The sequence below is a fragment of the Clostridium algoriphilum genome (genome assembly GCF_020443705.1).
Lineage (GTDB): Bacteria > Bacillota > Clostridia > Clostridiales > Clostridiaceae > Clostridium_AD > Clostridium_AD algoriphilum.
In genome coordinates, this window is sequence record NZ_JAIZZK010000030.1 from 1 (window position 1) to 46,160 (window position 46,160).

Below are 46,160 nucleotides of genomic sequence, written 5' to 3' on the forward strand. Positions count from 1 at the left end.
ATCATAAGTCATTTTAACTGAGTTCATTGAAGGTCGTATTATAGGGTTGTCCACTACATTCTCAACTAATTCTCCAAACATGTAAACCTTTAATTCAAGTTTTCTAAGACTCTCTACGTATTGTTCTCCAGTCATTAATCCCATTAAAATCATTCCTTCCGAATTTATATTTTGTATAACTTTGGTGGATCAGAATTAACCTTTTTATCATATGTGATAATTAATTTACTTTAATCGTTTTTTGTTCTTTTTAACTTCAGTGGTTTTACCATTGCTTTATCACCGCTGTAATCATAGTCTACTATACAACTACAATGTTGTCAATGTAGTTGTATAGTATTTATTTTTAATTATTTTAATATACTCAAATAGTAATTAAATTGGGAAAAATAAGAAAAGTGGACAAGGAAACAGATAATATTTTTGTAAGACCTTATTTTATAGTAATACATATAAGTTAGGAAGAATCTTCTGGACTAATATCCATATCACCATTTATATATCAGCCTAAATTGCAATTTAAAAGAGGTCATGTACACCAAAAAGGACCAGCTCACGAATTTTATCCATGAGTTGATCCCAAATTTATGTTTTTCTAAAATTACTTCATTGACTCGATAATGCTGTCAGCAATAGCATCCATTGAATCCGCATCATCTTCTTTCATGCCGGAGTTCAATGACATCTCATTGTCTAAAATAGTCATATCTTTCATCTCATCCAAAAGTTCACGCATCAATTTGCCGGATTGAGGAGCCCATGAGCCATTTTCTATAAGAGTGAAAGTGCGTTTTTGAAGATTTAATGCCTTCATATCCATTATATACCCCAGCATCGGTGGATAAATCTTCAAGTTGTAGGTTACAGAGGCAAGAACCACATGACTATATTTGAATGTCTCAGAAATCAAATAGGAGACATGAGTTTTTGAAACGTCATACATAACAACATTCGTCATTCCCTTTTCCACGAGCCTTGTTGCCAAGTCGCTTGCAGCGGCCTCCGTATTACCGTACATTGTTCCATAAACAATCATTACGCCATTTTCCTCAGGTTCGTATCTGCTCCACTTGTCGTACTTATCTAACAAGTACCCCAAGTTATTACGCCATACCGGTCCATGTAGCGGGCAGATAATCTTGATGTCGATAGTGCCCGCCTTCTTCAATAAATTCTGAACATGAGGACCATACTTGCCTACAATATTTGTATAATACCTTCTAGCATCGTCAATCCAATCGCGATCAAAGTTCATCTCGTCATTAAACAACTGACCATCCAATGAGCCGAAAGAGCCGAATGCGTCAGCGGAAAATAGTACTCCATTTGTAATATCATATGTCACCATAGCTTCTGGCCAATGTACCATTGGAGCCGCCACAAATGTAACGTTATGTTTTCCAAATGACATAGTATCGCCTTCTTTGACTTCTATTACGTTGCCATCGACATGGAAACCGAACTGATGCATGAACAAAGACGCCTTCTGGGTGCATATAATCTTTACGTTCGGATAACGAAGAATAACCTCTTCAATGCACGCTGCATGATCCGGCTCCATATGATTAATTACCATATAATCTAAAGATCTACCTTTTAGAACCGCTTGAATATTCTCAAGGAACTGACGGCAAATTGACCAATCCACTGTATCAAAAAGTACTGTCTTCTCGTCTAAAAGTAGATAAGAGTTATAGGAAACACCTCGTGGAATGGGATGAATGTTTTCAAACAGAGCAAGGCGACGATCGCTTCCACCAACCCAATAAAGATCCTCAGTTATTTTTCTAACACAATACATAGATATAATCCTCCTTTACACTAAAAACACATTATTATGTTTAATTATTATAGGCTCATACTTCTAAAAACATATCTTTTTCTTCACCACAAGCAGGGCAAGTCCACTCCTGCGGTATATTTTCAAAGAGGGTTCCCGGAGCTACTTCGCCTTCGGCCTCACCCATACTAGGATCATATTCATAACCGCATCCGTTACATACATAATGTTTCCAATTCGGAATAAATTTCTTCCCAGAGGCTATCTTCATCTTCTTCATTGGTGGAGCCTCCTTCTTTACTTCTCCGTTGTCTAAAGCGGCAGTGAGAAGTGGCAAGATTTCCATTAGATCACCAACGATACCGTAGTCTGAGTTCTTAAAAATTTTCGCATTAGGATTGATATTTATAGCAACAATTGTAGTAGCATCCTTTATACCTTTCAAATGCTGACCTGCACCTGAAATACCGCAGGCAATGTAAAGATTTCCCTTGAATTTTTGACCGGACATACCCACATAACGATTTAATGGTAAATATTTAAGCGTTTCAGCTACTGGACGTGAAGACCCTATAGCTGCACCAACTTGAACTGCCAAGTCTTCTATAAGCTTCATATTTTCTTTTTCCCCTATGCCTAGACCTACGCTGACTACCCTTTCAGCCTTAGTAATAGGAGTGTCCATTGGAATTCCAACTGTAAAATCATATTTATCTTCCTTAAGGGCTTCCACAAGAGCATCGACTCTTTCCTCGGGAGTTCCTTTCTTGAAAATCACTTTCTTACGATAACCTGTCGTAGGTCCACTCTTAGACGCTTTACCTGCGCGCTCGTTTTTCGGCATCTTACCTATGATGTGAGCAGCAATAACGACACGATGAATCTCATTAGTTCCTTCATATATTGTACAAATCTTAGCATCCCTGTAAGCACGCTCAACCTCCATACCCTTTAAATAGCCGTTTCCTCCAAATATTTGAAGAGCGTCATTTACAATCTCGAGGCAAACGTCGGAAGTGTATTGTTTAGCCATAGCAGCTTCCATACTGTAATTCTCATGATTTTCTTTAAGCTCCGCCGCACTGTAAATAAGTAATCTAGCTGCTCTAAGCTTTGTCGCCATATCAGCCAACTTAAAAGCGATAATCTGTTGCTGACAGATAGGTTTTCCAAATTGAATTCTTTCTTTTGAGTACTCTAGAGCATTCTCATAAGCGCCTTGTGCGATGCCCAGAGCCTGAGCTGCAATACCAATACGACCACCATCCAAAGTTGCCATAGCTATCTTGAAACCACTACCCTCAACGCCTAATAGATTTTCCTTAGGGACTTTCACGTCATTGAAAATCAGCTCTGCAGTGGCTGATGAACGAATACCCATCTTGTCGTAATGCTTACCGAAGCTAAAGCCTTCTGAGCCCCTCTCCACAATAAACGCACTCATGCCACGAATACCTATATCCGGCGATGTAACTGCAAAAACAATATAAATATCAGCCTTACCAGCGTTTGTAATGAAGATTTTTTCACCATTCAAAATGTAATAATCGCCTTCTAAAACAGCAGTAGTCTCCGTACCACCGGCATCACTACCAGCATTCTCCTCGGTAAGACCGAATGCGCCAAGTTTCTCTCCCTTTGCCAATGGAACCAAGTATTTTTGTTTCTGCTCATCTGTTCCATAGGCATAAATTGGGTATGATCCCAAAGATGTATGAGCGGAAAGGATTACGCCTGTACCACCGTCGACTCTTGATAATTCCTCAACGGCGATTGCATAGCTAATTATGTCCAAACCTGCTCCGCCGTACTCTTTTGGATATGGGATCCCCATCATCCCCATATCAGCTAACTTATTAATTGCTTCCTCAGGAAATTTATTTTCTTGATCCAACATAAATGCAATAGGTTTAACTTCTTCTTCAGCAAACTCTCTGATTCTTGTCCTCAAATTTTCATGTTGTTCCATAGTCTTAAAAAACATAAATATACCTCCCTTTAATTAATACGATTTCATGAATGTCGTTATGTGAAATTCGAAAAACCACAACATTGAACTGCCGCAAGCAAAACTCCTCCAATTCTTTTTTAACTTTGAATCCATCTAATCAATATCTTTTACTGCATCAGCTATACTTGGTAATAATACCCTTAAATGTACATTGAAACCGTATACAGATATTATATACATAAGAGATATACATTTCAAGCTTAACTCGAACTTTTTTAGTCATGACAACACGTAAAAACGGGTTGCTTGTTCTAAGGCTATAAGCCTTTCACTTTGTTTAAGCTACTCTGCTATTGTCTCTTTTGCTGCTCCGTAAAATATGTTCTATTCATCTTTCTCAAAGTTATCCACAGATTTGAATTTATTATAAGAATACTGTTCGTAATAGTAACTATTACACGATTGAGTGAACTTAAATTAACAGAAAGAGTAATATAGTATTATGACACTAAACAAGGGGCATATAATATGACTACACTCACAGGTAAATTTATTAAAGATATACTTAAAAAGAGCAGCAAAACCATAGTGGATGATGAAATCCTTTCAGAATCAGAAAGGATTATGAATGAAGAAATGTCTGCAAAAAGACGAGAATTAACAAAGGATATTAAAGGAAGTAAAGAAACTAACCTATCAGGACAGACTACAGTAATTTCAGGTACAATTGAGGTATTCTTGCTAGAAGCACTTAAAAATTTAGGTAAATCAGAAATAGATAAAGATTTTCTTGTTATGGAATATATTCTGTACTAACCTGATAAAATGGATTTTTTCGTATAGCAGTTGCATATAGAAATGGATATTCATCTTTCAAATAAATAATATAACTGATCCATTCCATAACCATTGCCGCGTATGCACGTATCATATCCTCAGATATATGGTCGATTTCAGATTTAGAAAGTCTTTTTAAATCTCCTCTGGTTTTCAACTCATCGGCAACATGAAAAACAGCCCATAACATGTCCGTGAAGGACTCATGTTCAAGCAAATTTTGATTTTCCAAAAGATCCAATAGAAATCCTTTGTTTTTATCCATTGTTGAGACCAATTCCTCCAACTTGTTAGGGTCGGCATAGAAATGGTATTCGAACTCACCAAGAGTTTTCTTCACACTGCTTCCTTTGTTATCTATGAATTCTTCAATTTTTATGATTTCACATGCTTCATTATGATTTTGATTGAAACGTGACATGGCCATCATGATGTTGACCCCGGCATCCACAAAAAATGTGCTAATAACCACATTGATTTTTTTAGTTTTAATTCGTTTTTCCTTAATTTTCAAAAATTGATCGATCACCAAGGTTGCGATAAGGGCTTGGAACGGCATAAATGCCATATCCTGAAAAATATAAAATGCTGTTTGCGAAGGTTCGTGAAAGATCGCATTTTGAATAATATAAATAATAGCCGAAGATCCCGTCAATATTATAGCAAGAAATACATTTTCTCTTAATTTACCCATACATCCTCTCCTAAAAATTATTTTTTCATCTCTACAATAATAAAATGTTAAAGAACTTTATCTTTATATTTTGTTCCAATTCTATTACATATAATTTGACATCTTAATTGACCTTAATAGTTGCTTAACCTCTGCTTATTAGACGCCATATGGAGGCATTTGTTTTTTCTTTCATCCCATTCAAATCTACACTCACCATAATTTGATTTATATCCTTTTTCAAGGAAAACTGTTCTTTTAAAAATACTACCAATTCGATTACTATTTAGTAATCGTTGTTTAAATGATCATGAGTACACGTTTGTACACATGATATTTTTTTCAGTAATACTTATCAAAGTAACTCGTCTATCCTTAGGATAACTCTATCTCACAACGAGATTATCTTTAACTAAATTATTAATAACAACAGTCATATTTCCAACTGTAGAAAGTGTTTTATATATTATCTCACAAGCTCTTTAAAATTACCATTATTTTAGTACACTTTGCTCACTGGTGCAACGCCACACACACATTACCATCCTGGAAAGCGTGTTGCCAAACGCAACCTTTTCGCGCGTGACAATACCAAACAATATTGATAGTAAATATTTTTTGTGAACTTATAAAGAGTTTATTGACAAATATTCAGGGGGGTATATAATATGTACTACGAAACGATTTTAGCCTAAAGGACCAAAATAGAAAGGATTGAATAATAAAAAAATGAAAAATAATAAAGAACAAATAATAAGAGATGCAATAATTGAATCAGCATCCGTCCTTTTCCAGAAGTGGGGTTTAAAAAAAACAACAATGGAAGATATAGCAAAAGCAGCTGGTAAAGGAAAAAGCACCGTCTACTATTACTATACCAATAAAGAAGAAATCTTTCTTATTGTAATGAAAAGACTTGTTGAAGATGTAATAAAAAGCTCAAAAGAAGCTCTTAATAAAGAAAAAAAGGCAGAAGATAAGCTTAGAATATATTTACTTGAATATATTTCTCAAATAAAAAAATATGCTGCTCTATATGATATTGCACGCTATGAAATTAAAGAAGGCATTGATCTCAAAACGAAAATAAGGACTAAATACGACACTGAAGAAAACGAATTAATTGAGGAAATAATTAGATATGGAATTTCAAATAAAGAATTTAGGCAATATACTGAAGAGGAAGTTAAAGAAATCTCCGGTACTATTTTAGGGGTTGCAAGAAGTATGCTATTCGATTTGTATATTAAAAATCTACCTTTCAATGGGGAAAATAGGATGAATGTATTTTTGAAAGTATTATTTCATGGAGTGAAAAGACAAGAAACTAATGATGTTGACTAAACAGCTTGTGACAATGAAAAATAAGAACTATAAATTTACTACAGCACACTCATATAGCTAAAGGTATTAAGAACTTGATAAAATATTTGAGGCTTAGATGCACTGAAGAATCTCATGTTTAGTTAAACAATATTACAAATTTAAATATTTATAATTATTATATATTTAATGTACTAATATAAAATAAAGAAGGATTGATAAAATGTCAAAAATATTATTTATAAATATGTTCGGTAATGGACACGTTAACCCTACGATAGGTCTAGTTAAAGAATTAATGAATAGAGGAGAACAGGTTACTTATATTGCTGGTGAGGAATTTAGAGAAAAAATAGAAAAGACAGGAGCTAAATTTAAAATCCATACGAGTTTATCAAGTTCCATTAATGGACACTCAAATTCAAAAAATAGTAAGCCTCCGATGGAAGAGTTAAAAGAAATGATTGAAGAAATAATTGAATATATATTTAATTCGATAGAAAAATTTGATTGTATTTTTTATGATTCAGCTTTTATTATAGGAAGTGAAGTGGGAAGGATATTAAAAATACCCACAATTTGTTCTATTACTACTTTTGCAACGAACGAAAAAACAAATATTTTTTCATCGCTATTTAAGCAATTTGGACCTATAATACAGCAAATTGTAAATAGCCCCGAGTACATAACCTTAGTTGAAAATTTACAAGAAAAATATGATATAAAATTTCCTAGTATATTTACTGCAGTTTCTGGAACCGGCATGATTAATATTGTATATACTTCTAAGCATTTTCAACTTTGTGGTGAAAGTTTTGATGAAAGCTATAAGTTTATTGGCCCATCAATATCAGATAGAAAGGAAAAATTGAATTTTTCTTTAGAAACTAATGATAAGAAGAAGGTTATTTATATATCTTTAGGTACTGTATTTAATGGTTCTATTGAGTTTTATGAAAATTGCTTTAATGCTTTTGCTGATATGGATGCAAAGATTATTATGTCTGTAGGTAAAGACACAGATATTAATACATTTAGAAATATTCCATCAAATTTTATTGTTCGTAATTATGTACCTCAACTTGAAGTTTTAAAACATACAGATGTATTTATTACCCATGGTGGCATGAACAGTACAAATGAGGGATTGTATTATGATGTTCCATTGATTCTTATCCCTCAATCAGTTGATCAGCCTGCTGTAGCTAATAGAGTATCAGAACTTGCTGCAGGTATTGTTATTGAAAAAGATAAAGTTACACCTGAGATATTGAGGCAGTCAGTAGTTAAGATTTTTTCAGACAATAATTTCAGAATAAACAGTGAAAAGATTGGAAAATCACTCAGAGAAGCAGGAGGTTATAAGAAAGCTGTTGATGAAATACTTAATTTAAAACATTGTAAATATGCTATAGATGAAGAAGTGGCATTAGATCAAACTGTTGTAACTAAATAAGCTATCTTGAATAATAAGTTAGGCGATGATCTTTTGTTAGGTCAAAATACCCTTTGGAAGTGTATTGAAACCCTTGGTCACTATGAATTCTATCTCCATTTTGATACCATTTCTTTAACTTCATTTAAAATTGCAGAACCAAACCGTTTCTTGCCTTTTACTATTGACATAACAATACCCCCAATCATAGTTTTATTATCCTACAATTGGGGGTATTTTTACAATGTCCGTATTTAGTGGTTCAGTTCATTATTTCCAGGGGTTACTGACTATTAATTAATGGTTTTATAATTCTAATTTTTATTTTCACTTTGCCTACAAATATTTAAATAAATTTAATACTCTACCTACATTTTTCTCTATTCTTCACCGAAAGTTTCTTTCCAATCTTTTGCAAATTTTTCTATCCCATTATCTGTTAATGGGTGTTTTATCATTTGTTTAATAATTTTAAGTGGTACTGTAGCAATATGTGAACCTGCAACTGCTGCTTCTGTAACATGCATTGGGTTTCTTATGCTTGCAGCAATTATTTCAGTATCTATTCCGTGCACTTTAAATATAGCAACTATAGTTCTTATCAAATCCATAGCATTAGCATTTATATCATCAAGTCTTCCGATAAAAGGACTTACATAAGCAGCCCCTGCTCTTGCAGCAAGAAGAGCTTGTCCTGCACTAAATATTAATGTTACATTTGTTTTTATTCCTTCTTTTGAAAGTACTTTAACAGCCTTTAAACCGTCTTCAGTCATTGGTATTTTAACAATCATGTTTTTATGAATTTTAGCTATTTCTCTTCCTTCTTTTATCATACCATTTACATCTAATGAAATAACTTCCCCACTTATAGGTCCGTCTACAATAAATGCTATTTCTTTTATAACCTCTATAAAGTCTCTACCTTCTTTTGCTATTAGTGATGGATTAGTAGTTACACCACAAATAACACCCATTTCATTAGCTTCACGAATATCAGAAACATTAGCTGTATCAATAAATAATTTCACAATTAAGACTCCTTCATATTTAAAGTTTTATTTTAATAAAGTTATTATATATAACTAACTATCTATCTCTTATTCTAGATGTTAGGTAGGCCCGATTTCATACCAAACCTAATAACAAACTGTAAATAATTTATATTTATTTGCACTTTAAAAAGTAAGACAATAATCTTCAAACTCTTCTTCCTTTTCAAAACTCCTCCATTTTTCATGTATATTAATCTACTTTAGCTTGAGCACTATCATCTACTTTTTTATTTTTAGTCACAACTGTCCAAATAACCATAATAGCTAATATTCCAATTAGTACACATGTTAAACCTACTCCTCCGATAAATCCTTGCACTTTACCTAAGAATATTCCTGAAAGTGCAAAGTCTGTATCAGAGAATGTTGAATTTGCTATTCCAAGATTACCTAATACAGGTAATAAAGCAACTGGTAAGAATGATATTATGATACCATTTACAAACGACCCTATAATTGCACCTCTTCTACCCCCTGTTGAATTACCAAATACAGCGGATGTAGCTCCTAAGAAAAAGTGTGGCACAACTCCTGGTATTATTATTACTAATCCCATTGCTCCAAGTGCAAACATTGAAACTATTCCACCTACGAAAGAAGATATAAATCCAATTATTACTGCATTTGGTGCGTATGGGAATATAATTGGACAATCTAATGCTGGCCTTGAATTTGGCACTACTTTACTTGAAATTCCCTTAAATGCGGGTACTATTTCATTAAGAACTAATCTAACACCATTTTGTATTAATATAAATCCTGCCGAAAAAGTTAATGCTTCTATTAAGGAATAAACTATAAAGTTATTTCCACTAGAAATGGTAGTTTCTACAAATTCTTTACCTGCAGCTATTGCAACTATTATATAAAGAATTGCCATTGTTAATGAGATAGATACAACTGAATCCCTTAAGAAACCTAATGATTTTGGAACATTCATTTCTTCTGTAGATTTTGATCCCTTACCTACAATTTTACCTATATATCCTGCAAGAGCATATGAAGTTCCTCCAGAATGTCCTAATGCTACGCTATCATTTCCTGTAATTTTCTTCATGAAAGGTTGTTGTATAGCTGGTGATATTACCATTATAAGACCTAGGGCTAATGATCCTGTGAATATTAAATGTATTCCTGTCATTCCAGATGAAACTAGTATAACTGAAATCATACACGCTAAATATAATGTAATATGTCCTGTTAAAAATATATATTTATACTTTGTAACTCTTGCTATAAATATATTTGCTATCATACCAAATGTCATAATTAAAGCTGTAGGTGTACCATATTCTTTTAAAGCCATAGCAACAATCGCTTCATTATTTGGTATAACTCCTGAAATATGAAATCCTTGTTGAAACATAACACCAAATGGATTTAAGGACCCAACAATAACTCCTGCTGCTGCCTGTATAACTACAAAACCCACCATAGCCTTTAATGTTGATTTGATAATTACGTCTACACTTTTCTTTTGAAGTAATAATCCTACAAGAACGATAACACCTATTATTATTGCTGGTTGTGATAAGAAATCAACAAAAACTTTTAAAATTCCATTCATTTTTATTCCTCCTCAAATTTATTAAATCTTAATGATTTTTATAAATTTTTCTTCATAGTTTATAAGTTTATTTTTTCTTTGATCTTTTCTCTTAATTCATCCTTATCCAATAAGGAGTTTAATACTATAAGGTTTGGTAAATGACTTGCACTATCTGCAAGATCTAACCCTGTAACAAAAATATCTGCATCCATACCTGTTACGTCTGCAAGCGATGTATGAAATGCTTCATATTTATCTGTTACTCCTAATTCTTTTAAAATCTCCGTTACATTCATTTCCACCATAAAACTTGAACCTAATCCTGAACCACATACTGCCATAATTTTTTTCATTTTACATTACCCCCATAATTTCTTTTTTGCTTTTTGAATTTTTAATAATGCTTAATTTATCTTTATTCATACACACCTCAGCAATTTTTCTTAGTAAACCTATGTGAGACTCACTATCCTTTGCTGATAATGTGAAAAATACATTTATTAATTTCCCATCAAAATCTACTGAATTATTAAGTTTTAATACACAAAGGCCTTCTTTTAAAGCTCCATCTTCTGGTCTTGCATGAGGCATACATATCCCATCTGCAATGCAAAAATATGAACCATATTCCTTAATTTTGGCTTTTATTGCATCATAATACCTACTTTCTACAACTCCATTTTTCTCCAAGATATCACATGACATCTTTATTGCTTCTTCATAATTATCTACTTTATCAATAATCTCTATGAACATATTTAATCCTCCCCCAACTACTACTTAATATTTTCTATATCCTCATAACAATTAGCTTCCTTTAGCTTTTTTATATTGCCTTCTTTTGTTATGATATTTATTAAATTTACTAAATTCATATTTTCATTTTTGTTAGCTAAAACAATTATTACTTTTACTAATGTCTCTTTCTGGCTTCCGAATTTAATTGGTTTTTTTAATACTAGAAGACCTACTGAATTTTCTATAACAAAAGTAGGTTCTGCATGAACAAAAGCTATTTCAGGTATAAATACCATATAGTTGCCTAAGGTTTCTATAACTTTAATTATTTCACTAACATACTGCATTTTAATTTTTTTATCTTCAATTAATGGTTCTGCAGCTACTCTTATAGCTTCTTGCCAATCATTTAGTTCTACACCTATTTGTGAATATTTTTTGGGTAGTATTTTACTTATGCCACTTTGGCTTTTATTTCGAACTTTTTCCACAAGAAATTTGCAATTTTTTTCATATCTTCTACTAAATATTTCTTTATTGATTTTTTCTATATCCCCTAATTCTAAAAGTGGATTAGCTTGTATTACTTTGTAATTATCTAAGGCAAGAGGTACTGTACTAATTAAAAAATCAACCTCATACCTTTTTAAACTGCTTTCTACATCCCTTAATCTACATATTCCTAAAATTTTAATTTCTGGAATCATTGCTCTTATTCTTGTCTTTAAAAGACTTGATGTAGCAAGTCCACCATTACATATTATTAACACTTTATATGAAAACTTATCTTTTACATTTCTTTCAAATAATGCATCAAAATACATTGCTATATAGGCAATTTCTGATTCTGGAAACTTAACTTTTAATACACTTTCATACTCTGAAAGTATTTTTTCGGTAATACTGTAAATAAAAGACATTTTGTACTTTATTTCTTCAAGCATTGGATTATCAATTAGAAGATTATTTTTCAATCTAAAAATTGCTACTTTTAAATGAATTGACATTTGTTCTTTCAAATCTACATCCTCTATTGGATTAATATTAATAACATCACACATATCCTTAATAATATTAGTTGTTAATTTATCAACTTCTAAGTTTGTAGTTATAAAATTACCTAATGTACTTTTAGCTCCACTAAATAATTTTAATAAATAACATATTTCACTTTCTGTAATCTTATAATTTAAGTTTTTTATACAATCTTTTAATATTGTATAATTTTTATTGGCTTTCTGTTTATTAATACACTCACTGCTATATTCAACAGTATTTCCAATACTGATTCTACAAAGTGAGAATTTTATCATGACTTCCAGTTCATCTAAACCTTCTTCTGAATACTTAACACTAGCCAAAATTTCAATACTTTCTGTAAAGCTTCTAATATCATTTATATCTAACCTAAGGCATTCCATGAGATATTTGTTTATATCTAACTGAATATACTTAGTAGATTTTTTATATAACTGTAATAAATAGCTTCTGATTTCATCTTCATTTCCCTCTGAAAATATTCCATAATAGGATTTCTTTTTAATTCTGATATCATACTTTTCTAATAATATTCTGGCTGACTTTAAATCTTGGATTATTGTATTTTTAGATACTTGTAATTTCTCTGCTAGTTCTTCATATGTTGTTTTTTCTTTTGTCATAATGATAATCAAAACAAATAGTACTCTTTCTTCGGCTGAATAAATTTTATGCTCATACATATTCAGAAATTTTTCAATTTCACTTTCATCAAAATCAAGCTTTACTCCAACTCCTGGTTTTCTTTCTAAAGAAATATTATATTCCTTCAATGCATATTTAATAGAATCCAAATCACTTCTTATGGTTCTTTCACTTATATCAAACATCTTTGAAATATTTTTTATTGTTATATGAGTATTTTTGTTTGATAAAGAATTTATAATATCTATTTGTCTTTTATTAAGTGTAACCAATTCAAAAACCTCCTCAGCCACCTTATGTATTTATTGTATACGATTTCCGACATTCACTCCATACCAATTTATTTCATTTAATGTGGCAATTTTAATATAAATATTTGCAAATACATAATTCCACTTACTCTCATTCCCATAAAAAAATATTTAAACCCAGTAACTATTGCAGTTACTGGGTTCCTATGGTGCTTCCGACAGGAATAGAACCTGGTACCAACTGGTTTGCCGACACAGTAAAACGTATGGAATTTTCCATAGTTCTTAAAACTCCTATAACGGTTCCAAAATCCAAATCTACTTATATGAAAAGGGGAAAACTTTAATAAAATAACTTAAATTTCATGTAAAAAATCACGCTAGGATAAGCGTGATTTTTTTATTAAATATATAATTTTCTGTATTATTTTTTATCTTTTTTTGACCATATTTTTAAACCTATAAGCAATCCAGCCCCAATTGTAGATGCAATGCCTGTATATATTGCTACTTTACCTGGGGTTGTTTTATTTTTGGGTGTTTTAACTGTGTTGTGATAATCTTCCATCAAATTTTCATACTGTTTCTTGTTGATATTTCCTATACCTATACCCATAACTTCACAATTCATGCCTGCAAAATAATTGATTTTTTCTGATATGTAACAGTTAAATGTATGTATTTTCTGAGGTGTTGAACTTCCATCATTCCATAATTCAACTCCAAATAACTCTTCATATATAAATTGATGTTGAAAAACAACTAAAGAGTAATTACCCCGTTTTGAGTGATGTACATTAATATATCCATTTTTTGCAATTAAATTATCAATATGTCCTTTGTATAAAACTAAAATGTTCTTAGATGAATTTTCATTCTTGATCTTATCAAATAATTCTCTACCATCAAATGAATAAAATAATTCAACAGTAGTTATATTATTCTTCACTAAAGCTAGTTTGACTATCTCTATATATGAATCAATGAATTGTATATCTTCAGGAAGTTTATTTTTGTAATCATTTATTACATTTTGAGTTTTTTTATTAAATATGCCATTGATAAATTCCATTTTTATATACCTCTCTTCTTACTTGTAAGTTTTGTTAGTCTTATTAGTTTATCATATGTTGCCCTCTTTGTTTGTTTATCATAACATATATTTTTTAAATTTGATAAAATGCTTTACTTATATACAAAAATAATAGCCATTATTATATATCTCAAATGAATATAAAACCTCTTATGTCCTTTTAAATTCTATCATATGTGTTTGCAGCATGCAAAAGCCATGCATCGGTTTTTGATTTTTCAATGAGAATATTTATCAATATTCTAAAACATCCTGTTCTCTGAATAAGCTTGAAACAGCTTCATCGTAATCGTATAATCTTTCTGATTTCTTAATTTTTTTTGCATATTTTGCATTATCAGAAAACACTGGAATCATATAAAACCATAATTCTTTCATTTTAAACAAGACATTCCTATCTCCAAAGAGTATTCTTTTATAATCTTCATAAATTTTATCATGAAAGTCTTTTAGTAATTTTTTTTCAAGTTTAATGTTATTTGTAATATCGCTGATCATTCCAGGATTGGCTAATAATCCCCTACCAAACATTAAAGTATCTACACTAAGAAAATCAGCCGAAAACTCCTTGTAATCTTTGATTGTAAAAATGTCACCATTATAACAAACAGGATTTTTACTTAAAATCAAGGCTTCCTTAAAAATTTTCAGATTAGGCTTATTTTTATAAAAATCCTTTTGAATCCTTGGATGAATAATAAGCTCTTCTATAGGGTATTTGTTAAATATTTCGATTAAATCATAAAATTCTTCAGGTTGGTCTTTTCCTATTCTGGTTTTTAATGAGATTTTTGTTATCGATTGAGAAAAAACTTCGTCTAAAAACATATCAAGTTCTTCTCTTTTTGAAAGAAATCCGGACCCTCTATTTTTTGAAACTACAGTTCTAGAAGGACATCCCAAATTTAAATTGATCTCATTATATCCCAGCAGCTTTATTTTCTTTGAAGTATGAATAAAATCTTTTGCATTATTGGTTAGTAATTGTGGAATCAAAACTAGTCCTTGGTTGTTTTCAGGCAAAATATCATTTAATTCTCGAGTTTTAAAACTTTCGCTTTGATTTGCAGTAATAAAAGGTGAAAAGTATTTATCTATATTATTGAAAAAAGCATTATGGGCATTTCTATAAATGTACCCAGTCAAACCTTCCATAGGTGCGAAATAAAAATTCATGTATCTAATAGCTCCTTTATTCAAGTAGTTCCCTTTCTATCAACGTAACACACTCCACTTGTGCAGTATATGGTAAAATAATTCATTGCAGTTCTTGTCTTTCTTTTTGGGGTGTCCACGAATACGGTTCACTGTACAATATTCTAAATTTATTTTTTCAGATTCAAATCATCCACTTTCGATTAGTCTTTCCTATTTTGTCGTCAAACAGGCGTCACAAACCCCATTATCAGCAAAAATACTGCTAAAAAGGCTCTAGCACAATCTGCTAGAGCCTTTGATTTTGGCGGAGAAAGGGGGATTTGAACCCCCGGAACGGAATAACCCGTTCGCCTGTTTTCGAGGCAGGTACCATAGGCCACTCGGACATCTCTCCATACATTTAAGTTGCATTTTATATTATAACATATTTCAATTTTATTTAAAGTACATTTTTATCTTTAATTAAAACTATTTTAACTAACACTGTATATCTTAGTAACTATTCAATGTAAAAAACCAGTATTGTTTTTATACACTACTGGGCTTTTACCTTTAAAATAACAGAACTTACAAAGTAATTTGCTACATGATTTACAAACTTATAATTTCTTACTATTTAATAGCACACTTTTTTTACGGTTATATTCATCCTCATCTATCTCTCCACGAGCAAATCTTTCATTTAATATTCCTAGAGAGTTATCCTTAGTTCCTATATCCTTAACATTATTATTTTGCAATACCTTAAATACCGTAAATACAACTATCCCAATTATAATCATAGGCATAATCATCATCATCCATGACCATCCACCCATCATACTATATCTATATCCCATCATAACTAGTCACCCTCTCATTGTTTTTTATTTATATACTTATTCTACAACTCAATTGTGTAGTACTTATGAAGTTAATATATTTTATTTATTATAGTTTGTATATCAGTACATAAGAACTTCTATAATATCATTTTTGTTTTTAATATTTATTCCATAATTGCTATATCATCTCCAGGTTTAATATAACCCTCCTGGAGTACCCTAGCAAATATACCTTCTCTCGGCATTATACAATCACCGACAAGTTTCATAATTTCACATCCTGCATGACATTCCTTACCTATCTGTGTTACCTCTAAAACTACCTCAGCAATTTTAATTTTAGTTCCTATGGGAAGCTCATACAGAACTATTCCCTCAGTAGTAATATTCTCAGCGAACTTTCCTGCAGATAAACCCAAAGCTCCCTTTGCTTTCATTTTATCAATGCTTTCAACCCCAAGAAAGCTAACCTGTCTATGCCACTTGCCTGCATGTGCATCTCCCTCTAGTCCATGATTGAATTTGAAAAAACCTTTATCAATAGGATGTTTTATTACACCTTTTTTCTCACTTATATTTACAGCAATAACTTTTGGCATTACAACGCCTTCCTTTCGAATATTCCTGATTTTCCACCACTTTTTCTGACAAGCATAATACCATTCATTACCATATCTCTATCAATTGCCTTACACATATCATATATAGTTAGTGCTGCAACAGATACTGCAGTAAGTGCTTCCATTTCAATACCTGTCTTCCCTACAGTCCTTGTAGTTGCAGTTATTTCAATGTTATTATTCTCTAAGTCAATTTTAAAACTCATATCACAAGCAGATATCATTATAGGATGACACATTGGTACTATCTGTGAAGTGCTTTTAGCACCCATAATTCCGCCTACCTGTGCTACAGATAATACGTCTCCTTTTGAAATAGACCCATTCTTTATTTTTTCTAAAGTCTCTCTCTTCATTGATATTGATCCAACTGCTATAGCTTCACGAACCGAGTCTATTTTCTCAGATACATCTACCATTTTAGCTCTTCCTTGTTCATTTATGTGCGTAAGTTCCATCGTTTATCCTCCTATTTGGTACATCATCTTATCACTTCTACTGATTTCTTCTTCCTCAAGATGATGTTCAAGTGGTTTATCAAAAATTGCTTGTTTTAATGCATTGGTAAGCATCTCTTCATTATTTAGATATTTTTTAAGGTTTATTTCTTCTTTTGAATGGAGACAAGGCTTGATCATTCCTGTTGATGTAAGTCGTATCTTATTACAATCCACACAAAATTTACAACTTACCGGACTAATAAAGCCAATTTTTCCTTTCGCTCCATGAAGCTTATACAATTGTGCAGTGCTACTTTTTTCATTCTCTATTTGAGTTAACTCAGGATGTTCTTTTAACATCTCCATAAAACTTAATTTACTCTTATCATAGATCTTTATACCTTCACCTATAGGCATAAGTTCAATAAATCTTACTTCTACAGGAAGCTCGCGAGTTAAATTTAAAAAGTCCTCGAACTCTGTATCATTAAAGCCCTTCATTAATACAGTATTGATTTTTACTGGTTTTAACCCAAGTGTTAAGCATTTATCTATGCTTTCCATTACCTTATCTAAATTTCCTATCCTTGTTATCTTTTTAAACTTCGCATCGTCTAACGTATCAAGGCTAATATTAACTCTTTTAAGTCCAGCTTTTTTTAGATCACTTGCCATGTTTGAGAGTAAAATACCATTCGTAGTTATAGCAATATCATCTATTCCTTGTAGTTTTGATGTTTCATATATTAGTTTATCTATATCTTTCATAACAAGTGGTTCACCACCAGTGTACCTTACTTTATTTATACCTAATTTTTCTGCTACCTTTACTATTTTTAAGATTTCTTCAAAACGTAAGATATCCACATGATCTAAACTTTTTATGCCCTGCTCTGGCATGCAATATATACATCTTAAATTACACCTATCAGTTACTGATATTCTTAAATAATTGATGATTCTCCCATGACTATCTCTCATAAAACCGTCTCCTAAAGTTCAATTATTTTACTATGTTCTAGCGCATTCACTGTCTTCACCTTTAAGTATGGCAATGCCGTGTGGAATTGCAGATATTATAAATTGAAGATTTTCTACAGCACCTTTTGGGCTTCCTGGAAGATTAATAATCAATGTTTTTTTACGAATTCCTGCTATACTTCTTGAAAGCATAGCCATTGGCGTAATTTGAAGTGATTTCATTCTCATAGTTTCGCAAATACCAGGTACATATCTCTCAATTACATTTTGAGTCGCCTCAGGAGTAACATCTCTTTGTGAAAACCCAGTTCCTCCATTAGTCAAAACTAAATCTACCTTAAGCTCATCACATAAATAAATTAATTCTTTTTCTATTCCCTGTTTTTCGTCTGATATCATTTTGTAGAAGGTTATAATAAAACCTTTTCCTTCTAATTCCTTCCTTAATGCAGGACCAGTCCCATCAATTCTTTCCCCTCGAATACCTTTATCACTCATGGTTAATATTGCAGTTTTTATCATATTCATCACTCCTTTTTAAAGAATTTTCTGAATTATAATTTTATATGTAATACTTTATCCCCATTATATTTATTCATCCTATCACTTTAATATTATTGTATATATATGAAACTAATCATTCGTTTTTTTAAATAAAAGATAAATTTTATCCCAATTCTTTATTAATATTTTCATCTTATAACACTATTATTTTATCATATTTTTTATTAATACGCTATGAGACTAATCACGTTAAATCTGTAAAATAAGTAGTGAAAAAGTCATTCACATTTATAATTAGAACCATCATTCCTTACTTCTAATCAACTCCACCTGTAATCTCATTATTTTTATTTTATATCTGTCTTTTTTGTTTAAAACATTTAAAATTATTGATACAATTAGTATTATAGGAATAATTGAATATAAATGAATTAGGAGGAATAAACAAATGAATGTAGAAACCTATAAAAATTTGCTAAGCGAGGTTGGCACAGGTAATAATTGCGTTATGATTACAATGTTAAACAAAACAAGCAATGATAATAAGCCAGCCCAAAATAAAACTCTTTATACTGAAAATAGTCTAAGCGAGCATAATTGCACATCTGATTTAGATAAACTACTTTATAAACACTCAAAACATGCTTTAGAAACCGGGAATCTTCAATTTGTTAAAGCATCTGAAAATGAGACATATTTAATTGAACCATATTTTCCTGAACCACGATTAATAATTTTAGGTGGCGGACATATTGCTAAGCCCTTAGCTGAATTTGCCTCAAAGGCAGGGTTTTCAGTTACAGTTATAGATGACAGACCGTCCTTTGCGAATCATGAGCGATTTCCTACTGCGCAGAAAGTAATTTGCGAGAGTTTCGATCACTGTTTCGACTTTATTAATTTAAATATGTCCGCTTATGTTGTTATTGTAACTCGAGGTCACAGGCATGATATGGACTGCCTTAGACAAGTTTTAAAACATAATACTGCATATGTTGGAATGATAGGTTCAAAACGCCGTGTCAAAAGTGTTATGGAGCAAATGCTAAGCGAAGGTTATCCTAAGGAGAAGTTAAATGGAGTCAATGCACCTATAGGTCTCAAGATAGGCGCAGTAACACCGGACGAAATAGCCTTTTCTATTATATCGCAGTTGATTCAATATAGAAGGCTCGGCGATATAAGCACTTCTGTTACTAATCCTATAAAAGCTAATTTGCCTGAATTTGATTCGGATGTTTTAATTGAGTTGTGCAAAGAAGAAAATTCTCCAGGAGCAATGATTACAATTATTTCTACTAAAGGCTCAGTTCCAAGAAATGCTGGAGCTAAAATGCTTGTATGGCCCTTTGGTAAACTCTTAGGGAGTATCGGCGGAGGGTGTAGTGAAGGCGAGATAATTAATACCGCCCGTGATTTAATTAAAGATGGTGGATATAAGCTTCAAAGCATCGACATGACTGGTATCATCGCAGAAGATGAAGGCATGGTATGTGGCGGAGTTATGGATGTAATAATAGAGACTTTTTGAGAATATAATCCAGGATAATTCGTTAATTACCCTGGATTATATTCTAATTTAAACGGCATAATTTTCGTTTCATCATTCCATTACTAATTTCAATATTATTAAGTATACCACTAAATTCTATAGATATATTATTGCTTTCTATTAATAATCCTAAGTGCTTATCCTGCTTAATGCAATTTTCAATGTCACTAAGTGTTACAGGAATTTGGGGATTTACGAGTTTTACACTTAAACTAATTACTACTTTTTCTCCATTACTAATGCTAGCTCTGTAATCAAGCACATTATCAATCTTAAACATAACCTCATCTATCATTCCGATGCCAATATGCTGCCCATCACTCAATTTTATATATTCACTCACTCTTCCTTTTACATAATCCATTCTTTTAAATGCATTACTACAAGAGCACTTCTTAGGTAAAAACCTAGCTATATCACCAGTTCTGTACCTTATAAGTGGCATTGCTTCTCTCCTAAACGTTGTAATTACAACTTCTCCATAGGTACCTTCAGGAACATTTAGCCTTGTTATTGGATCAATAATTTCAGTATACAAATCCACTTCTCTCATATGATAGCCATTAAGAGCATTACATTCCACTCCACCGCCATATCCCATTTCTGTCATCCCATAATGAGAATAAACATGGCAGCTAAACGCACTACTCACGGCACTACATAAGGATCTAGGCACATAGTCTGCGCTCAAAAGAACACTTTTCAATTTTAAATCTTTATACTTAACATTAGTTTTTTTAAGTTTAGCAAGATAAAACACCTGAATTGGTAATCCTACTATACAATCAATGTTTTTTAAGTGTATAGCTTCTAGCGCATCCCAAACATTAAATACAGGCCCATATATAATTCCTTCACAGCCAGCATTATTGATACCTTCCATTAAAAGCTTACCTATACTAAAGGGACTTTTCCCTGGCATTAATATAAGTACTCTTTGACCCGGTTTTATAAGATTTAGCATTCCATATGTAAAAAATTCTATTGTAGCTTTAAGATCAGCCTCAGTAAAAAAAATTCGTTTTGGATTTCCCATAGTTCCTGAAGACATCGTTGTTACTATCCTTGAAATTTTATCAAGTGATGTACACAAGAAGCTATTTGGGTTCTTAACTAAATCCTCTGAGGAAGTAAAAGGTATTTTTTTAAAATCTACAAATTTTTTAATATCACCACTTGAGAAGTTTTTTAATGTTTCTCCATAAAACTTGCTCCTCTTTGCGATATTTATAGCATTCTTAATTTCTCCTATCTGATATGCTTTTAACCCTTCCTCAGATAATTTGTCATCACCAGTTTTCATAAAAACCCTATTCTCTATCCATTTTTCATATAAAGTTCTACTCATATAACACACTCCATTAGTATAAAGTCTTGAGATTAATACTTTCTATATAAATATTTGATCCTTCACAGATTAAAGTATTAATACATCCATAATCTTGCTTTATACTAAAAATATCTTTTAACTCTAACTTTAAGTAAATACAAAGTAATGATCTTATAAAACCTGCATGGCTACAAATAACAACATTGCCCTTTGTGTTTTCAATTATATTATTAAAAGTCTTTATTGCTCTTTTCTGACATTCTCTTAAAGATTCACCATTAAGAGGAATAAAATCTGCTATATTTAACCCACGTCTTTTATACACTTCTGGGTATTTGATTTTTACTTCTTTAAAAGTTAATCCATCTAGATATCCCATATTTATTTCTCTCAAATCTTCTAAAAAAGTTACTTCTCGGTCTGAAAACGCTATATTAACAGTATCCCTGCACCTAATAAGATCACTACTAAAGATTTTGTTGATTATTATTTCACTAGCTTTGAATATACAAGCTAATTGCTTGGCATCATTTGTACCCTTTTCAGAAAGTTTGCAATCTGTATGTCCTAAATACCTTTTTACCCTACCATATTCAGTTTCTCCATGCCTTAAGAGATATATTTTCCTTTTCAAATCTTCTTACTAAGGGTTTCTAAGTGTCTTCCTAACCTATTCTCAACTTTTTCCTTTATAATTTTTGCGTCCAAATATTTTTCATATATTTTTTCAGTAATATCTGATATATCTTCATATCTAGCAAAAGCATCATAAAACCTTTCCTCTAAAGTGACTAGCGTTTTCCCTTTAATAAGCTTGTCACAAAGGTAAACTATTTCTTTCTCACCTATTTCATGTTCAGTTTTTAATTTCATATGTTCATGAATAATTTCCATAAGGCATCCATATCCAAATCCTTCAACTATTTTTGCCCCTTGCTCTGCATGATTTTTGGCTCCCTTGGCTACATCATGGAGTAATGCCCCTGAATAAATATAATTCACATTTAAATTATATCCTTTTTCATTAAGCATAATTGACACTCGCTTAGCAAATTCAGCTACACTCTTCATATGTTCTATTGCCTCATGCTTAACATTACATAGCCTTAATATTTCCATACATTCCTGTAAATCTGGGAAAGGATAAACCGAAATATGCTCCAAAAGAGCATTAAAATCTTCTTTAGTATCCATATCAAGTAGGATGCCTCTGTCAGTAACTATCTCACAATACCACTGCTTTTTATGCTGATTCAGCAGTTCCCTTAATCCGCCTTCAGGATAGCTCCCTAATATTTCTTGTGCTAATGAATATGGTACTAATGTAGGGTGACCTTTTACCTTAGCGAATATAGGATATAAAATGCCTCCTTTAATTTTCTCATAACTTTGCATCATTTTTTTTACAGTGCACTCTCGTACCGAAGGAATATCTACAGGTAATATAAAGAAAGCATCTGTTTCCTTTGAAAGTGCTTCTACTCCAACTGTTATTGATGAGTACATACCTTCACTATATTTATCATTGATTACAACTTTTATATCATTGGAATTAATTTTAATATCCTCTAATTCCTTTTTTATATGCTCATTTAAATAGCCTGTGACCACGATAATATTACTTATTTCACAGTTTTTGAAAAGTTCTATACATCTTTGAATTGGGGTTTTTCCGGCTAAATTAATTATTGGCTTAAAGCTTCCCATCCTCGTAGAATACCCTGCTGCAAGTATTATAGCAGAATAATTTTTCATTTCATCCTCTCGCTTCCTATCTATATAATTTTTTTTGATTTAAGGTAGTAATGTTGTACGCACAAAATGGAATTAAATTACCCTTTTTACTCACAACATGAATGCAGCAGTCTTTTAACCTCTCTGTATCTACATTCCAAACATCTTGAAATGCCATACCTGATATACTAAAAAATCCTTTTTTAATTTTTTGATTTAATTCTTCAAATGAATTTTTCTTCGGTACGTATTTATTTATTTTCACTCCTGACCAATTTCTCTCAACAAATCTTTTTGATTTTTTTGACCCTTCTATACCATTTTCTTCGCCGCAACAATTATTTTTTCTACTTACAGTAATAAGTTTTCCATCTACTGATATATAATTGGCATGAAAAGAACAATATGCATTTTCACAACCCGAGGGAGCAAAATCTAAAATTTTAATTTTATAATTACTCTGCGAAGCTATTTTAGATATAACTTCCGGAAGTGTAATTCTATCTTTATCTTCAGGTAACTTAGGGATTCTTCCAAAATAACTTACTGGTTGAAAATGCACTCCTCTAACAGTTGGCGTGTTTTTCAGTCCAAATTCTATGATATCCCAAAGAATGTCATCATTTATATTCGGCACTACAGTGCATACGAGAATTACACCAATCCCTAATTTAGCGCTATTTTCTATAATCTTCAGCTTATCTTGCAATATATTTGAATCATGAAGCTTAGTTTTTTCAGTTCCAGTTAAATCATTAAATTGCAAAAATATAGATTTTAGTCCTGCTTCTTTTAATCTTTCATAATAATTATAATTTTTAAGATTAATACCATTTGTGTTTAATTGGATAAATTTAAATCCCATATTTGAAGCCATCGAAATAATCTCATGAAGATCTTCCCTCATGGTAGGTTCTCCCCCGGAAATCTGAAGATTATATGGTCCACCCGCTTCAATAATCCTTTTATACCACATCTCGATAGTTTTCATATCTGGATCTATTTCATTACCATGCGCATCCGCGAAACAAAATTCACAGTTCATGTTGCATCTTGATGTTACTTCAATGAGTACAGTACAAGTATGTTGACGATGCTCATGGCATAGCCCACAGTCGTGAGGGCAACCTTTTAAAACCTTTGTATAAGGTACCTTTGGATAAGCTGGGCTTTTAGGACGTGTCCAAGATTCATAATCAGGCTCACCCCTCCATATAACAGTCTTAAAGAAGCCATGTTCTTCACACTCCTTAGTTAAATATAATTCACCACATTGTTTTACAACACTTGCATTAACTATTTTTAAACACACTGGACATATACTTTGCGTTTCTTTTATTACTTCATTCACTTTAATTGCCCTCTCATTCTATATAACTATACTCTTTTAAGAGTTCATTGATTTTATTGTAAGATTTTTGAATCGCATTGCCGCACTTTATAGGATAACCTTCATTGTTCTCCATGTCATTAAGTACATCTACAGTTATCATATCAACACATTCGCTGCTTTCAAATTCTTCTTCAAACCACTGTACATATTTTTGAATCATCTTTTTCAAATTATCATCTCGAGTTTCAGTATCTATACCTTTACCTGCATAAATCCCAAATAAACATACGCCTCCAGTAACAATGCCACAGGTCTTTCCGGTATTACCCATACCTGCGCAAAATCCCGCCATAGCCTTTACAAGGCTCACATTTTCCATTTCATTCTTTTCAAGATACATAATTATAAGTATTTGACTACAACAATATCCTAAGCTTGCTAGTTTAAACATCCTAAATGCATCTGCAGCCATTATAATACCTCCCACTATTTTTTTCGAGCAATAAGTAAAAAATATCCTGGTTTACAAAGCGTAAGTTTTTGTTGAAAATCACCACAACTACTACAAGTTGCTATTTTCCAAAATGTTGCCATTGAACCATATTTAAATATTATTTCCACCATAAGTTGCCTCAATAAATCTGTCCAATCCTCAATACATATTATTTCAAAACCAGAACTTACAATTGCATCCTTCAAAACATCTATATTAAAAAGTCCCCTCATACAACTATTAATATCATGTTTTTGCACTTCTTCAAGATATTCTGGTCTTCTTGCATAAACATCTGAAATAATAAAATATCCTTTATCTTGTAGAACTCTATGACTTTCCATTATGGTCTTTTCAAAGTCATCCATAAGGGACATAGTACACTCAGCCATAACCCCCTTAAAGAATCCGTTTTTATGTGGTAATTTTTCACCGCATCCAAAATCTATATTATGATTACCATATTTCTTTTCACCTAATTCAAGTAACTTTATGGAAGGATCAACTCCAAACGAATCTAAATTATATAGACTTTTAAGTCGTTCTACTGTTGCTCCCATGCCACAACCAACATCTAAAATTTTATTTTCATCCTCAAATTCACATAACTTAATAGCTCTATCAGTAAGAAAAACTCCACCTGGCCTTAGAGTGTCCCCTGTGACTCTAATCATATCTTCATTCTCAAAAACTGAGCAGCCCTTCATTTGTCCTCCAAGCTTTTTTCTACTTCAAGCATTTGACCAGCTGCCAGATCCTGTGTAATTAGAACATTTTTGCACTTAGGACATTCGAGTAACTCAATCTCAAAATTTCCTCCAAGGTACTCTGCTTTCACAGGACCTTCCTTAAGAGGTCCACCGCATTTTGAACAAATCCATTTAGTTTTTATATCTTTAGTATCTTTTTTCATAGTCATACTCCTTTTACATGCATTCTATGGCTGTAAGCATTTATAACTTTAAAAGAGTCATTAACCTTTTGGTACTCCACCCAGAAGGTTATATTTACAAACCTTCTCCATGCAAGAATGTGACCTGTTTCTGGATTATAAAAACTATTATTAGTTTTTTCTGCATTACCTATTACTCTTTTAATATCTCCCTCAAGAATAAGTTCATCTTCCATTTTACCTTTTAGTTCATCCTCAATAACTATTTTTATATCTTCATATTCATTCTTTATGTCCATTTTCTCACCCCATAAATTTTCAAGTAATTCCTTCTTGAGTTTGAATCTATTTGCTCGCCTGTCAGACAATGTTGGAACTTTCATGTCTGTAATTTCAACATTACCACTTCCATATATAAGGTCCAAAATATGATATGTCTTTTTACCTTTTAATACAAATAAATCTCTACACATTGCACAATAAGCAAGAAAATCATTTTCAGAATCCTTTATTCTATCCTCAGTTACTTCTTTGCTAAACTCCTTATTAGCATAATACACAAGCCCTCCATAACCACAACATTTTGTCTTTTCCTTTGTAAACTGGGGCTCTTCAATATTATAGTGGAGACTTTCAGCAATATTTCTTATACTTTCATGAATACCTTTCTCATTTCTAGTAGTGCATGCATCATGTACTGCTAAGATTTTACCATTTCCCGATTTAGAATCAAGTGGCAGACCTTTTTCATCAAATATCTCCCAAAGAGACTTAATTTTTATGTTTTTTAAATTTTCTCCGAAATTACTAAAACATGTAGAACATGCTGTTATAACAATAGGGTTACCTAACTTTTCTAAGTTTAATTTAGTTTTTTCTATACTACTATCATATTGTTCCTGCCTACCTGCCCACTTAGCCGGTGCTCCGCAACACCCTAAATATAATCCAACCCCGTCATCAAGTTTTTCCATTAAATAATTATAGGTTTTAATAACATACTCTGAATAGCTAGCACTTAGTTGACATCCAGGATAAAATACATACTTACTATTATTCTTGCCAGGTTGATGTTTTATTAATTCAAAATATTTACTATTAGTAAACTCCATATCTTTTAACGCAAAGTCATGAGCTGAAATTGGCATTTTATTTCTAGAAACCATGCTTTCCCTTGTTTCTTTAATTATGTCTGCCATATTTATAGATTTTGGGCATACAACGCCGCACAAACCACACTCTGTGCAAGAATTTATTGTTTTATTTGCATAATGATCTCCAAGAATGATACGTTCGTTTTGATTTATGGTTCTTATATAAGCTTTAGGATCCAATTTCACCTTTTGAAGATGCACACAAGCTTTAACACATTTATGACATTCACATTGAAGACATCTTAGAGCTTCATTAATTGCTTCTTCCTTTGTAAAAGCAGTATTTTCAGGCTTTATTCTTGGTGTGATTTTCTCTTTTTCTATATCCACCTGAAGAATACTTTTATAAGACCCTTCCTTTTCCCTAAGTGCAGTAAGAGATTTATTATACACAAATCTATCAATAGACACTGCTGCACATCTCCCTGTACGTACTGACTGTATAACAGATTTACGTTCACTAACAATTCGCCCGTAAGCAAAAACTTTCTCTATTTCTGTTTGCAAGGTAACTTCATTTACATCGAATTTTTCATTCCATTCTCCTGTACCAATAAAAACTGCGTCATACTCCAGAGTGATGCCTTTCAATTTTTCAGGAGTTATTTCTTGGTTTAATTTTATTTCAATGCCTTGCTCTTCTAATTTAATAATTTCTTCTTTTATTAGTTTTGGATTAAGTATTTGCTCTGGCATTTTTAAAAGAGATCCACCTACTCCATTTTCTTTTTCATATATATCAACACTATATCCCTTTTGATTAAGGTCACAAGCACATGTAATTCCACTTATACCACCGCCAATAACTGCTATTTTCTTGTTAACCTTTGGCATAGGAAGTGTTTTGATTTTTGCCCCTCTACCATAAATTACAGCTGCCTTTTCAAGCTCATGAATCGAGATTGCTTTACCATAGATATTAGTTACACAAGAATTTTCGCAAGGGTGGTCACAAACTAATCCTATTACATTTGTAAATGGTATTCTTTTTTTCAGTATTCTGTATGCCTCTTCAAAATTTCCTTTTCTAATTTCGCAAATAAACCCTTTGACATCAACGTGGATTGGGCACTCAGTAACACATGCAGCCGGATTATCATTTATGCATAACTTCTGCATGGAAAGAAGTTTCTCTAAATCCATATGTTGTTCCTCCCAATATTATTTTAAAGGAACCTAAAATGAATTTCTGATATTTCACTTTAGGTTCCAATAATAAATAATAATTATTTATTTAATTTTTTAATTCCAGCAAGGACTTTTTCTGGATAAGCTGGAAGGTGTGTTATTCTAACTCCACAAGCATTATATATCGCACTTATGATTGCTGAATGAGGAGATGACAACGGCATTTCACCCGCACCAGCTGCTCCATAAGGTCCAAGTGGTCTTGGAGTCTCAAGATATAGTAATGTTATGTCATCTGTTACATCTTTAATTTGAGGAATTCCACAACCAGTCAATGTAGTATGCTTTTTAAGATCTTCAAAATCCTCATATAATGCAAGACCAATACCTTGAACAAGTCCTCCCAGTATCTGACCATCAACAACAAGTTTATTTATAATGGTTCCTACATCTGAAACGATTGTTAACTTATCAACATGAGTTTTTCCAGTAGTTAAATCTACTGCTACTTCTGCGAGTAATACTCCATACATATAAACTGGGAATGGGTCACCTTGACCTGTTTCATTATCACAAGCTGTACATGGTGCGGTCCATTTCCCATCATATCTTGTTGATTTTCCCTCTGCAATCTGTTCATCATAAGTTCTATATGTTCCATCAGCTTTTTTAAGTCCATCAAGTAAGTTTTCACAAGCAACTCTTGTAGCATTTCCCGTAAGAACATTTGAACGACTCCCACCTGCAGGACCACTGTTTGGAGTAAAGTTCATATCGTTAAGTAAAAGCTTAATATTCTCTGGTTCATAACCAGCTTTTCTTAATGTTTCATGTGCCATCGTAAGTGTACCCATATCTGCACCTTGACCATGATCTTCCCATGAGTTAGCAACAGTTACTCCATTTTTAGTTATCTCTACCCATGCTTCCGAAGAATCTGCTCCATCAAGCCCACAGCTATACATAAGAAGTGATATTGCAGAGCCATATTTCTTATCTTCGCTTATTTTATTCTTTTCTTTATCATTTTCCTTTGCTTTAACATAAAATGGACGAATTTTATCTAGCAATTGTGGAATAACATAAACATCAAGTTTACAACCGTTTGGAGTTACCTCTCCTTCTCTTAGTGCATTATTGTATCTAAGTTCAAGTGGATCTATATCCATCTTTATTGATAACTCATCTACCATTTGCTCTGATGCAAATAAACTTTGTGGTGAACCAAAACCTCTGAAAGCTGCACCCCATCCATGATTTGTAGCAACAGTTCGTCCTGTTCCACGAATATTGTCTATCTTGTAACCAGCACCCATGAATTGAGATCCTCTAGTTGTAACAAGGTCACCAAATTCGCAATATGGACCGTGATCACAAGACCAATCTGTTTCTAGTGCTTGCATCTTACCATATTTATCTGCGCCCAATTTTAGATGCATCCAGAATGGTGATCTCTTTCCGGTATACGTAATTTGTTGATACATATTAAATTCGAGATATACAGGTTTTCCTGTATCCATTGCCGCAACAGCAAGTAAAGCTTCAATTGTTGGACTGAATTTATAACCAAAAGTTCCACCCGTTGGATTTTGTGCAATTATAACCTTATCTAGTGGAAGTCCAATACCCTCAGCAATCATAAGTGCATGGAAATGTAATGCAATGCTCTTTGAATGAATTATTAGCTTACCTTCTTCATCGAAATAAGCAAAACCTACGTCTGGCTCTATTGGAAGATGAGGCTGCCTTCCGACGTATAAATCATCTTCAACAACATAAGGTAAACTTTCCATAAGCGGTGCAGTTTCTTCTCCTTTAACAATTTTTGTTTCAAAATATATATTAGGTGTTCCTGGGTGTATTTCAATGGCATCTTCTGCCATAGCAGCTGGTGCACTCATATATGCTGGTAATTCTTCAATCTCAACAACAACCTTCTTAGCTGCATCTTCAGCGTGGGTAGGTGTATCTGCAAGTACCATTGCAATTGCATCACCAAATTGGAAAATTTTCTTATCATTTAAAATAGGCCTTTCAAGTCCATCTCCTTTATTCGAAGGAAAAGCTAAACCGTTAATTCTATTTGTTCCCTGTACATCCTTGTAAGTTAAAACTCTATAAACTCCAGGCATTTTTTCAGCTTCTGTAGTATCGATAGATAGAATATTTGCATGAGAAACGGTAGCCTGAACTAGCTTAATATGAAGAGTATCCTCTGGAAGAGTTAACCCAAGGTCCGCTCCAAATTCCCAAGTACCTGTTACCTTTGCACAAGCAGAAGGTCTTACAGCATCAGTGCCTACCAAACTAGCACCTTTAGGAAGCTTAAGCCACAATTGTTCTCTTGTAACCTCACCACGCATAAGTTTTGCAGCTTCCATTACTGCATCTACGAGCGGCTGATAACCAGTACATCTACATACGTTTCTATGTTTTTGAAACCAATCTCTCACTTGATCTCTCGTAGGATTATTATTTTCATCTAAAAGTGCTTTTGCACTTACAATAAATCCTGGAGTACAAAATCCACACTGTGCTGCACCATGTATCATCCATGCATATTGAATATCATGCAAGTTATCTTGAGATCCTATTCCTTCAACTGTTGTAATTTCAGCTTCATCCGCTACTCTCTTCATTCTAACTATGCATGATCTTACAACCTTCCCATCCATTATTATATTACAGGCACCACACTCACCTTTCCCACAACCTACTTTTGTACCTGTAAGAAACAATTGTTTTCTTAAAACATCAGCAAGTGATGTTTCTGGATTCACTATGACAGTTCTTCTAACATTATTAATTATTAATACTTTTTTCAACATTTTAATTCCCCCTCGTCCTAATTTAAAAGGCATAATCTTAATTAATAAAATTATAATTCTTTATTACCATTTTCCAAAACCACAGGTTGGAAAATTACACACACTGCAATTAGTGCATAATCCACCATGGCCCAGTTTTGTAATATCCTCTCTTTTTATCCTTTCACCAGCTACAATCTTCGGAAGCATAAGATCAAAAACAGTTCTTTTGTTATACATTACACATCCTGGAAGTCCAAGGACAGGAACATTACCCATATATGCCATTAGAAACATGGCACCTGGAAGTACAGGTGCTCCATATGATATAATCTTTGCTCCAGCTTTTTTTATTCCCGCAGGCGTAACATCATCAGGATCTACTGACATACCTCCAGTAACAACAATCATTTCAGCTCCCATTGAAAGTAATTCATTTATTGCATCTACAATCATATCCTCGCTATCGGAAACTATGATTTGCTTTATTACTTTACTTCCTACTTCGTCTATTTTTTTTCTAATAACAGGTCCAAATTTATCTGTTATTCTACCACTATAAACCTCGCTACCAGTGGTAATAATCCCCACCTTCATAGCTTTTAATGAAGCCACCCAAACAATAGGTCCTTCTTCTTTACAAATGTTATCGATTTGTTGAATTTTAGCTTCATCTATAAAAAGAGGTATAATCCTTGTTGCTGCAACGACAGTTCCTTTATCCACAACAATATCAGTATGCATAGTTGCAACCATTGCCTCATCTATCATATTGATTTTTTCTAATGCATTAAAATTCACTTTAAGTAAGCCTTTACATTCAGCTGACAAATTAACTTTACCTTCGGTGGGCTCAGTGAAAATAATTCTCTCACCTGCTACTACTCTTGCCATTCTTTCTCCAGCTTCATTTTCATGAAGTATTCCTTCCTTCATCTCCCAAACATATATGTTTTTCTTCCCCATATCCAACATCTTGGGTATATCTTCTTCTAATATTATATGTCCTTTTTTAAATGCAACTCCGTGAAATTCTCCAGGAACAATTTTTGTTAAGTCATGGCATAATACCAAACCTATCGCTTCTTCAACTGGAACAACCTTCATATCTATCCCCCCCAATCCTAGCGATTTTACCGTCAGTACTTCTATATTTATTTTCTTACATTATATGTAGCATTTATTGTGCCAATACAAGTGTATGAAACAAATCCGTGATTTACGAGGCATTACTTCCTATTTTTCATAATATATTTATTTGCAATATTACAACTGTTCCATATCGTTACACTTTTTTTAGAATCATATGTTCCATTTAAGAACAGTGTTCAATATTCCTACTCTTTTTCAGTTCTTTAAAGACTAGAGTAATTTCCTCAATAAATCTTTCCATCTATTTTTTAACATCCATTATCTTATTATTGACAGACTATTCTAAACTTATACTTTCATTATATAATTTATATATACTTTTTTCCACTTTATTTGATAATATTTTGTTTCCAAATCATTAAGTTTTAAAAATATATTATTTTAGCCTTAATTTATTTTTACTATTAATTAAGCCCATAATAATCCATGTCCCCGCACTCATTAAAATACGCAAATAAAGTGAAGGAGAGCTTTTCCTCTCCTTCACTTTATTTGCACCTAATATACTGTAATGTTACCATACCACAACTGAAACTCCACCTGGTATTACAGATACTATTTCATTATATTTTTTCTGTTTCAAAAGCCTTCCATGGTATGTCAACTGCTGCAGCACCAGCATTTATAATGTTATCAACATGCATTAGTAGTGGGAAATCACTAAGTTTAACAACCCCTCTAGCTGCTAGCTTACGTACGCCGCGTGCAGTACGAGTAGCAATGACTATTGATTCTAGGGTTACTCCTTTTAATTGTTTGATGGATTCTTCAATTGAAAATCCTTGCCCAAGTAAAGTTCCGACTTTACGAGTACGTCCACCGAATACAGTTACATAAAGGTCACCACCAGATAATATAATATTTTCTTCTCCACCACCAACTATCTCAAGAAGATGTTTCATTTCCTTTATGCTTTGTCCAAAAAGCCCAGCCTGCGAATTATAATGCTCGTGTCCAGAACCATCAGGTCCAATAGCGAGTCCAATAGCTAGTGATACACCCAGTGCATAAGCATTCTTAAGTGCAACTGCACATTCAACACCTACAACATCTGTAGATAGGCTTATATGATAGTATGGAGATTCAAACAAACTCTTAAGCATTCTAAGAATATCTATGTCATGTCCACAAAATGCAACAACTGAATGATCTTTGTCAGCTAGTTCATAACTAGTACATGGACCACCTATAGCATTAATAGAAAGTTTCTTATTCGAAATTAGCTTGCTTTCAAAGTATTGCGGATAAGTAATCATGCTGCCGTCCTCTTTATCAATCATTCCTTTTGTTATTGAAAGTAGAGGAATATTTTCAGGTATGATAGGCAATATGTTGTCTGCAAACCAGTCAACTCCAAAACTACTAACTCCACATATAACAACATCGACTCCAACTAGTGCTTTGTTTACATCTTCAATTTGATAATATTCAATTCCTGTTTTAGGTAATTGACGTTTTAATGTGGAATGAAAACCTGTAGTTTTTGCTAGATCAATGATATCCCTATCTAGTGGAGTACCAACTACTCGTACCTTGTTACCGTTTTCAGTTGCAGGAAAAGAAAGAGCGCATGCCATTTGTCCAGCTCCAATAATTGTTATAATTTTCATAATATTACCTCCTATTAAAATATTAATAAATTTAATTTTAAATCTAGATATCAACTTTTTTATTTAATTATTACCTTATATAACTAAAATTTCAGTTTCAATGATTAATTATATTTTTAAAAATTATAATTTTATTTTTGATTTTTCCCAATCACTCATAAAAGTTTCAATTCCCTTATCTGTTAGTGGATGTTTTATCATCTGAAGTATTACTTTAAGTGGTACTGTTGCAATATCTGCACCTAATTTTGCAGCTTCTATAACATGAATTGGATTACGTACACTAGCAACTATTATTTCTGATTTTATGTCATAGTTTCTAAATATTTGTACTATTTCTCCTATTAAGCTCATTCCATTGATACCAATATCATCTAATCTTCCCACAAATGGACTAACATAACTTGCACCCGCTCTAGCTGCTAGTAACGCTTGTGTAGATGAGAATATTAAAGTTACATTTGTTTTTATTCCCTCATTTGATAATACTTTTACTGATTTTAATCCCTCAGCTGTCATTGGTATTTTCACTATTATATTTTTATGGATTTTAGATAACTTTCTCGCTTCTTCAATCATGCCCTTATGTTCAAGGCTTATAACTTCTGCGCTTATGGGCCCATCAACAATGCTTGAAATTTCCTTTATAACTTCTATAAAGTCTCTACCTTCTCTTGCTATTAATGATGGGTTTGTTGTAACCCCCGCTATTACGCCTAATTCATTTGCTTCTTTAATATCATCTACGTTTGCTGTATCTATAAAAAACTTCATTTTATATCCCTCTTTCGTCTATATATTATAAGTGAGTTAATTTTTAACTTGTTCATCGCGATTAGTTAATACGCCTTGTTATTTTATGCTGTATATAACTTTTCATTTTGGATTATATATTGGATAATTTCATTTTTATCTTTTGCATTTATTACATTTTCTAAAAATGAGTCATTTTGTATTAGTGATACTAATTTTTGTAGCATTTCAATATGGCTATGTGCATCTCCCATTGCTAGCATAAATACCACACTTACCTCTATTGATTTACTCTCGTCCTCCATACATTGAAATACGACTGGGTTCTTTAAAGTTGCAACTGCTATACACGAATTAATTACATGCTCTGCGTCTGTATGAGGAATAGCTACATTATAATTGCTTAATGCTAATCCTGTTGGAAACTCGTTCTCTCTCTTAACTAATCCCCCATAAAAACTTTCTTTTACATTTTCTTTTTTATAAAGTTCTTCATGTAGAGCTTTAAAAACATCTTCTTTGCTTTTAGCATCTAAATTTGTTAAAATAACACCATTGTTAACAAAATCTACAACATCCATGAAATAACCTCCCTGTCTTTATTATTATTCAAAGCATATATTGTGCCAATTACCCGGCTTAATTTGTTTTACCTTGGAATAAATGTTTTAATTAAATCCTGTAGAATTAAACCGTTTACTTTATTATTCCATATATATATCTAAGCATTTCACATGCCAATTGTCTGGTTAGATTTGTTTTAAAAGATTAATATTTATGGAGTAAATAATAGCGCTAACTTATTCTCAATTCCTTCATCATTTTAATTAAAAATAAAATAAAGCAGAACTTTATGAATTAATCTTTTCATAAAATTGTGCTTTATTTGAATATAATATGTTTACAAAATTAAATACCTTAATGTATGTTCATTTGTTACATAACATGAGCAATTAACTGACCAAGTTTTAATATCAACCAATTGAATAGATTACCACCTGTATCAAGGTTTGACATTTGAGCCACTCCTTTTGGAATTGCAAACTGTGCCTGTTGTAACATTGTAGTATAAGTTGGTGCAAAGTCTGTAGCCATAAGTAACGATAACGCCATTAATATTGTACCCGCTATAACTGAATGTACTATGTTTCCCTTTGTTGCCCCAACTACAAATGCTAAAAGGAAAGGTATAGTTGCAAGGTCACCAAATGGTAAAACTTTATTTCCAGGTATAATTAATGCAAGTAAAATAGTGATAGGTACTAAGATTAAAGCTGTAGAAAGTAATGCAGGATGTCCAACTGCAAGTGCAGCATCGAGTCCTATATGAAGTTCTCTACCAGCGAATCTTTTCTGCAGAAAATCTCTAACTGATTCTGAAACCGGTATTAAACCTTCCATTATTATCTTAACCATACGTGGAAGAAGTACCATAACCCCACCCATTGACATACCAATTTGAAGTATTTTACCAATATCGTAACCTGCAAGTATTCCTAATGCACATCCGATTATTACTCCCATCATCATGGGTTCTCCAAAGATACCAAACCTTTTTTGAATGCTCTCTGCATCAGCATGTAAGTCTTTAATTATAGGAATTTTGCCAATACCTTTTGCGAGTAAAATTCCTATTGGTGCAAATGATGCAGTAGAACCAGTAGGAAATGCTATTCCCTCTAACCCATAGAAATCTTGTACCATTGGAGCTGTCCAATCTGCTACCTTAAGAACCACAATCTCGTAAAATATAGCAGCTGCTATTGCAAGCCCCCAATTTCCATTAGTTACTATAAACATTGTTGCTGCTGCTGCTCCAAAATGCCAAAAATTCCAAAGATCAATGTTCATTGTTTTTGTAGTTTTGGTAACTATCATAATAAGATTAACTACTATTGCAAGTGGTATAATCATTGCTGCAACCGGAGATCCCCAAGTTGCTGCTGCTGCTGATGGCCACCCACCATCTATTACAGTTAAGCTTAACCCAAGTCTGTCTACCATTGCTTGTGCAGCAGGTCCTAAAGTATTTATAAGTAATCCTAAAACCAAATTTATTCCAACAAAACCAATACCTATTGTGATACCTGATTTAAATGCTTTCTTAAAACCTTGGCCAAAACACATACCAATTATTGTAATTGATAAAGGTAACATAACTGTTGGTCCCAGCGAAAGAATATATTGAACAACTCCTAATATTGACATTACCAATATCCCCCTTAAATTATATTTTAAATAATCTTTTAAATTAAGTATCTATAATTATATCGTTTACATAGCTAGCAAATATATTACCAGCTATATATCATACCATTTATTCTTCCTTAAGAATTGCAACTATTTCTTTATCTAATTTATCCATACCAATGCCACTTATATATCCAACTGCTTTAATTGCGGGTATAGAATATTTCTTTGGTAATATTGTAGTGGATATAATCAAATCTGCTTCGTTCTCCCTTGATGCAACTTCTCCTATCTTACATTGTATGACCTGAGCATTAATTCCATTTTCCTTTATTAATCTTTCAACTTTTTCACATACTACTGTAGAAGTAGCGATACCAGCTCCACATGCAACTAAAACGATTTTCTTTTTATTCATAACTACACCTCTTTCATATTATTTTATTCATATCAATTAAATACATCGTATAAAAGGGTGTTACCTTACACAACATTCCCCTTTTATGTTATACACTATTCTATAGCATTTACCATGCCAATTTCTCGGCTTAATTTGTATCTGTTAATATAATATTTAATATTTCTTTACTAGTCACCGCACCTCTTATGAACTCTCTAATTTTTTCATTAGCAAATACTTTAAATAAATGAACTAAATCATTTTTTTTATCTTCTTTTATAGCAATCAATACTATTAAATCTGTCTTTATGCCATTTTCCCATTCAATAGGTTCTGTAAGCTTTGCAATAGCTATTGTTGATTTTTTAACATATTCAGGATACCCATGCGGTATGCCTACTTCATTATGCAAAAGTGTTGCCCCCATTGTTTCTCTCTTATATACACTTAGCATAAATTGTTCATCAACATATCCTTTGTTTTGTAACATGTTTACTAAGGTATCTATAACTTCATTTTTTGATGTTGCGTCTAAGTCACATAATATCAAGTCTTCATTGATAATTTTCTCTAGGCCATTGTGAACTTTGAGACTAATTCCTAACATACTCTTTATACTATTTATTCCGGGCCCTTTTATAAGCTCTTCAAATGAGATGAATGTTATATCTGCTACATTTGGATTTATTGTACCTACAATAGCTATTATATTATTCCTTTCTCCTAGCTTTTTTATTTCTTCTTCTATATCATCTTGTTTTATAATTCCAACAGGAATTATATCGGCTTTTTCCTTAACTTTTGGAATTATATCCTCAATATATTTTTTAATATTCAGAGCAGTACCCTCTCCAGTTATACAAAGTGTAATTATTGCCTTTGGCAATTTACTAATCTCCTTGATTCCTTCAATTCTACCAACGTAATGCTTGTCACCGTCGACAGCTTCTACTATTTCCTTTAAATTTGTACCTTCAACAAGAGCTCTTCTTAATGCTTCGAGTACCATGACGGTATCCACTCGTCCTACTGCCATTGTAATTATTCCAGTCTGTTTAGTAATTATTTCGCCAAAGGTTATAAGTGATCCCATATCAACTAATATAATGCAACCTTTTCCTTCATCAACACTTTTTACAACTTCAATTGTCTTTTCAAGAGCAGATTGCGGACTCTCATCCAGGGACATCTCTATTCCTACAGCATGATCTACCCCTAAAAGTCTGTTTGCAACCTCTGCCATCCCCATTGCAACATGACCATGGGTTATTATTATTACACCCACTCTTCCTTTTCTTATTTCATTTTTTCCGGAAAATGTTCTTAAATACATAGCAATAAATCCAATTTCATCAACTGGTAAAACTACACCTAAATCCTGGTTTATTATGTCTGCCATGAGTTTTGCTACTTCATATTCCTTAACATATTCAGTTAATATATTTTCTAGTTGAGGATTTATTATTTTTTTACCGCTTATTATTCTAGAATAAGTTGCACTTATATGAATGGCTAAAGAATAATAAAGGTTTTCTTCAATATCATGAAAATATTCCTTTGCTAGCTCTATTGCTTTTTCAACTGTTTTTGTTATTTTTTCACCAACGATCCCTTGAATCTCTTTTTTAGATATTGAATCTTTGGTATCAACATTTTTAACAAAGTTCATTAACTCAATTTCTACCTGTTTACCAACTACTTTATTTATTTGGTCTTTTGTTAATCCCTCTTTTTCGAGTTCAATAAATCTTTCTTCTATAAACTGGTATATATTATCTGGAAGTATGAATTTATCATCCTTTACAACTGTGTTAGTAATATTATTGGGACTTGCTATCACCTCAACATTAACGAATTGATCTATTTCTGGCTCTCTCTTATTTATCTTGAAGAGGCCTGTACTTACATGATTAGGTAAATGTGAAATTTTGATAGTTACATCTGTTTTTTTACTAACTATAGATGCTAAAAAACTTCTTGCGCAAGCTACTTGTATATCGCTTCTAAGTTGACCAATATTACCAGGGCAATCATATAACATCAAAGCTCTCACTACATCAGTATTTGCAATGATGGTTCTATCAATTCTAAATGCTTCCTTTGATAAAAACTGATTTATTATTTCATACCTTTCATAAAAAGGTCTATCTTTAAGTGGTGGTAATTCAATAAGCATTGGTATTCTTCTTCTAAAAGTAATTAAGAGAGATGATTCTGGATCTTCTGTAGTGGCTGTAATAATCATTATTTTTACAGTTCTATCACTATGGTTTTCACCAAGTCTTCTAAACTTGCCTTTATCTATAAGATAAAATAGCATTTCCTGACCTTCAGGAGGCAATCTATGTATCTCATCCAGGAACAATATTCCATTATCAGCCATCTCTACAATGCCTTCTTTACTTGTCTGTGCTCCTGTATAAGCGCCCTTTGCATAACCAAATAATTGAGCAAGAAGTAATTGTGGATTTTCAGCATAATCTGCACAATTAAAAACTATGAAAGGAGATTCTTTTTCTTTAACACCTGATTCTATAGCAAACTTATACATGCATTCTGCTAATTGACTTTTACCTACTCCTGTCTGCCCATATATTAAAGTATGCAAACCATTTGGTGGATAAAGTATAGCTGCTCTCGATAATTCAACTTTTGACTTTAAGCTTCCATCAAATCCTATTAATTCGTCAAATGCATAATTAATCTGAGTATTACTCCCTTCATTTTCTTCAGTGGTTACTAAGGTATTATTTTTTTCATTCTCTCGCTTATAGAATAAGACTTGGTCCTGCATAATCTTGATGTATTTAGATACTATATTCCGAGATATCTTAAATCCAGCTTCATTAAGCTGTCTTGTCATCTCTCTTTCTGATATATAAGGAACCTTACTTATAATACTTTTCATCTCGGCTTCCATTATGTCTTTTCTTCTATCTCTTGAATCACCTATTTTCAATGAATTTCTTGACTTAATTACATCAGCTCTAGTTATTCCTAATATTTTAGAAATTTCTTCATCAGTTAAAGGATTTTTCTTGTCTTCTTTATTTATTAGCTCTGATATATCTTTCATTATAATCCACCATCCTTAATATTAATTGGAGCAATATTCATGCCACCAAGTGGCATATTTTGTTCTATATTGTTATTTTATTTTAAATAACAATATAGCGTAATAAGTAATAAAACATGCCACTGTAAATATACAATCATAATATAGAAAACCAAAAATTACAATTTAATTATGAGGTACCCTCTTCTATTATCCAAAATATATTACCTCAACAATTAAATAAAGTGAAGGAGAGGTTTCCCTCTCCTTCACTTTATTTTTAACTAATAATTTTTTGTATTATCTTACTATTACTGAAACTCCATCAGGTATTACTGATATTGTTGCATCATTTCCCTTTATTTTAAATGCTCTTTCAAGTGCCTCTTCAAAGGTAAATGCATGTTGCATATGCATTTTCTTTATCATTTCAGGGTCACACATATCTGTAACAAGAATTACAGTAAACTTATCAAGTATACGTGCAAGAATTTGAAATTCCCATTGATCTGGTGCAGTGTCATTTCTGCCTATTTTAATTACCCTATCAAGAACCTCTCTTGGGCTGCTTGCATTTGCAATATTATCATAGAATGACTGACCACCATGTCCATCATTACAAGCAGACACCATAATTATAACTCCATTTTCCTTGCAAGTTGCTTCAGCTGCTGTCATACCTTTTACAGACTGATATATATTTTGGTCTAGCGGATAACCTCCATTAGTTGATATAGCAATATCTGCTTTAACAGCTTTCACAGATGCAAGTTCCATTACAAATTTACAACCTTCAATGTGGGCAAGTTCACTATCTCCTGCAAATGCGTTTATAACATTCTTCTCACTGTCGATAACAACATTTAGTATAAAGGCAAGTTTAGCTTGCTTTGCAGCATATAACATATCTCTATGAATTGGGTTATTTTCAATAACTCCAGACCTAGCGTATTCGCTTGCTATAAATTCAGAGCAATGGTTTGCCATAACAGTCTTCGCTGATGCCACTCCAGGGAGAACACTTTTCCTTCCTCCAGAAAATCCTGCAAAGAAATGTGGCTCTATAAAACCCTCTGAAATTAAAAGTTCAGCTTCCATCGCTATCTTATTAAGCAATAGTTCTCCACCTGATGGTAACATTCCAACTTTTACCATAGTATTATAATCCTCTGATACATGATTTATTATTACTTCATTATCTACAATTTCCTGACCAAACTTATTTACCATTTCCTCTCTTGTAGTTGGCCTATGGAAACCAGTAGCAATTAATATCGTTATATCAATTTTAGGGTTTACCTTTCTAATTCTACGTAATAGTATTGGCAGTGTCACTTTACTTGGTACAGGTCTTGTGTGATCACTAGTTATTAATACTAAGTTTTTCTTATTCTTAACTAACTCTTCTAATTTTGCACTCCCGATAGGATTATCAAGTGCCTTGTTTACTATCTCATCCTGAGTGTTTTCTACTTTATAATCATGAGCTTTTGATTCTAATATTGCTGCCAAATTTTTATCTGGTATTTCAATTTCCAAAAACTGTTTTGAATATGGTATTTTTATTTTGGTCATTAATATTACCCCCCTAAATTGTGAAAAATTTTGCTCCAAAGTACGTAATTAATCCTAAGATTACTACATATCCAAGGCAGAATTTTAATGTTGCCTTTAATATCTTACCCTCAGCTCCTACAAGTCCAGTAGCTGCTGTGGCAACTGCAATACTTTGAGGTGAAATCATTTTACCAGCGGTTGCACCACCAGTATTAGCAGCTGCTAACCAATAAGGACTCATATGAAGATTTTTTGCAACTTCAACTTGAAGCGGACCAAATAATACATTTGCAGATGTATCACTACCAGTTACAAAAGTACCGAGTGCACCTATAATTGGAGCAAATAATGGATAAAAGCTACCTGTTGCTGCAACAAGCACCACAGCAATAGATGTTATCATTCCACTATGACTCATTACTTTTGCAAGAGAAACTATAGCAACTATTGTAATCGCTGTTTTACTCATTTGTTTACAAGTATCAGTAAATACTTTTACAATCTCTTTAACCTTAGCTCCCTGAATAAGTCCCCCTATAAATGTTGCAAGAATTATAAGTGTCCCTGGGTTAGCAATCCATACAAAGGTACTTATTTTAGCATGCGGACCAGTATATATCTGGAGAGAAGTTTGTATAACTGATAATGGTTTATTGATTGCTGGAACTAGAGAACTCGTTATTAATATAAAAGTTAGTATTAAAATAAAAGGTATCCAAGCTATTATCCCCTGTTTTAGAGATACATTAACTTTTTCTTTAGCTGCAGTCTTTTTATAAAATACTTTAGCTATTGTAACTGTTACAATAATACAAACTATAGAACCAATTAGTGCTGGAAGTTCTGCTCCAATATATTTTGCAATTAGAAGTTCTGGTATTGCAAAAGCAAGCCCTGAAGCAATACAAATTAACACAACTCCCTTTATAGCCTTTATACTTTTACCTGTGAGCATTACTAAAACTAATGGTAAAATTACAATTAATACAAATAGTTGAATTCCAACTGCGTAACTTAGTGTAACTGGATTAATTGCTGCAACCTTTGCGAGAGTTGTTACAGGTAACCCAATTGCACCAAAGGCTGTTGGTGTTGTATTCGCTATAAGACATATTATTGCTGCAAATATAGGATCAAAGCCAAGTGCGGCTAAAATACTTGCAGGTATTGCAACTGCTGTACCAAAACCCGCAATTGCTTCAAGAAATCCACCAAAACCCCAAGCAACAATTAAAACAAGAATTCTTCTATCAGTTGTTATCCCGGTCATCATGTCCTTTATTACGTCCATACTTTTTGTATGAATAGAAAGGTTATAGGTAAACACTGCTGCAATTATTACAACAATTATTGGCCATATCGCCATGGCTGCACCCTCAAGCGTTGCCGTAAGCGCTTGACTAACTGGCATTTTCCAAACTAGAATTGCAAGTATTATTGTAATTACAAGTGTAATTGAACAGGTTTTATGTCCTGGCATTTTTAATACACCGAGTGAGACCATAAGCCATACGATAGGAATAAGTGCTATGAAAAATAATAAGTAATTATTCATCTTTTATTATCTCCTTTACTTAGTAATATTAGTTACAAGTTTGAAATCGTCTACATAGGAGCATTATATATCACCAACATCTATGATAGACATTGGCGATTATATTTGATTTATTGACAGACTTTTCCTGGATTTAATATGTTCTTAGGATCAAATGCTAATTTTATATTTTTCATAAGTTCTACATATACAGGACCAAATTGTTCTAGCATATATGCTTTTTTCGCAAACCCAATTCCATGTTCTCCAGATACTAATCCTTTGAGCTCTCTTGATTTGCTATACATTGCTTCAAATACTACTTCAATCTTCTTTTCCCATGCTTTATCTGTTAGCGCATCTTTTAATACATACACATGTAAATTACCATCACCTGCATGACCAAAACTTCTTATTCTTACATCAAATTCTTTTTGAAGCTCATTTGTATACTTAATGAATTCTGCAACTTTATTTCTTGGAACAACAACATCACATTCATCCATATCAGTTGTCGTTGCTTTAACAGCTTCAAGAAAAGCTCCCCTTGCAGACCAAACAGCTTCTTTTCTCTCATCTGTATCAGTTATAAATACATCAAGTGCACCTTGTTCAATGCAGATGTTAGCTACGCTTTCATAAGCTCTTTCTATTTCTTCTATACTATTACCATCAAAAGTTAATAATAAATATGCATCTGATGAATTATCAGGGAATTTCTTCCCAAGGAATTCTTCTGCAGCAATAATAACTTCTCTTTGCATAAATTCTATAGCAGTTGGCGCTGATTTTGATTTAACTATAAGTGGAACCGTTCCTATTGCCATGTCAAGATTTGGGAAAGGTATTAATAGCGATACAGCTTTTTTAGGTAGTGGTATAAGTTTTAATATTATTTTTGTAACTATTCCAAGTGTTCCCTCAGATCCGCATATTAAGTCTTTTATGCTATAACCAGTAGAATTTTTAACTACTTTTCCTCCAACATGAAGTATTTCTCCACTTGGAAGTACTACTTCAAGGCCTCTTATATAATCCCTTGTAACTCCGTATTTAACAGCTCTCATTCCACCTGCATTTGTGTTTATATTACCGGCAATTGTAGCAGACTTTTCGCCTGGATCTGGTGGATAAAATAAATCAAACTCTTCAACATATTTACTTATCTCCATTAAAAGCACACCGGGTTCAAGAGTTAATGTTAAATTCTCTTCATCAATTTCAAGTATATTATTCATTTTAGACATGTTTATCATAATTCCGCCGTAAATTGGAACTGACGCTCCAACAAGTCCTGTTCCTGATCCTCTTGCTACCACAGGAATCATGTTTTCATATGCATATTTCATAATCTTTGATACTTCATCAGTTGAAAGAACTTCAACTAATACGTCTGGCATTTTGCTTATTCCACCCATTTCATCATGGCTGAAATCATCATTTATTGCCTCGCCTGTAAATACCCTATCTTTATCTAGTACAGATACTAAAAACTCTATATCCTTATCATCAAGTTTTTTGTAGATCATAAAATTACCTCCTCGATTACTTATTTAACATATCCTCTAACTTATTCAACATATCCTCTAACTTGTTTATCACTTTAAACAGTTCTTAGAAGTTAACGTACGCAGAACTCTGCTCCAGAGTTTTTAATATTTTCAATTAATTGAGGAACTATTTCATAAATATCTCCTACTATTCCATAATGAGCTACATTAAATATAGAAGCATTTGCATCTTTATTTACTGCAAATATTCGCTCTGAACTATTCATGCCTGCAGTAAACTGAACTGCACCAGAAATTCCAAGAGCTATTATTAATTTTGGTTTAACTGTTCTACCAGAAAGACCAATTTGTTTTTTAGCATCTATCCAACCTGCTTCAATCGTTGGTCTTGTACCAGCTATTTGAGCATCAAGAAGATCTGCAAGTTCTTGAATCATAGTCATGTCTTTCTCTGATTTCAAGGCCCTACCAACTGCAATAATTACCTCTGCATCTGAAATATTTTCTTCAACTTCTTTTTTTGTAACTTTTAATACTTCAATATTTGATTTAAGTTTTGCTCTATCTAATTCACAAATAGTAATTTTACCTTTTGCCTCGCATAGTTTTTCAGGGGCATTCATAACTTTATATCTTACTGTCGACATCTGTGGTCTATTATTAGGGCATATAATTTGAGCCATAATATTACCGCCAAAAGCAGGTCTTATTTGTACAAGGTCTGTATTTTCTTTCATTTTAAGTATTGTACAATCAGCAGTAAGTCCTGTTCTAAATCTTGCTGCAACTCTAGGAGCAAGTGATCTTCCAATAGTTGTAGCACCAACAAGTAAAGATGATGGCTTAACCTTATTTACAAAATCTTCAAATGCAGCAGTATAAGGTTCTATTCTAAAATCCTTTAACTCTTCATAATCATATACAAAAACCTCATCTACTCCATAGTTAAGCAATTCTTGTGCTTTTTCCTTTATATCATGACCAATGAATACACAATACACTGGGAAATTAACAACTGCGGCAAGCTCTCTAGCCTTTCCTATAAGTTCAAATGTTACAGGATGTATAACCCCTTCAACA

40 protein-coding genes, 1 tRNA gene and 1 pseudogene are annotated in these 46,160 nt (G+C 32.5%); 4 read left to right on the forward strand and 38 right to left on the reverse strand.

Features of this window, described 5'->3' with window-relative positions:
* The 3 genes from LGK95_RS17440 to LGK95_RS17450 form a co-directional block, all read right to left on the reverse strand.
* Positions 1 to 144: 4-hydroxyphenylacetate 3-hydroxylase N-terminal domain-containing protein (locus tag LGK95_RS17440; protein WP_226124336.1), on the reverse strand; the 144-nt coding region annotated here is incomplete at its 3' end.
* A 457-nt stretch (positions 145 to 601) separates the two neighbouring features.
* Positions 602 to 1,801 (reverse strand): FprA family A-type flavoprotein, encoded by a 1,200-nt coding sequence (locus LGK95_RS17445; protein WP_226126191.1) that lies wholly within the window; start codon positions 1,799 to 1,801, stop codon positions 602 to 604.
* Positions 1,802 to 1,856: 55 nt separating this feature from the next.
* On the reverse strand, positions 1,857 to 3,764 hold the full coding sequence (locus LGK95_RS17450) for an acyl-CoA dehydrogenase family protein (RefSeq protein WP_226126192.1): 1,908 nt from the start codon (positions 3,762 to 3,764) through the stop codon (positions 1,857 to 1,859).
* A gap of 495 nt (positions 3,765 to 4,259) precedes the next feature.
* On the opposite strand from LGK95_RS17450, the gene LGK95_RS17455 reads away from it, so the two are divergent.
* Positions 4,260 to 4,547 (forward strand): hypothetical protein, encoded by a 288-nt coding sequence (locus tag LGK95_RS17455; protein ID WP_226126193.1) that lies wholly within the window; start codon positions 4,260 to 4,262, stop codon positions 4,545 to 4,547.
* Here LGK95_RS17455 and LGK95_RS17460 read toward each other — a convergent pair.
* Together LGK95_RS17460 and LGK95_RS22875 are read right to left on the reverse strand one after the other, a co-directional pair.
* Positions 4,525 to 5,262 carry a hypothetical protein gene (locus LGK95_RS17460; protein ID WP_226126194.1) on the reverse strand — a complete coding sequence of 246 codons (738 nt, stop codon included), beginning with the start codon at positions 5,260 to 5,262 and terminating at the stop codon, positions 4,525 to 4,527. The two genes, LGK95_RS17455 and LGK95_RS17460, sit on opposite strands and share 23 nt — an antisense overlap.
* A gap of 368 nt (positions 5,263 to 5,630) precedes the next feature.
* Positions 5,631 to 5,723, reverse strand: a pseudogene (locus tag LGK95_RS22875) (MarR family transcriptional regulator); the annotation flags it as partial.
* 247 nt (positions 5,724 to 5,970) lie between these two features.
* On the opposite strand from LGK95_RS22875, the gene LGK95_RS17465 reads away from it, so the two are divergent.
* Together LGK95_RS17465 and LGK95_RS17470 are read left to right on the forward strand one after the other, a co-directional pair.
* Positions 5,971 to 6,585, forward strand: a complete 615-nt coding sequence (locus LGK95_RS17465) for a TetR/AcrR family transcriptional regulator (RefSeq protein WP_226126195.1) — start codon at positions 5,971 to 5,973, stop codon at positions 6,583 to 6,585.
* 202 nt (positions 6,586 to 6,787) lie between these two features.
* Positions 6,788 to 8,020, forward strand: a complete 1,233-nt coding sequence (locus LGK95_RS17470; RefSeq protein WP_226126196.1) for a macrolide family glycosyltransferase — start codon at positions 6,788 to 6,790, stop codon at positions 8,018 to 8,020.
* A gap of 359 nt (positions 8,021 to 8,379) precedes the next feature.
* Here LGK95_RS17470 and fsa (LGK95_RS17475) read toward each other — a convergent pair whose 3' ends face one another.
* The 13 genes from fsa (LGK95_RS17475) to LGK95_RS17535 form a co-directional block, all read right to left on the reverse strand.
* Positions 8,380 to 9,030: a fructose-6-phosphate aldolase gene (gene fsa, locus LGK95_RS17475; RefSeq protein WP_226126197.1), complete on the reverse strand. Its 651-nt coding sequence runs from the start codon at positions 9,028 to 9,030 to the stop codon at positions 8,380 to 8,382.
* Between the two features lie 214 nt (positions 9,031 to 9,244).
* Entirely contained in the window at positions 9,245 to 10,621 is a 1,377-nt protein-coding gene (locus LGK95_RS17480; RefSeq protein WP_226126198.1) for a PTS ascorbate transporter subunit IIC, read from the reverse strand.
* Between the two features lie 59 nt (positions 10,622 to 10,680).
* Entirely contained in the window at positions 10,681 to 10,956 is a 276-nt protein-coding gene (locus LGK95_RS17485; protein ID WP_226126199.1) for a PTS sugar transporter subunit IIB, read from the reverse strand.
* Between the two features lies 1 nt (position 10,957).
* Entirely contained in the window at positions 10,958 to 11,359 is a 402-nt protein-coding gene (locus tag LGK95_RS17490; protein WP_226126200.1) for a PTS sugar transporter subunit IIA, read from the reverse strand.
* A 20-nt stretch (positions 11,360 to 11,379) separates the two neighbouring features.
* Entirely contained in the window at positions 11,380 to 13,296 is a 1,917-nt protein-coding gene (locus tag LGK95_RS17495; protein ID WP_226126201.1) for a BglG family transcription antiterminator, read from the reverse strand.
* A gap of 403 nt (positions 13,297 to 13,699) precedes the next feature.
* Positions 13,700 to 14,347 carry a hypothetical protein gene (locus tag LGK95_RS17500; RefSeq protein WP_226126202.1) on the reverse strand — a complete coding sequence of 216 codons (648 nt, stop codon included), beginning with the start codon at positions 14,345 to 14,347 and terminating at the stop codon, positions 13,700 to 13,702.
* Between the two features lie 255 nt (positions 14,348 to 14,602).
* Positions 14,603 to 15,544: a tRNA dihydrouridine synthase gene (locus LGK95_RS17505; protein WP_226126203.1), complete on the reverse strand. Its 942-nt coding sequence runs from the start codon at positions 15,542 to 15,544 to the stop codon at positions 14,603 to 14,605.
* Between the two features lie 284 nt (positions 15,545 to 15,828).
* Positions 15,829 to 15,920 (reverse strand) — tRNA-Ser (locus LGK95_RS17510).
* Between the two features lie 205 nt (positions 15,921 to 16,125).
* The gene (locus tag LGK95_RS17515) at positions 16,126 to 16,368 is read right to left on the reverse strand and encodes an SHOCT domain-containing protein (RefSeq protein ID WP_226126204.1); all 243 of its coding nucleotides are present in this window, start codon (positions 16,366 to 16,368) and stop codon (positions 16,126 to 16,128) included.
* Between the two features lie 146 nt (positions 16,369 to 16,514).
* The gene (locus LGK95_RS17520; protein ID WP_226126205.1) at positions 16,515 to 16,949 is read right to left on the reverse strand and encodes an MOSC domain-containing protein; all 435 of its coding nucleotides are present in this window, start codon (positions 16,947 to 16,949) and stop codon (positions 16,515 to 16,517) included.
* A complete protein-coding gene (moaC, locus tag LGK95_RS17525; protein ID WP_226126206.1) occupies positions 16,949 to 17,428 on the reverse strand; it encodes a cyclic pyranopterin monophosphate synthase MoaC in 480 nt (159 codons plus the stop codon). The genes LGK95_RS17520 and moaC overlap by 1 nt, the downstream gene beginning before the upstream one ends.
* A 3-nt stretch (positions 17,429 to 17,431) precedes the next feature.
* On the reverse strand, positions 17,432 to 18,391 hold the full coding sequence (gene moaA, locus LGK95_RS17530) for a GTP 3',8-cyclase MoaA (RefSeq protein WP_226126207.1): 960 nt from the start codon (positions 18,389 to 18,391) through the stop codon (positions 17,432 to 17,434).
* A gap of 30 nt (positions 18,392 to 18,421) precedes the next feature.
* Positions 18,422 to 18,913 carry a MogA/MoaB family molybdenum cofactor biosynthesis protein gene (locus LGK95_RS17535; protein WP_226126208.1) on the reverse strand — a complete coding sequence of 164 codons (492 nt, stop codon included), beginning with the start codon at positions 18,911 to 18,913 and terminating at the stop codon, positions 18,422 to 18,424.
* A gap of 430 nt (positions 18,914 to 19,343) precedes the next feature.
* On the opposite strand from LGK95_RS17535, the gene LGK95_RS17540 reads away from it, so the two are divergent.
* Positions 19,344 to 20,426, forward strand: coding sequence for an XdhC family protein (locus tag LGK95_RS17540; RefSeq protein ID WP_226126209.1), 1,083 nt, complete (start codon positions 19,344 to 19,346; stop codon positions 20,424 to 20,426).
* Between the two features lie 43 nt (positions 20,427 to 20,469).
* On the opposite strand, the gene LGK95_RS17545 is transcribed toward LGK95_RS17540, so the two are convergent.
* The 20 genes from LGK95_RS17545 to LGK95_RS17640 form a co-directional block, all read right to left on the reverse strand.
* On the reverse strand, positions 20,470 to 21,795 hold the full coding sequence (locus LGK95_RS17545; RefSeq protein WP_226126210.1) for a DVU_1553 family AMP-dependent CoA ligase: 1,326 nt from the start codon (positions 21,793 to 21,795) through the stop codon (positions 20,470 to 20,472).
* Positions 21,796 to 21,808: 13 nt separating this feature from the next.
* Complete coding sequence (locus tag LGK95_RS17550; RefSeq protein ID WP_226126211.1) at positions 21,809 to 22,411, reverse strand: histidine phosphatase family protein; 603 nt, start codon at positions 22,409 to 22,411, stop codon at positions 21,809 to 21,811.
* Entirely contained in the window at positions 22,408 to 23,532 is a 1,125-nt protein-coding gene (locus LGK95_RS17555; RefSeq protein ID WP_226126212.1) for a DVU_1551 family NTP transferase, read from the reverse strand. Before LGK95_RS17555 ends, LGK95_RS17550 begins: the two co-directional genes overlap by 4 nt.
* Positions 23,533 to 23,548: 16 nt before the next feature.
* Complete coding sequence (gene trsS / locus LGK95_RS17560; RefSeq protein ID WP_226126213.1) at positions 23,549 to 24,862, reverse strand: radical SAM (seleno)protein TrsS; 1,314 nt, start codon at positions 24,860 to 24,862, stop codon at positions 23,549 to 23,551.
* Between the two features lie 13 nt (positions 24,863 to 24,875).
* Positions 24,876 to 25,316: a DVU_1555 family C-GCAxxG-C-C protein gene (locus LGK95_RS17565; protein WP_226126214.1), complete on the reverse strand. Its 441-nt coding sequence runs from the start codon at positions 25,314 to 25,316 to the stop codon at positions 24,876 to 24,878.
* Between the two features lie 14 nt (positions 25,317 to 25,330).
* A complete protein-coding gene (gene trsM / locus LGK95_RS17570; RefSeq protein ID WP_226126215.1) occupies positions 25,331 to 26,044 on the reverse strand; it encodes a DVU_1556 family methyltransferase in 714 nt (237 codons plus the stop codon).
* Positions 26,041 to 26,250, reverse strand: coding sequence for a DVU_1557 family redox protein (locus LGK95_RS17575; protein WP_226126216.1), 210 nt, complete (start codon positions 26,248 to 26,250; stop codon positions 26,041 to 26,043). The genes trsM and LGK95_RS17575 overlap by 4 nt, the downstream gene beginning before the upstream one ends.
* Positions 26,251 to 26,252: 2 nt before the next feature.
* Positions 26,253 to 28,526, reverse strand: a complete 2,274-nt coding sequence (locus LGK95_RS17580; protein WP_226126217.1) for a pyridine nucleotide-disulfide oxidoreductase/dicluster-binding protein — start codon at positions 28,524 to 28,526, stop codon at positions 26,253 to 26,255.
* Between the two features lie 83 nt (positions 28,527 to 28,609).
* Positions 28,610 to 31,339: a molybdopterin-dependent aldehyde oxidoreductase gene (locus LGK95_RS17585; RefSeq protein ID WP_226126218.1), complete on the reverse strand. Its 2,730-nt coding sequence runs from the start codon at positions 31,337 to 31,339 to the stop codon at positions 28,610 to 28,612.
* A gap of 63 nt (positions 31,340 to 31,402) precedes the next feature.
* Positions 31,403 to 32,425, reverse strand: a complete 1,023-nt coding sequence (locus LGK95_RS17590) for a molybdopterin-binding protein (RefSeq protein ID WP_226126219.1) — start codon at positions 32,423 to 32,425, stop codon at positions 31,403 to 31,405.
* 608 nt (positions 32,426 to 33,033) lie between these two features.
* Positions 33,034 to 34,080 (reverse strand): glycerol-3-phosphate dehydrogenase, encoded by a 1,047-nt coding sequence (locus LGK95_RS17595; protein ID WP_226126220.1) that lies wholly within the window; start codon positions 34,078 to 34,080, stop codon positions 33,034 to 33,036.
* Between the two features lie 123 nt (positions 34,081 to 34,203).
* Complete coding sequence (gene fsa / locus LGK95_RS17600) at positions 34,204 to 34,854, reverse strand: fructose-6-phosphate aldolase (RefSeq protein WP_226126221.1); 651 nt, start codon at positions 34,852 to 34,854, stop codon at positions 34,204 to 34,206.
* A gap of 83 nt (positions 34,855 to 34,937) precedes the next feature.
* The gene (locus LGK95_RS17605; RefSeq protein WP_226126222.1) at positions 34,938 to 35,414 is read right to left on the reverse strand and encodes a PTS sugar transporter subunit IIA; all 477 of its coding nucleotides are present in this window, start codon (positions 35,412 to 35,414) and stop codon (positions 34,938 to 34,940) included.
* A gap of 355 nt (positions 35,415 to 35,769) precedes the next feature.
* Positions 35,770 to 37,041 (reverse strand): PTS galactitol transporter subunit IIC, encoded by a 1,272-nt coding sequence (locus tag LGK95_RS17610; RefSeq protein WP_226126223.1) that lies wholly within the window; start codon positions 37,039 to 37,041, stop codon positions 35,770 to 35,772.
* Between the two features lie 109 nt (positions 37,042 to 37,150).
* Positions 37,151 to 37,441, reverse strand: a complete 291-nt coding sequence (locus LGK95_RS17615) for a PTS sugar transporter subunit IIB (protein ID WP_226126224.1) — start codon at positions 37,439 to 37,441, stop codon at positions 37,151 to 37,153.
* Positions 37,442 to 37,571: 130 nt separating this feature from the next.
* Complete coding sequence (locus LGK95_RS17620; protein ID WP_226126225.1) at positions 37,572 to 40,499, reverse strand: sigma 54-interacting transcriptional regulator; 2,928 nt, start codon at positions 40,497 to 40,499, stop codon at positions 37,572 to 37,574.
* Between the two features lie 279 nt (positions 40,500 to 40,778).
* Positions 40,779 to 42,053: a nickel-dependent lactate racemase gene (gene larA, locus LGK95_RS17625; RefSeq protein ID WP_226126226.1), complete on the reverse strand. Its 1,275-nt coding sequence runs from the start codon at positions 42,051 to 42,053 to the stop codon at positions 40,779 to 40,781.
* 13 nt (positions 42,054 to 42,066) lie between these two features.
* On the reverse strand, positions 42,067 to 43,590 hold the full coding sequence (locus LGK95_RS17630) for an L-lactate permease (RefSeq protein WP_226126227.1): 1,524 nt from the start codon (positions 43,588 to 43,590) through the stop codon (positions 42,067 to 42,069).
* A gap of 110 nt (positions 43,591 to 43,700) precedes the next feature.
* Positions 43,701 to 45,098, reverse strand: coding sequence for an FAD-binding oxidoreductase (locus LGK95_RS17635; RefSeq protein WP_226126228.1), 1,398 nt, complete (start codon positions 45,096 to 45,098; stop codon positions 43,701 to 43,703).
* Positions 45,099 to 45,190: 92 nt separating this feature from the next.
* Positions 45,191 to 46,160: electron transfer flavoprotein subunit alpha/FixB family protein (locus LGK95_RS17640; protein ID WP_226126229.1), on the reverse strand; the 970-nt coding region annotated here is incomplete at its 5' end.

Excerpts from the sequence above, each read along its gene's own strand:
- LGK95_RS17445 (WP_226126191.1), bottom strand. The coding sequence starts at position 1,801 with ATGTATTGTGTTAGAAAAATAACTGAGGATCTTTATTGGGTTGGTGGA.
- LGK95_RS17450 (WP_226126192.1), bottom strand. The coding sequence starts at position 3,764 with ATGTTTTTTAAGACTATGGAACAACATGAAAATTTGAGGACAAGAATC.
- LGK95_RS17455 (WP_226126193.1), top strand. The coding sequence starts at position 4,260 with ATGACTACACTCACAGGTAAATTTATTAAAGATATACTTAAAAAGAGC.
- LGK95_RS17460 (WP_226126194.1), bottom strand. The coding sequence starts at position 5,262 with ATGGGTAAATTAAGAGAAAATGTATTTCTTGCTATAATATTGACGGGA.
- LGK95_RS17465 (WP_226126195.1), top strand. The coding sequence starts at position 5,971 with ATGAAAAATAATAAAGAACAAATAATAAGAGATGCAATAATTGAATCA.
- LGK95_RS17470 (WP_226126196.1), top strand. The coding sequence starts at position 6,788 with ATGTCAAAAATATTATTTATAAATATGTTCGGTAATGGACACGTTAAC.
- LGK95_RS17480 (WP_226126198.1), bottom strand. The coding sequence starts at position 10,621 with ATGAATGGAATTTTAAAAGTTTTTGTTGATTTCTTATCACAACCAGCA.
- LGK95_RS17485 (WP_226126199.1), bottom strand. The coding sequence starts at position 10,956 with ATGAAAAAAATTATGGCAGTATGTGGTTCAGGATTAGGTTCAAGTTTT.
- LGK95_RS17490 (WP_226126200.1), bottom strand. The coding sequence starts at position 11,359 with ATGTTCATAGAGATTATTGATAAAGTAGATAATTATGAAGAAGCAATA.
- LGK95_RS17500 (WP_226126202.1), bottom strand. The coding sequence starts at position 14,347 with ATGGAATTTATCAATGGCATATTTAATAAAAAAACTCAAAATGTAATA.
- LGK95_RS17505 (WP_226126203.1), bottom strand. The coding sequence starts at position 15,544 with ATGAATTTTTATTTCGCACCTATGGAAGGTTTGACTGGGTACATTTAT.
- LGK95_RS17515 (WP_226126204.1), bottom strand. The coding sequence starts at position 16,368 with ATGATGGGATATAGATATAGTATGATGGGTGGATGGTCATGGATGATG.
- LGK95_RS17520 (WP_226126205.1), bottom strand. The coding sequence starts at position 16,949 with ATGCCAAAAGTTATTGCTGTAAATATAAGTGAGAAAAAAGGTGTAATA.
- moaC (WP_226126206.1), bottom strand. The coding sequence starts at position 17,428 with ATGGAACTTACGCACATAAATGAACAAGGAAGAGCTAAAATGGTAGAT.
- moaA (WP_226126207.1), bottom strand. The coding sequence starts at position 18,391 with ATGAGAGATAGTCATGGGAGAATCATCAATTATTTAAGAATATCAGTA.
- LGK95_RS17535 (WP_226126208.1), bottom strand. The coding sequence starts at position 18,913 with ATGATAAAAACTGCAATATTAACCATGAGTGATAAAGGTATTCGAGGG.
- LGK95_RS17540 (WP_226126209.1), top strand. The coding sequence starts at position 19,344 with ATGAATGTAGAAACCTATAAAAATTTGCTAAGCGAGGTTGGCACAGGT.
- LGK95_RS17545 (WP_226126210.1), bottom strand. The coding sequence starts at position 21,795 with ATGAGTAGAACTTTATATGAAAAATGGATAGAGAATAGGGTTTTTATG.
- LGK95_RS17555 (WP_226126212.1), bottom strand. The coding sequence starts at position 23,532 with ATGAAAAATTATTCTGCTATAATACTTGCAGCAGGGTATTCTACGAGG.
- LGK95_RS17565 (WP_226126214.1), bottom strand. The coding sequence starts at position 25,316 with ATGGCTGCAGATGCATTTAGGATGTTTAAACTAGCAAGCTTAGGATAT.
- trsM (WP_226126215.1), bottom strand. The coding sequence starts at position 26,044 with ATGAAGGGCTGCTCAGTTTTTGAGAATGAAGATATGATTAGAGTCACA.
- LGK95_RS17575 (WP_226126216.1), bottom strand. The coding sequence starts at position 26,250 with ATGAAAAAAGATACTAAAGATATAAAAACTAAATGGATTTGTTCAAAA.
- LGK95_RS17580 (WP_226126217.1), bottom strand. The coding sequence starts at position 28,526 with ATGGATTTAGAGAAACTTCTTTCCATGCAGAAGTTATGCATAAATGAT.
- LGK95_RS17585 (WP_226126218.1), bottom strand. The coding sequence starts at position 31,339 with ATGTTGAAAAAAGTATTAATAATTAATAATGTTAGAAGAACTGTCATA.
- LGK95_RS17590 (WP_226126219.1), bottom strand. The coding sequence starts at position 32,425 with ATGAAGGTTGTTCCAGTTGAAGAAGCGATAGGTTTGGTATTATGCCAT.
- LGK95_RS17595 (WP_226126220.1), bottom strand. The coding sequence starts at position 34,080 with ATGAAAATTATAACAATTATTGGAGCTGGACAAATGGCATGCGCTCTT.
- fsa (WP_226126221.1), bottom strand. The coding sequence starts at position 34,854 with ATGAAGTTTTTTATAGATACAGCAAACGTAGATGATATTAAAGAAGCA.
- LGK95_RS17605 (WP_226126222.1), bottom strand. The coding sequence starts at position 35,414 with ATGGATGTTGTAGATTTTGTTAACAATGGTGTTATTTTAACAAATTTA.
- LGK95_RS17610 (WP_226126223.1), bottom strand. The coding sequence starts at position 37,041 with ATGTCAATATTAGGAGTTGTTCAATATATTCTTTCGCTGGGACCAACA.
- LGK95_RS17615 (WP_226126224.1), bottom strand. The coding sequence starts at position 37,441 with ATGAATAAAAAGAAAATCGTTTTAGTTGCATGTGGAGCTGGTATCGCT.
- LGK95_RS17620 (WP_226126225.1), bottom strand. The coding sequence starts at position 40,499 with ATGAAAGATATATCAGAGCTAATAAATAAAGAAGACAAGAAAAATCCT.
- larA (WP_226126226.1), bottom strand. The coding sequence starts at position 42,053 with ATGACCAAAATAAAAATACCATATTCAAAACAGTTTTTGGAAATTGAA.
- LGK95_RS17630 (WP_226126227.1), bottom strand. The coding sequence starts at position 43,590 with ATGAATAATTACTTATTATTTTTCATAGCACTTATTCCTATCGTATGG.
- LGK95_RS17635 (WP_226126228.1), bottom strand. The coding sequence starts at position 45,098 with ATGATCTACAAAAAACTTGATGATAAGGATATAGAGTTTTTAGTATCT.